The 53,601-nt window shown below is 72.3% G+C and carries 66 protein-coding genes and 1 riboswitch (1 of these 67 only partly in view); of the genes, 21 read left to right on the top strand and 45 right to left on the bottom strand.

From position 1 onward, the window contains the following. From IE98_RS0111415 to IE98_RS46175, 30 genes are all read right to left on the bottom strand, one after another. On the bottom strand, positions 1-1,411 hold the 5' portion of the coding sequence (locus IE98_RS0111415) for a hypothetical protein (protein WP_030267936.1). Its footprint begins 95 nt before the window's first position; only the first 1,411 of its 1,506 coding nucleotides appear in the window; the start codon lies at positions 1,409-1,411; the stop codon falls past the left edge of the window. Next, positions 1,332-1,595 (bottom strand): hypothetical protein, encoded by a 264-nt coding sequence (locus IE98_RS0111410; RefSeq protein WP_159400886.1) that lies wholly within the window; start codon positions 1,593-1,595, stop codon positions 1,332-1,334. Before IE98_RS0111410 ends, IE98_RS0111415 begins: the two co-directional genes overlap by 80 nt. 142 nt (positions 1,596-1,737) lie before the next feature. Further along, positions 1,738-2,022 (bottom strand): HNH endonuclease, encoded by a 285-nt coding sequence (locus IE98_RS42335; RefSeq protein ID WP_199922895.1) that lies wholly within the window; start codon positions 2,020-2,022, stop codon positions 1,738-1,740. Then, positions 2,022-2,180 (bottom strand): hypothetical protein, encoded by a 159-nt coding sequence (locus tag IE98_RS0111400; protein ID WP_159400885.1) that lies wholly within the window; start codon positions 2,178-2,180, stop codon positions 2,022-2,024. Before IE98_RS0111400 ends, IE98_RS42335 begins: the two co-directional genes overlap by 1 nt. A 186-nt stretch (positions 2,181-2,366) precedes the next feature. Continuing rightward, complete coding sequence (locus IE98_RS0111395; RefSeq protein WP_030267932.1) at positions 2,367-2,567, bottom strand: hypothetical protein; 201 nt, start codon at positions 2,565-2,567, stop codon at positions 2,367-2,369. A 14-nt stretch (positions 2,568-2,581) separates the two neighbouring features. After that, the gene (locus tag IE98_RS42330; RefSeq protein ID WP_043173959.1) at positions 2,582-2,995 is read right to left on the bottom strand and encodes a hypothetical protein; all 414 of its coding nucleotides are present in this window, start codon (positions 2,993-2,995) and stop codon (positions 2,582-2,584) included. Next, positions 2,962-3,246, bottom strand: a complete 285-nt coding sequence (locus IE98_RS0111385; RefSeq protein ID WP_234443506.1) for a hypothetical protein — start codon at positions 3,244-3,246, stop codon at positions 2,962-2,964. Before IE98_RS0111385 ends, IE98_RS42330 begins: the two co-directional genes overlap by 34 nt. Positions 3,247-3,528: 282 nt before the next feature. After that, positions 3,529-4,125, bottom strand: a complete 597-nt coding sequence (locus IE98_RS0111375; RefSeq protein WP_030267930.1) for a hypothetical protein — start codon at positions 4,123-4,125, stop codon at positions 3,529-3,531. Continuing rightward, positions 4,125-4,619 carry a hypothetical protein gene (locus tag IE98_RS0111370; RefSeq protein ID WP_030267929.1) on the bottom strand — a complete coding sequence of 165 codons (495 nt, stop codon included), beginning with the start codon at positions 4,617-4,619 and terminating at the stop codon, positions 4,125-4,127. The genes IE98_RS0111375 and IE98_RS0111370 overlap by 1 nt, the downstream gene beginning before the upstream one ends. A gap of 2 nt (positions 4,620-4,621) precedes the next feature. Beyond that, positions 4,622-4,783: a hypothetical protein gene (locus IE98_RS49010; RefSeq protein WP_159400884.1), complete on the bottom strand. Its 162-nt coding sequence runs from the start codon at positions 4,781-4,783 to the stop codon at positions 4,622-4,624. 4 nt (positions 4,784-4,787) lie between these two features. Next, positions 4,788-5,573: a DUF2637 domain-containing protein gene (locus IE98_RS42320; RefSeq protein ID WP_420706177.1), complete on the bottom strand. Its 786-nt coding sequence runs from the start codon at positions 5,571-5,573 to the stop codon at positions 4,788-4,790. A 192-nt stretch (positions 5,574-5,765) separates the two neighbouring features. After that, the gene (locus IE98_RS0111355; protein WP_030267927.1) at positions 5,766-6,023 is read right to left on the bottom strand and encodes a hypothetical protein; all 258 of its coding nucleotides are present in this window, start codon (positions 6,021-6,023) and stop codon (positions 5,766-5,768) included. Further along, positions 6,020-6,319, bottom strand: coding sequence for a hypothetical protein (locus tag IE98_RS0111350; RefSeq protein ID WP_030267926.1), 300 nt, complete (start codon positions 6,317-6,319; stop codon positions 6,020-6,022). Before IE98_RS0111350 ends, IE98_RS0111355 begins: the two co-directional genes overlap by 4 nt. Beyond that, positions 6,316-6,441: a hypothetical protein gene (locus IE98_RS51915; protein ID WP_267882332.1), complete on the bottom strand. Its 126-nt coding sequence runs from the start codon at positions 6,439-6,441 to the stop codon at positions 6,316-6,318. The genes IE98_RS0111350 and IE98_RS51915 overlap by 4 nt, the downstream gene beginning before the upstream one ends. Before the next feature lie 6 nt (positions 6,442-6,447). Further along, entirely contained in the window at positions 6,448-7,116 is a 669-nt protein-coding gene (locus IE98_RS50070; protein WP_043173956.1) for a hypothetical protein, read from the bottom strand. 30 nt (positions 7,117-7,146) lie between these two features. After that, positions 7,147-7,428, bottom strand: a complete 282-nt coding sequence (locus IE98_RS42310; protein WP_030267925.1) for a hypothetical protein — start codon at positions 7,426-7,428, stop codon at positions 7,147-7,149. 66 nt (positions 7,429-7,494) lie between these two features. After that, positions 7,495-8,259: a hypothetical protein gene (locus tag IE98_RS0111330; protein ID WP_030267924.1), complete on the bottom strand. Its 765-nt coding sequence runs from the start codon at positions 8,257-8,259 to the stop codon at positions 7,495-7,497. Between the two features lie 28 nt (positions 8,260-8,287). Further along, entirely contained in the window at positions 8,288-8,521 is a 234-nt protein-coding gene (locus tag IE98_RS0111325; protein WP_030267923.1) for a hypothetical protein, read from the bottom strand. Next, the gene (locus IE98_RS49005; RefSeq protein ID WP_030267922.1) at positions 8,518-8,706 is read right to left on the bottom strand and encodes a hypothetical protein; all 189 of its coding nucleotides are present in this window, start codon (positions 8,704-8,706) and stop codon (positions 8,518-8,520) included. The genes IE98_RS0111325 and IE98_RS49005 overlap by 4 nt, the downstream gene beginning before the upstream one ends. Beyond that, positions 8,703-8,894, bottom strand: coding sequence for a hypothetical protein (locus tag IE98_RS49000; RefSeq protein WP_030267921.1), 192 nt, complete (start codon positions 8,892-8,894; stop codon positions 8,703-8,705). Before IE98_RS49000 ends, IE98_RS49005 begins: the two co-directional genes overlap by 4 nt. A 901-nt stretch (positions 8,895-9,795) precedes the next feature. Beyond that, positions 9,796-10,170 (bottom strand): hypothetical protein, encoded by a 375-nt coding sequence (locus IE98_RS42305; protein WP_234443505.1) that lies wholly within the window; start codon positions 10,168-10,170, stop codon positions 9,796-9,798. After that, positions 10,167-10,580, bottom strand: a complete 414-nt coding sequence (locus IE98_RS0111300) for a hypothetical protein (protein ID WP_030267919.1) — start codon at positions 10,578-10,580, stop codon at positions 10,167-10,169. The genes IE98_RS42305 and IE98_RS0111300 overlap by 4 nt, the downstream gene beginning before the upstream one ends. Next, positions 10,577-11,176: a hypothetical protein gene (locus IE98_RS0111295; RefSeq protein ID WP_030267918.1), complete on the bottom strand. Its 600-nt coding sequence runs from the start codon at positions 11,174-11,176 to the stop codon at positions 10,577-10,579. Before IE98_RS0111295 ends, IE98_RS0111300 begins: the two co-directional genes overlap by 4 nt. Continuing rightward, positions 11,173-11,523, bottom strand: coding sequence for a hypothetical protein (locus IE98_RS0111290; RefSeq protein ID WP_030267917.1), 351 nt, complete (start codon positions 11,521-11,523; stop codon positions 11,173-11,175). Before IE98_RS0111290 ends, IE98_RS0111295 begins: the two co-directional genes overlap by 4 nt. A gap of 3 nt (positions 11,524-11,526) precedes the next feature. Further along, on the bottom strand, positions 11,527-11,685 hold the full coding sequence (locus tag IE98_RS48995) for a hypothetical protein (protein ID WP_159400883.1): 159 nt from the start codon (positions 11,683-11,685) through the stop codon (positions 11,527-11,529). Beyond that, positions 11,682-12,410 (bottom strand): hypothetical protein, encoded by a 729-nt coding sequence (locus tag IE98_RS50065; RefSeq protein ID WP_063748905.1) that lies wholly within the window; start codon positions 12,408-12,410, stop codon positions 11,682-11,684. The genes IE98_RS48995 and IE98_RS50065 overlap by 4 nt, the downstream gene beginning before the upstream one ends. Next, positions 12,407-12,751 carry a hypothetical protein gene (locus tag IE98_RS0111270; RefSeq protein WP_030267916.1) on the bottom strand — a complete coding sequence of 115 codons (345 nt, stop codon included), beginning with the start codon at positions 12,749-12,751 and terminating at the stop codon, positions 12,407-12,409. Before IE98_RS0111270 ends, IE98_RS50065 begins: the two co-directional genes overlap by 4 nt. Next, on the bottom strand, positions 12,748-13,095 hold the full coding sequence (locus tag IE98_RS0111265; RefSeq protein WP_030267915.1) for a hypothetical protein: 348 nt from the start codon (positions 13,093-13,095) through the stop codon (positions 12,748-12,750). The genes IE98_RS0111270 and IE98_RS0111265 overlap by 4 nt, the downstream gene beginning before the upstream one ends. 86 nt (positions 13,096-13,181) lie before the next feature. Further along, positions 13,182-13,460, bottom strand: a complete 279-nt coding sequence (locus IE98_RS0111260) for a hypothetical protein (RefSeq protein ID WP_030267914.1) — start codon at positions 13,458-13,460, stop codon at positions 13,182-13,184. Continuing rightward, entirely contained in the window at positions 13,457-13,663 is a 207-nt protein-coding gene (locus tag IE98_RS46175; RefSeq protein ID WP_159400882.1) for a helix-turn-helix domain-containing protein, read from the bottom strand. Before IE98_RS46175 ends, IE98_RS0111260 begins: the two co-directional genes overlap by 4 nt. Positions 13,664-13,878: 215 nt before the next feature. On the opposite strand from IE98_RS46175, the gene IE98_RS0111255 reads away from it, so the two are divergent. From IE98_RS0111255 to IE98_RS0111230, 6 genes are all read left to right on the top strand, one after another. Continuing rightward, the gene (locus tag IE98_RS0111255) at positions 13,879-14,418 is read left to right on the top strand and encodes a helix-turn-helix domain-containing protein (protein WP_159400881.1); all 540 of its coding nucleotides are present in this window, start codon (positions 13,879-13,881) and stop codon (positions 14,416-14,418) included. Between the two features lie 142 nt (positions 14,419-14,560). After that, the gene (locus IE98_RS0111250; protein ID WP_159400880.1) at positions 14,561-14,716 is read left to right on the top strand and encodes a hypothetical protein; all 156 of its coding nucleotides are present in this window, start codon (positions 14,561-14,563) and stop codon (positions 14,714-14,716) included. 75 nt (positions 14,717-14,791) lie between these two features. Further along, positions 14,792-16,018, top strand: a complete 1,227-nt coding sequence (locus tag IE98_RS0111245; RefSeq protein ID WP_030267911.1) for a tyrosine-type recombinase/integrase — start codon at positions 14,792-14,794, stop codon at positions 16,016-16,018. A 545-nt stretch (positions 16,019-16,563) separates the two neighbouring features. Continuing rightward, positions 16,564-17,046 carry a GNAT family N-acetyltransferase gene (locus tag IE98_RS0111240; protein WP_030267910.1) on the top strand — a complete coding sequence of 161 codons (483 nt, stop codon included), beginning with the start codon at positions 16,564-16,566 and terminating at the stop codon, positions 17,044-17,046. A gap of 231 nt (positions 17,047-17,277) precedes the next feature. Further along, positions 17,278-17,691 (top strand): anti-sigma regulatory factor, encoded by a 414-nt coding sequence (locus IE98_RS0111235; protein WP_030267909.1) that lies wholly within the window; start codon positions 17,278-17,280, stop codon positions 17,689-17,691. A 134-nt stretch (positions 17,692-17,825) separates the two neighbouring features. Then, on the top strand, positions 17,826-18,845 hold the full coding sequence (locus IE98_RS0111230; RefSeq protein WP_078660950.1) for an RNA polymerase sigma factor SigF: 1,020 nt from the start codon (positions 17,826-17,828) through the stop codon (positions 18,843-18,845). 107 nt (positions 18,846-18,952) lie between these two features. Here IE98_RS0111230 and IE98_RS0111225 read toward each other — a convergent pair whose 3' ends face one another. Next, positions 18,953-19,408, bottom strand: a complete 456-nt coding sequence (locus tag IE98_RS0111225) for a hypothetical protein (RefSeq protein ID WP_043173953.1) — start codon at positions 19,406-19,408, stop codon at positions 18,953-18,955. A 51-nt stretch (positions 19,409-19,459) separates the two neighbouring features. On the opposite strand from IE98_RS0111225, the gene IE98_RS0111220 reads away from it, so the two are divergent. Then, complete coding sequence (locus IE98_RS0111220) at positions 19,460-20,431, top strand: diacylglycerol/lipid kinase family protein (RefSeq protein ID WP_030267906.1); 972 nt, start codon at positions 19,460-19,462, stop codon at positions 20,429-20,431. A 344-nt stretch (positions 20,432-20,775) separates the two neighbouring features. Continuing rightward, positions 20,776-21,027: a WhiB family transcriptional regulator gene (locus IE98_RS0111215; protein ID WP_030267905.1), complete on the top strand. Its 252-nt coding sequence runs from the start codon at positions 20,776-20,778 to the stop codon at positions 21,025-21,027. A 361-nt stretch (positions 21,028-21,388) separates the two neighbouring features. Here the strand turns inward: IE98_RS0111215 and IE98_RS0111210 are convergent, their stop codons facing one another. The 3 genes from IE98_RS0111210 to IE98_RS0111200 all read right to left on the bottom strand — a co-directional run bounded on the left by IE98_RS0111210 (position 21,389) and on the right by IE98_RS0111200 (position 25,845). Further along, complete coding sequence (locus tag IE98_RS0111210; RefSeq protein WP_030267904.1) at positions 21,389-22,906, bottom strand: sensor histidine kinase; 1,518 nt, start codon at positions 22,904-22,906, stop codon at positions 21,389-21,391. A 430-nt stretch (positions 22,907-23,336) separates the two neighbouring features. Then, the gene (locus IE98_RS0111205; protein ID WP_030267903.1) at positions 23,337-24,389 is read right to left on the bottom strand and encodes an SIS domain-containing protein; all 1,053 of its coding nucleotides are present in this window, start codon (positions 24,387-24,389) and stop codon (positions 23,337-23,339) included. Between the two features lie 154 nt (positions 24,390-24,543). After that, positions 24,544-25,845, bottom strand: a complete 1,302-nt coding sequence (locus IE98_RS0111200; protein ID WP_030267902.1) for an extracellular solute-binding protein — start codon at positions 25,843-25,845, stop codon at positions 24,544-24,546. Positions 25,846-26,401: 556 nt separating this feature from the next. Here IE98_RS0111200 and IE98_RS0111195 point away from each other — a divergent pair. The 8 genes from IE98_RS0111195 (at position 26,402) to IE98_RS0111160 (ending at position 35,780) form a co-directional block, all read left to right on the top strand. Further along, positions 26,402-27,715, top strand: a complete 1,314-nt coding sequence (locus tag IE98_RS0111195; RefSeq protein ID WP_043173951.1) for an extracellular solute-binding protein — start codon at positions 26,402-26,404, stop codon at positions 27,713-27,715. Between the two features lie 98 nt (positions 27,716-27,813). Next, positions 27,814-28,794 (top strand): carbohydrate ABC transporter permease, encoded by a 981-nt coding sequence (locus tag IE98_RS0111190; protein WP_030267900.1) that lies wholly within the window; start codon positions 27,814-27,816, stop codon positions 28,792-28,794. Further along, complete coding sequence (locus tag IE98_RS0111185) at positions 28,791-29,693, top strand: carbohydrate ABC transporter permease (RefSeq protein ID WP_030267899.1); 903 nt, start codon at positions 28,791-28,793, stop codon at positions 29,691-29,693. Before IE98_RS0111190 ends, IE98_RS0111185 begins: the two co-directional genes overlap by 4 nt. Positions 29,694-29,759: 66 nt before the next feature. Beyond that, positions 29,760-31,337, top strand: a complete 1,578-nt coding sequence (locus IE98_RS0111180; protein ID WP_030267898.1) for a glycoside hydrolase family 3 protein — start codon at positions 29,760-29,762, stop codon at positions 31,335-31,337. 232 nt (positions 31,338-31,569) lie between these two features. Next, on the top strand, positions 31,570-32,373 hold the full coding sequence (locus IE98_RS0111175) for a GntR family transcriptional regulator (RefSeq protein WP_052390402.1): 804 nt from the start codon (positions 31,570-31,572) through the stop codon (positions 32,371-32,373). A gap of 298 nt (positions 32,374-32,671) precedes the next feature. Beyond that, positions 32,672-32,956 carry a DUF3311 domain-containing protein gene (locus IE98_RS0111170; protein WP_030267896.1) on the top strand — a complete coding sequence of 95 codons (285 nt, stop codon included), beginning with the start codon at positions 32,672-32,674 and terminating at the stop codon, positions 32,954-32,956. Further along, a complete protein-coding gene (gene mctP, locus IE98_RS0111165) occupies positions 32,956-34,581 on the top strand; it encodes a monocarboxylate uptake permease MctP (RefSeq protein ID WP_030267895.1) in 1,626 nt (541 codons plus the stop codon). The genes IE98_RS0111170 and mctP overlap by 1 nt, the downstream gene beginning before the upstream one ends. A gap of 437 nt (positions 34,582-35,018) precedes the next feature. Continuing rightward, on the top strand, positions 35,019-35,780 hold the full coding sequence (locus IE98_RS0111160) for a histidine phosphatase family protein (RefSeq protein ID WP_052390401.1): 762 nt from the start codon (positions 35,019-35,021) through the stop codon (positions 35,778-35,780). 110 nt (positions 35,781-35,890) lie between these two features. Here the strand turns inward: IE98_RS0111160 and IE98_RS0111155 are convergent, their stop codons facing one another. Both IE98_RS0111155 and IE98_RS0111150 read right to left on the bottom strand, forming a co-directional pair. Then, positions 35,891-36,520 carry a response regulator gene (locus IE98_RS0111155; protein WP_030267893.1) on the bottom strand — a complete coding sequence of 210 codons (630 nt, stop codon included), beginning with the start codon at positions 36,518-36,520 and terminating at the stop codon, positions 35,891-35,893. Continuing rightward, entirely contained in the window at positions 36,517-37,857 is a 1,341-nt protein-coding gene (locus tag IE98_RS0111150; RefSeq protein WP_030267892.1) for a sensor histidine kinase, read from the bottom strand. The genes IE98_RS0111155 and IE98_RS0111150 overlap by 4 nt, the downstream gene beginning before the upstream one ends. 504 nt (positions 37,858-38,361) lie before the next feature. Between IE98_RS0111150 and IE98_RS0111145 the strand changes: the two genes are divergently transcribed. Further along, on the top strand, positions 38,362-38,922 hold the full coding sequence (locus IE98_RS0111145; RefSeq protein ID WP_030267891.1) for a GlcG/HbpS family heme-binding protein: 561 nt from the start codon (positions 38,362-38,364) through the stop codon (positions 38,920-38,922). Between the two features lie 226 nt (positions 38,923-39,148). Here the strand turns inward: IE98_RS0111145 and IE98_RS0111140 are convergent, their stop codons facing one another. Both IE98_RS0111140 and IE98_RS0111135 read right to left on the bottom strand, forming a co-directional pair. Then, entirely contained in the window at positions 39,149-40,114 is a 966-nt protein-coding gene (locus IE98_RS0111140) for a helix-turn-helix domain-containing protein (RefSeq protein WP_030267890.1), read from the bottom strand. A 58-nt stretch (positions 40,115-40,172) separates the two neighbouring features. Next, entirely contained in the window at positions 40,173-40,394 is a 222-nt protein-coding gene (locus IE98_RS0111135; RefSeq protein WP_030267889.1) for a hypothetical protein, read from the bottom strand. A gap of 47 nt (positions 40,395-40,441) precedes the next feature. Between IE98_RS0111135 and IE98_RS0111130 the strand changes: the two genes are divergently transcribed. The 3 genes from IE98_RS0111130 to IE98_RS0111120 all read left to right on the top strand — a co-directional run bounded on the left by IE98_RS0111130 (position 40,442) and on the right by IE98_RS0111120 (position 45,151). Continuing rightward, on the top strand, positions 40,442-40,936 hold the full coding sequence (locus IE98_RS0111130) for a GNAT family N-acetyltransferase (protein ID WP_030267888.1): 495 nt from the start codon (positions 40,442-40,444) through the stop codon (positions 40,934-40,936). Between the two features lie 462 nt (positions 40,937-41,398). Continuing rightward, positions 41,399-41,542: riboswitch (cobalamin riboswitch) on the top strand. A 208-nt stretch (positions 41,543-41,750) separates the two neighbouring features. After that, positions 41,751-44,135, top strand: a complete 2,385-nt coding sequence (locus IE98_RS0111125) for a ribonucleoside-diphosphate reductase subunit alpha (RefSeq protein ID WP_052390429.1) — start codon at positions 41,751-41,753, stop codon at positions 44,133-44,135. Positions 44,136-44,155: 20 nt separating this feature from the next. Next, entirely contained in the window at positions 44,156-45,151 is a 996-nt protein-coding gene (locus IE98_RS0111120) for a ribonucleotide-diphosphate reductase subunit beta (RefSeq protein ID WP_052390428.1), read from the top strand. A gap of 78 nt (positions 45,152-45,229) precedes the next feature. On the opposite strand, the gene def is transcribed toward IE98_RS0111120, so the two are convergent. The 4 genes from def to IE98_RS0111100 all read right to left on the bottom strand — a co-directional run bounded on the left by def (position 45,230) and on the right by IE98_RS0111100 (position 50,052). Then, positions 45,230-45,853, bottom strand: a complete 624-nt coding sequence (gene def / locus IE98_RS0111115; RefSeq protein WP_030267885.1) for a peptide deformylase — start codon at positions 45,851-45,853, stop codon at positions 45,230-45,232. A 98-nt stretch (positions 45,854-45,951) separates the two neighbouring features. Continuing rightward, positions 45,952-46,941, bottom strand: coding sequence for a hypothetical protein (locus IE98_RS0111110; RefSeq protein ID WP_030267884.1), 990 nt, complete (start codon positions 46,939-46,941; stop codon positions 45,952-45,954). Between the two features lie 163 nt (positions 46,942-47,104). Then, positions 47,105-48,496: an HD-GYP domain-containing protein gene (locus tag IE98_RS0111105; protein ID WP_234443504.1), complete on the bottom strand. Its 1,392-nt coding sequence runs from the start codon at positions 48,494-48,496 to the stop codon at positions 47,105-47,107. Further along, positions 48,493-50,052 (bottom strand): HD-GYP domain-containing protein, encoded by a 1,560-nt coding sequence (locus IE98_RS0111100; protein WP_234443503.1) that lies wholly within the window; start codon positions 50,050-50,052, stop codon positions 48,493-48,495. Before IE98_RS0111100 ends, IE98_RS0111105 begins: the two co-directional genes overlap by 4 nt. Positions 50,053-50,383: 331 nt before the next feature. Here IE98_RS0111100 and IE98_RS0111095 point away from each other — a divergent pair, with 331 nt between their 5' ends. Beyond that, entirely contained in the window at positions 50,384-51,664 is a 1,281-nt protein-coding gene (locus IE98_RS0111095; protein ID WP_078660928.1) for a chitinase, read from the top strand. A 121-nt stretch (positions 51,665-51,785) separates the two neighbouring features. Here IE98_RS0111095 and rsrA read toward each other — a convergent pair whose 3' ends face one another. The 3 genes from rsrA to IE98_RS0111080 all read right to left on the bottom strand — a co-directional run. Further along, positions 51,786-52,118: a mycothiol system anti-sigma-R factor gene (gene rsrA, locus IE98_RS0111090; protein WP_030267880.1), complete on the bottom strand. Its 333-nt coding sequence runs from the start codon at positions 52,116-52,118 to the stop codon at positions 51,786-51,788. Continuing rightward, positions 52,115-52,846 (bottom strand): sigma-70 family RNA polymerase sigma factor, encoded by a 732-nt coding sequence (locus IE98_RS0111085; RefSeq protein WP_030267879.1) that lies wholly within the window; start codon positions 52,844-52,846, stop codon positions 52,115-52,117. Before IE98_RS0111085 ends, rsrA begins: the two co-directional genes overlap by 4 nt. A 238-nt stretch (positions 52,847-53,084) precedes the next feature. Further along, a partial coding sequence (locus tag IE98_RS0111080; RefSeq protein ID WP_030267878.1) for an alpha/beta family hydrolase occupies positions 53,085-53,601 on the bottom strand: 517 nt, incomplete at its 5' end.

The following is a 53,601-nucleotide window of genomic DNA, read 5'->3' as shown; positions in this document are numbered from 1 at the left end:
AGATGTCGACCGTGCTGATCCGCCGGCCCCAGGCCCAGGAGTCGCCGAGCGTGCGGGTCTTGGCACCGCGGATGGCGGTGGTCACCTCGGGCTGGTCGATGTGGCGGACCGTCTGCTGCGCGATGGCGTCGACCAGCTGGCCGCACGCGGCGGCGACGTCCTGCGCGGTCGGGATCGCGAGGTCTCCTCGACGCGGCGCCTCGGGATCCTCTGGTGTGCGGATGCCCACCTTGTCCAGGGGGACGACCAGGGAACCGGCCGGGCCCTTGATGTCCAGGCCGATGGCCACCGGGTCCCAGCGATCGGCGAGCTGCACCAAGCGGTCCACCACCCAGTCCGTGCCGGGCCTGCGGTCGACGACCTCCAGGTGCCCGAGGCCGTCCGCGCGCAGCCCGTAGACCGCGATGCTCGCCCAGTCCCTGCTCGGGGTGACGTCGACGGCGAACGCGACGTCACCGGTGCGGGTCGACTCGACGTCGGCCAGCTGGTCCCACAGGTCCAGGTCGATGACACCGTTGCCCTCCGTCAGTCGGGGCAGCCACGCGCCGAGCCGCTCGATCATGAACTTATCGCCCAAGCCGGACGGCAGGGACTCGCCGCGGACGAACTCCTCGGTGATCCGGCCGCCCAGCGCGGGGTTGCAGGCGTACCAGAGGTCGACGTCGGCGGCCGCCTGCTTGCGGTGCTCCGGGTCGGTGGGGTCGAGGTCCGTGCCCCAGTCGAGGTGCATCATTCGCGGGTCGGCGCCGGCCTCACCGTCCGCCTTCAGGTCGTACGCCCAGGCGTCCGCGGTCTCCGGCGGGGTGCCGAAGAACCAGATCTGCGGGTCGGGGCGCGCGCTCATGGTGGGCAGCAGGGCGGCCATCTGGGCGGCGGTGATCTCCTGCGCCTCGTCCAACACGTTCTTGTCGCCGGAGAAGCCGCGGCCGGACCCCCTGCTGCGGGCGATGAACTTCAGACGGCCGCCGCCGGCGGACTTGCGGAGCTCGATGCCCTGCTCGCCGTTGGCCTGCCAGTACTTGTGGACGCGCCGGTCGAGGTCCGGGGTGTTCTCCACCAGCTCGCGGATCCGGCGGTACGCCTCCTCGGCAGTCTTGTACTCGTGGGCGGAGTGCATGATCAGCCGCTCGCGGGTGAGGAACAGCCAGCCGAGCTCCAGCGCCTCGACCACGCCGCCCTTCCCGTTCTGCCGCGGGATCCAGACGGAGTTCTTGAAGGACGCCCACCGGCCGTCCGCCCGCTCGCCCAGACCGTGCATCAGGATGTACCGCTGGAAGGGGTCGAGGAACAAGCCGGCCGAGGCGGCGAGGTCGGCGAACTCCTCGCCCGCGCTACTGACCACTCCGTCCGGCAGCGTCGCCACCCTGGGCTTCTGCGCGCCGCGCCGCTCGCCGTGCGTCGAGCTCGTCAAGGACAGACACCTCCCGTCCGCCTGGCAGCGATTCGAGCTCGGCGAGGGTCGCTCTCAGCTCCTTGGACAGCACAGCGGCGGCCGGGCCGACGGTCTCGGCGAGCTCGCGGGCGAGCTGGTCGCGGATCGCCTCCAGCGTCGCCCGGCGGTCGCCGGAGGCCGCGGCGTGCTCCACCTTGCTCATGATCCACACCGCCTCGATTTCACGGGGAGAGAGACGGAAGACTTGGGCGCGGGGCCGACCGGGCCCCCACCCAAAAAATCGGACCCGGCAAACCCGCAGGTCAGAGTGTTGACAAACATGCAGGTCAGAGGCCTGTTGATTTTCACCAGGCCTGAGAGGTCCGCACCGCGTAGGTGACCGGCCGGTTGCCTCGCTCGGTGTTGCAGGCCCGGCCGCACACCGGGCACCGGGCGTTCGCGCCGTGCGCCGGCCGCATCGCGTGCGGGTCGATCGGCTGCTCGCAGTCGAGGGACACGGGGACGAGGTGGTCGGCCTCGCCCGCGCCGTGGTGCCCGCAGATGTGGCAGGTGTCGCCGTAGATCGCGAACATCTGGGCACGGGCCCGGCGGTACGGGCGGCCGGCCCGGTGCTTCCCGCGGCGTGCCATCATCCCCTCCCCGCCCGATAGGCGCGGCACCGTGTGTCGCCGCAGTCGATCAGGTTGGGGTCCGAGTACGTCTCGACCAGGGGCAGCCCTGCGGCGAGGAGCTCGGCGACAGCGCCGGGGCGGATGCCGGTCTCCTCTTCCAGCCGGGCGATCCTCATAGGCGAGGCCTTGCTGTGGGTGAGGCACGGCCGGGGCCGTCGGCTAAGCCAGGGCACCGGTCCTCCTGGGTGTGCTGACGGGGCGGGGCTGCCGGAGTCTCAACGCCGCGCGACGGTCTGGGCTCTGTGGCCGACGTGCCGCCAGGCGCAGCGCCAGAGCAGCTGCACAGCGCCGCCCCGTCAGGTCTATGGGTTCTCCAGGTCAGCCGCGCGGGCGGCCTTCTCGGCGCGGGGCAGGGACGCGAGGAAGTCATCGAGCAGCTCGGCCGCATCGTCCAGTTCGTCGGGCATCGGTGGGCGGCTGCAGGAGTAGTGACCTCCGCACCCGGTGCCCTCGGCGATCAGACGGATCAGCTCGTCCCGGGTTGGCGGTTCGGTGGTGGCCATGGTCTCCTCCTCGGTCAGAGCTCGATGCGGTGCTGCTCGGCGATCGCCATGATCTCGGCGAGCGGCAGCCAGCCGGTGATCGTGCCGCAGTTGCAGGCGAGGCAGGCCCGGCCGGTCCTGGTGTCGTGGCCCCAGCCCAGGTGGCCGTTCGGACTGGCCTGGTACTGCTGGATGATCGATGCGTTGTGCGGTGGGCGGGGCCCGGACGCTCGCGGTTCGGTGTGCTCCTGGGCGAGGCGGACGATCTCCTCGACCGGCTGCCAGCCGGTGACTGTGCCGCAGTTGCAGACCAGGCAGGCCCGGCGGGTGTCCTCCCAGGTGGCCCAGCCGTCCTCCGGTGTGCCGGCCTTCAGTTGGCGCGTGATGGTCGCGCGGTGCGGGAAGGCGGTGGCGCTCATGAGCGGGCCGGCCAGGCCCAGGTGCCCCACTCGGCGCCCTCAGTCCGGCTGGTCGCCCAGTAGGCGTCCGCGCCGTCGAGGCTCACCTGGAGGTTGACAGAGGTGGGCCAGACGGCGACGACCTGGGCCGGGTAGGTCTGGCCGGGCAGCGCGTAGTTGCCGAGGGTGGAGACGTCGACCCGGTCCCGGTTGGCGCGGCCAGCGCGGCGGCGGTTGATGATCGCGGCGTCCTGCTCGCTGAGGGTGTAGTGGACGACTCGGCCGAGGGTGGGCAGGGGCACTGGTGGCCTCCGGGGCGCAGCGGTGGGGGAACGCCGAAGGCCCCGCGGCTACTGCTCGGCCGCGGGGCCTTCGGTGGAGTCTGGGTTGCGTCCGGGCACGCCGGACTTGGGCGCCACTATGGATCATCAGCGGGTGCCGCGTCAAGCTGCCGCGGAGGCGGGCTGTTGATCAGCGGCGGTCGGCGGGGTGGCAGGCGTGTCCGGGCTGGGCCCACCAGCCGCACAGGGGGCAGGTGGTCCAGGTGGCGAGGGTGGCGATCAGGCGGATCATCTGGGGACTCCTCAGGCGGTCTGGCGGGCGTGCTCGACGGCGAACTCGGTGGGCTCGCCGCCGGGCTTCTGGACGATCCAGGCGATGGCGTTGCTGTTGCTGTTGCTGGGCTGACCTGCAGCAACAACGCCTGCAGCGGGGTCGGGCGCAGCGGTGGGGAGCGGGGGGAGGTCCTTGGCGCGGATGCCGGTGGACACCCCGCGGCCCTTGACGCGGACGCCGCGGTTGATCGGGACGGCGGCGAGGGTGCAGAGCTCGCGGACGGCCGCGGTCTGCTCGGGGTCGCCGGTGAGGTGCTCGGCCACCTCGGCGAGGTGAATGCCGGTCCGGTCGGCGAGCAGCTGGTGGAGGATCCGGAGGAACTCGCCGGGGTCGGCCTGCTCGGTGGCCGGGGCCGGGGCGGGCTGGGCGTACCAGGAGGCGATGAGCCAGCCGAGGGCGAGCGGCCACCAGAGCGCGGGGGCGCCGAGGAGGAGGCCGCCGCCGGCGAGGACGGCGAACAGGGTGCCGATGACCCGGGCGGCGCCGGACATGACCCCGTCGGCGGTCCACCAGGCGCCGACCCGGCGGAGGAGCACTCCCCCGCCGGTCAGCAGGCGGCCGGCCATCAGTGGCCCGCCGAGGTGAAGATCGACCCGATGAGGTTCGCGGCGGAGGCGAGGGGGACGGCGGCGGGCCCGGCGATGACGCTGGTGAGAGCGAGGCACACGCCGGAGACCATGCCGCCGGCGGTCTTGAGCCAGGGGATGCTGCGGCGGGCGATGGTGAGCAGGCAGACCATGACCACGGTGAGCAGGGCGACAACGATGCCGCCTCCCTTGGTGAGCGCGACGCTGGAGGACGCGGTGACGTCGCCGGTACCCGTGCCGACGCCGAAGACCAGGGCCAAGTCGCCCAGGCCACCACTCCCCCACAACGCGGTGCCCGCGAGGACCTGGAGGAGGCTGCCGGCGGTGAGGGTCGCGAGGATGCCGTACGCCATGGCCAGGAACCACGGGAGGAGGGCGGCAGCGCGGTGGCCCTCGCGGTACCACCAGACGAAACCGTAGACGATCAGGAGGGCGAGGCCGGTGAACACGGCGCCGAGGGTGGTTGCGGGCATGGTCAGCTCCTGGTGAGCAGCAGGGGAAGGAAGACGAGGGCGGCGGTGATCCCGACGGCGGCGACCGTGGCCAGGGCTGCGCGGGCGGCGTCGCGGTCGACGCGGCGCAGCAGGGCCCAGGCGAGGGCGGCGGCCGGGGGGATCGCCCAGTGGAGGGCGCTCACCGGGTCAGCTGGCGACGCGGGAAGGCAGGTCGCGGAGGCGGGGCTCGCGGGCCTCGATGCGGGCGCGGGACGCGCGGGCCGTCGACGGGGCGTCACCCAGGCCGGCCTCGGACATAGCGGCCGTCATCTGGCCTGTCGTCGGGCGGCCCTGGTGGATGTCGTACAGGCAGCGGATCAGCTCGTCGATCGGCAGCTCGTACGTCGGGCGCTCGGCGGGCTGCTCGTCATCCTCGGCGGGCTCGGTGGCGGGCTCGTCGGCCTGCGGCTGCTCGTCAGCGGGCGACGACAGGTAGACAGGGTCCTCGTCGTCGGGCGCCGACGGGGCGGTGGCGGGCGCGGTGGCAAGGGCGGCGATGCGGTCGTGGACCTGGCGCATGAGGGCGCCGAACGCCAGCAGGGCGGCGATGGGCGGGACCGCGGCGACGACGTAGTCGAGCGGGCGGGCGCCGGTGCCGACGCCGGCGACGTTGAGCGCGATCGAGCCGAGGGAGCCGGCCGCGGTGAGGGCGATCGCCCAGGGGTCGACACGGCGGAGCAGGGAGGCGCGGAGGATCAGCACCTCACCGGCCACGATGAACAGGTCGACCGTGGCGGGCCAGGCCCAGGCGCGGGCCTCGGCGGCCTGGAGGCCGTAGCGGGCGGCGACGTCGTGGAGGTGCTCGTACGACAGCCAGAACGCGGTGGCGGTGAGGGCGATGGTGACGAAGGCGGCGAGGGCCGCGAGGGCGGCGACGGCGGGCGCTTCGTCGGGCGTCGATGACGCGGCGGTGACGGCGTCGGGGCGCGTCACGCTAGGGTGTGCGGTAGCCATTGCGAGATCTCTCAGTCTCTCGATGGTCAGGCCCTCGGGTGGTGTTAGCGCACCGATCCGGGGGCCGTTCTTTTTTGTTGTTGTACGGGGAGTTTGTCAGCGTTTGTGAGTGTTCGTCAACCCTGCTGGTTGGCGCCCGCCAACGGCTGGTTGGCGGGCGCCAGCGCGGGGTCAGTCGCAGTCGTCGTCGTGGTCGATCTCGATGACGTACGTGCGGTGGACGGTCGTGGTCGCGGTCGGCTTGGTGGCGGCCGTCGCTCGCGGTTTGGCGGGCGCTGTCGTCGGGCGCAGCGTCTTGGCGGGCCGGGGTGTCGCGGCGGGCGCGGCGCACGCGGTGCCGCCTGGGGTACAGGCGGCGAGGAACGCAGCGACCATGAGCAGCACAGCGGAGGCGGCGACGGTGGCGGCCAGGAGCTGGTGGCGGGTCACGACTGGTCTCCTGCCTCTGCGGTGGGCATGCCCGCAATGAGCCTGCAGTCAATGGCGTCCGCGTGGGAGCGTATGGCCGAGGCGAGGGCGCGGAGGCTGGTGGGGTCGAGCGGGACCAGCTCGCCCTGCTCGTCGCGCCAGCTGCACCCGGTCTCGGCGTAGCCCTCCCAGCGGGCGGCGATGGTGCGGAACAGTGCCGTGATCTCGTGGCCGGGGAGCAGTGCGTGGTGGCCGGGGATGCGGTAGACGTGGACGGCGGCGAGGGGCTCGCTCGGGTGCTGCGGGGGCTGTGTCATGGCTGCTGGTCTCCGTCGGATCGGGTGCCGACCGTGGCTGCGGCGAGGATGAGGGCGAGGGCGGCGGTGCTGACGGCCAGGACGGCGAGTGCCAGCGCGGTGAAGTAGGCGAGGGCGCGCACGGCGGGTCAGCTTCCGGTGGCGAGACCGAGGGCGGCGGCGGTGGGGCAGGGCCAGGGCAGCGGGTCGGGGGCGTTGTCGCGGTCGATGCAGGTGCCGCAGACGGAGCGGCCTACGGGGCTGTCGAGGCAGATCCGGTCGCCGGTGTAGCCGGTCTCGCTGAGCCCGAGGGGGTGACGCTCGTCCCAGTGTTCGGCCGTCGGGTCGCCCTCGTCGGGCTCGGCGTGCGGGCAGTCCTCGGCGTACAGGTACAGCGGGATCTCTGCGTGCAGCTTGGCGGCCGCGGTGTTGGGCTCGGCCAAGACGATCGGGTCCCAGATGGCGGTGATGGTGCGGGCCCGGTCGGCCAGCCACTCGCGGACGGCGGGCTCGTCGGCCTCGGTGACGATGCACTCGGTGGACCGCAGGATCGCCTTGCGCTGGAGGACCCAGAACACCTGGAGGGTGTCGAGCGGCATCTCCTCGCCGTCGCTGTAGTTGGCCGGGTCGGCGCGCTGCCAGTCCCAGCGGAAGACGAGGTTCATGTCGGGGTCGGTGCTGCCCCAGTCGTCGATGAAGAGGGCCCAGGAGTCGTAGCGGGTGTGGAGGCCCTCGCTGGGGCGGGCGTAGTAGTTGCCCTCGGCGCAGTAGTACGGGTGATCGGTCTCCCAGAGGCGGGGGGCCGGGGTGCTGGGCATGGGTGCTCCTGTTAGGTCGTACAGGCGAGGTCAGAGGCCGATGGCTCGGAACGCCTTACGGTCTCGGGCGTCTTCGAGGTGCTCGCCGGCGAGGCACCAGGGCACTCCGCAGCCGGGCCGTACGGGGCCGACCGGCTCCCGTCCCCACCGCACGCGGAAGGCGAGGTCGAGGATCCGCCACTGCCGCCCGCTGTGGCGCAGCCGCGGGGCGGGGCCGTTGCGGGGGCCGGTCCAGCGGGCGTGTCCGCCGCTCGTGTGCTCGGTGAAGCGAGCCAGTTTGGCCTCGGGGGTGGGGTGCGGGTCGATGCTCATGGTGCGCTCCGGATGGTGCTGGAGATGGGGCCCGGCCGCCGGGGTGGGCGGCCGGGCGAGGGGGTGTCAGGCGGCGAGGAGCGCGGCGACGATGGCCTCTCCGGACCAGCGGGTGCCGCAGGATCCGCACGTCACCTCGAAGTCGTCGTCGTCGCGGTTGTTGGTGATGGCGAGCTCGCCGCCGCAGGCGCACGGGATGCCGGTGGGCTGCTGCTCGGCCTGCTCCAGGTCGCCGAGGATGCGGTCGATGCGGCGGCGGATGCCGGCGGCGGCGGTCCGGATGCGGGTGATCTCGGTGGGGAGGATCCGGCGGAACGGGCCGTCGCCCAGGGGGTTGTCGAGGCGGGCGAGGAGCCACAGTGCGGCGAGGCCGCCGTCCCGGTGGGTGCCGCCGTCGGCGCGGAGGCGGCCGCGGATCTGCCAGCGGCGGGGGTCGGTGCGGTCGCGTTCGGCCATGGCGGCGGTGGCGAGGGCGATCTCCCGGGCGGCGTAGTCGCGGGCGGAGGCGGAGGAGACGACGAACGGCGGGCGCTGGATCGCGGAGGCCAGGCCGTCGGCGAGGGTGCACAGCTCCTCGCTGATCTCGCTCAGGGCGTCAAGCACTCCGACCCGGAGCGGGGCCGGGCGCTCTCCCGGGGCGAGGGGCGTGCGCTCGGCGAGCTCGCTGCCGGTCTCCTCGGCCTGGTCGTCGTCGCAGTCCATACGGTCGATGCCCATCACGGGCGGCCAGGTGCGCGGCGTGCCGACCTGGAGCGCGGCCCGCAGGGTGGGCCAGTGGTGGGCGATGTACCGGAGGTCGTCGCCGGCGGGGGCGGTGGGCTGCTGGGTCACGTGCGTGCTCCTGTCCTGGTGGCCTGGGTCAGTTCGTGGGGGTGTCGAGGGCCTGGTCGAGGCGGTCGGCGTACAGGTCGGCGATGCCGTGGGGGCTGCACCAGGTGCGCATCTCGGCGGCGAGGGCCCGGCCGCGGGCGACGGCGGCCTCGGCGGCCTCGGCCCGGATCCGGTACTCGCGGACCCAGGCGCGCAGCTTGGCCAGCTCGTCCTCGGCGGCGTTGCGCTGCTGCTCGACCTGGGCGAGGTAGTAGCCGCTCACGCGCCGGCCTTCGGGGTGATGTGCCAGCCGGAGGCGGCCGGGGTGATCTCGGCGTCCTCGGCGAGGGTGGGGCAGGGCCAGGGGATCCAGTGGCCGGTGGCCTCGGTGCAGTCGTGGCAGATCGGGGGGTTCCAGGAGGTCTCGGCGCGGGCGGGGCTGTGGTCGGCGATGGCGGGGAGGGTCATCGGGTGCTCCGGGGTGTGGGTCGGGTGATGCGGCGCCAGGCGTGGTTGTCGGCGGTCGGGTCGGGGGTGATGTGCCAGCCGTCCTCGTGCAGCTCCTGGAGGGCCGCCAGGGCGGCCTCGTGGGAGTCGTCGGCCAGGAAGGGCTCCAGGGCGCCGGCCAGGGCAGCCAGGGCGGCGTCGGGGCTCACGCGGGCCTCCGGAGGTCGGACCTGTCCGAGGCGGGGCTGGGGACTCCCCAGAGCCGACGTTCCTCGTCGGGGACCGCCAGCCACAGGCCGGAGGCTGCGAGGAGAAGCGCGCGGCCCTCGGGGCAGAGGTTCCGACCGGTCTGGCACCGGCCGCAGCCCTGCATGTGATGACGCTTCGCCTGCTCCGGATCTCCGACGTGCTCGACGCCGGCCGATTCACCGTCAGCCCCTGGGGGGGTTGCTGTTCCCACTACAGGTGGGAAGCCTTCCGAAGGCAGGTGGTCAAGATCGGTTTCCGATAGCAACCGTCCTGAGCGAAGCGAAGGATGGGCGGTAGCGCTTTGACGGTCAGGTGCGCACCCTCCTGTACCTACAGGGGACGGGTGCGGGTCGGGCCGGGTCGGGGCAGCGTCTCGCGACGTGTCTGTAGACGCGTCTACATAGGCGTCTACGTCAGCCCCGTCAGGCTCCTCGTCGTCGCCACGGGACTTGTCGCGCCACCGCTGCTGACGTGCGGTTTTGGCCTTCCGGTCGGCTCTGACCTTCTCGGCCGATGGGTTGTATTCGAGGTAGTCGTGGATACGCCAACCCACTCCGTCGATCACGTCCCAAAGTCCATGATCCACTAGTTCTTGGGCTCGCTTTGGCGCACTTCTCACGTCGGACACGAGTCGCAGTTCCTTCGTCCCGATGACCCCGTCGGTGAGGTTCTCCGCGGACCAGCACACCGCCGAGACGTACAGGCGGAAGGCCGGGTCGGACAGGAGCCGCACCTTTCGGTGGGAGGGGAACCGGTCGTCGAGACGGACCCAGGGCATCGGGCGGGGCTCCTACGGTGGTTGGTCGCCCGTGGCGGGCCGAGTCGGTGTCGGCCCGCCACGGGCCGTACGGGTGGGTCTGGTCAGAACGGGGCGACGGTGCTGGTGCACGGCTGGTGGTGGAGCCAGCGGCGGGCGATCCAGCGAGGAATGCGGACCGTCAGGACGGGCTCGGCCCACGGGTTCCAGCAGCCGCAGGGGATGTAGTCCTCGCCGTCGTACTCGCCGGTCTCCGGGTGGCCGACCGCCTCGGTCCAGCCGCCCTCCCCCCGGCAGGTAGTGCAGCCGGGTCGCGGGGTGTCGACCAGGACGAGGGCGGGGATCGGCCAGTCGCGGTACTGCGGCCGGAGCCGGGTGGCGGGCAGCGGGGCGAGGAACCAGTCCCGGCCGTCCGCGTGGGCGAGGACGAGAGCGGGCCTCGGGTCGTCGACCCGGGCGAGGCGCAGCGGGAGGCTCACTGGTTGACCGCCAGGACCTCGATGGTGAAGGTGCCGCCGCTGCGGAGGCCGGCGAGGATGTAGCCGGTGCCGTCCTCCAGGTCGACGTCGACCTCGATCTCGGTGGACAGCAGGTAGGGGTGGACGTCCTTGTGGATGAGTCGGGCGAGGTGGCCGGGGTCGGTGGCCCAGACGGTGAGCGGGGCGGGTGCCGGGGAGCCGTCCCGGCCGCCCCGGCGGCCGACGCGCTGGTAGGTGATGCGGTACAGGGCCTGCGCGCCACCCGGGTTGACGGCCATGTCGTCGAGGGTCGGGGTGATCAGGGCGTCCTCGGCGGAGCGCTCGGGCAGCGGGGTGCGCTGGACGCGGTCGACGGCGGCGCGGAACTCGGCTTCGGCCTGCTCCAGCGTGGTGACGGGTCCGGTGATCATCGGGCATCTCCGTTCGAGGTGAGCTCGCGGCCGCAAGAGCAGCGGATGCCGTCCGGGCCGGGCGTCAGGTACTTCCAGCGGTGGAAGGGGCACGGGGCGACCAGGCGGGCGCCCGGGGCGTGCTGGACGATCGCGGCGCGCGGGTTGTAGGGGCCGCCCATGGCGCGGACGGGGTGGAGGTCGCTGCAGGCGAGGCAGCGGCCGACGGTGCCGGCGGCGTCGACCGCGGTGAGCGCGGCGTCCCTGGAGCCGGGGCACACCCTGGGCGGGGCGAGGTCGCGCGGGGTGAAGACGAGGCGGCGGCCGGCGGGGCCGACGGGCTCCTGACCGGAGCCGACCGCCCGGCCGTCGCACGGACCGCACACCAGGTCGTCGTCGCGCAGCTGCTCGCGGGACAGGAAGTCGTCGTCGCGGACGAACGAGCCGCACCACAGGGTGTAGACCGTCCGGCCGTCGCCGCGGTGGACGCCGGAGCGGATCCGGTGCCAGCGCGCCATGCGGTCGGTGCGGACGAACCGCGGGCCCTCGGCGAGAGGCTCATCGGCGGGCCCGTAGAGGCCGAGGCTGCTCACGGGTGGGACGAGACGGACGGTCATCCTGTGCTCCTGGTGCTGGGGTGCGGGGCCCGGCCGGTGGCGGCCTGGGCGAGGCGGTACTCCCGGGGACTGCTGCGCCTCTTACCGCTGGCGATCGCCTGGGCGTCGATGACGGCGCTGGCGGAGGCCGGGGTGGCGAGGCGCTGCGGGGTGTATCCGGGGCCGGACTCGGGTTCGTCCCGGCCGGCCTGTCGGGCTGGGGTGTGGTCGGGGCAACAGAGGCCGGTGCGGTACTCCCGGGCCGATCGGCCGCAGTAGCGGCCCTCGGCCGGGAGCCACTGGGCGCAGCCGTGGCGGGGACGGTCGGCCGCCGGGGCGGGGCGCTCCGGCCGGTCGGCCGTCCCCACCGGTCAGGCCTTCCGGGCCGCGCGGCGGGCCCGCCGGTACGACCGGCGGATCCGGCGGCGGCGCAGCTGCTCACGGGTTGGCCAGAAACTGATCGCCACCGCGGCGGCGACCGGGGCCCCGAGGACGAGGGCGCTGGCGACCGGGCCGAGGCTGTTCGTCATGACTCGGCGTCCGGGTCGTACGTGTCGGCCACCTGCGCCCCGACTACGCAGTAACCGGTGGGGGCCTCGTCGAGGCCGGGGAAGGCCACGCACAGCTCGCGCGGCTCCTCCGGGTCGTCCTCGTCGCCGATCCAGTCGAACGTCGCCGACTCGGCGCCGGCGGCGTCCTCGCACCGGATCAGGTCCTCGCACGCCGCGCGGGCAGCCGCCTCGGTACGGAACAGGCCGACGGTGATGGTGTCGTAGTAGGCCTTCCAGACCGGGGTGGCGAGCTGCTCGCGCAGCTCGGTGATCTCCTGGGCCATCGCGGCGTTGCGCTCCCACGCTTGCTCCGCAACGCGGGCCGAGGTGGTGAGCTCGGCGATCCGGTCCGCCAGCTCGGCAGCGAGCCAGCCCACCTCGGCGATGAGGTCGGCGACGTCCTGCCGGGCGTGGGCGATGAACGCGGCGTCGGGGTTGTCGATGCCTACGACGTTCTTGCGGTAGTCGTAGGTGGCCATCTCGTCGGCCGGGTACATGAGCCCGCCGCGGGCGAAGCGCGGCCGGGCGCCGTTCATCCCCCAGCGAATGAAGTCCATGATGGTCAGGCCGCCGCGGTGAGGCGTCTGGAGCCGGAGGTGACGTGCCGCGGTGTCGCCCCGCCAGCGCCAGGGGCCGGGGGTGGCGGCCTCCTCGCGGGCCTGGATCTCAGCGAAGCGCTCGGGGGTCATCGGTTCGGTGCTCATCGGGTTGCCTCCGCATCCGCCGTGCGCACGAAGGCGTCGCCGATGACGGAGACTCCGCCGGTCGACCCGCTGAGGTGGTAGGCGATCGTGGGGTTGCCGCTGTCGGTCGAGACGAACTCGTTCTTCGTGACGGCCCCTCGGAGGGCCTTCCCGACCGCGTGGAGGAGCTCGCCGCCGTTCGGCGCGTAGTGCTCGGCCTCCACCCAGAGGTCGTAGCCGTTCTCGTCACGCCGGACGTCCCAGCTGAGGGGCAGCTCGGCGACGTCCGGGTGCTTCGCCAGGAACACGAGCAGCGCGGTGACTGCGGGCAGCGCGGTGACTGCCTTACGCCTCGGGTTCATGCGTTCACCAGCTCGCGGTCGGAGGTGCGCAGCGGGACGGAGGCGCTGATGTGCACGGAGATCTCGTCGACCGTGGTGGCGATGGTCCAGACGCGGCGGCCGCCGGCCGGGGTGACGACGTCGCGCCAGGAGACGCGGTGGTCGAGGCCGAGGAGGTTGCACCAGGCGCTCAGGACCACGAGGGCGTCGGGGTTCTCGGGGAAGACGCCGGTGGCGAGGCCGCCGGTGTAGTCCCACGCGGGGGTGATGGTCTGGGGGACGCCGGCGGCGGCCATGCGCTGGGTGAGCGCGGCGACGGCCAGCATCGCGGGGTACTGCAGTTCGAGTTCGGTAGGCTGCTGCATTGCGGCCGTACCTCCGTTCCTTGGGTAGGTGGTGCGAGCTGCACCTGGCCGTCCGTCTGCAGCGGGCGGCCGTTTTCGTGTCTGGGTCAGACGGCGGGCGCGAGGACCCGGCGGCCGATGGCGGCGGGGACGACCTCGCCTGCGGCCGACAGCAACCTGATGTGCGCCGCGGTGAACTTGTTCTGGCCCGCGATGACGGTGAAGGCGACCTCGCGGGCGGCGCACTTGCCGGCCAGCCAGCGGGGCGAAATGCCGAGCAGCGCGGCGGTCTCCTTGACGGAGTAGTGCCGCAGCTCCTCGACCGGGATGTCCTCGACCGACGCGGTCTTGCGGCGGCGGGGCCTGGTGGCGGTGGCCGTGGTCACGACTGTTCCTCCCTGTTGATGGCTGCTACCGGCACGCCGAGCGCTCCGGCGATTCGTCGGAGCGCCTCCTCGGATGCCCCGGCCTTCCCCCGCTCGATGCGCGAGATGTGAGACGGGTCACGCGTGGAGAGCACGCCCAACCTGCGGATGCTCAGTTTCTGGACCTCTCGGAAGGCCCTGATTGCAGTGCCGTTCGGTGTCACGCCATGAAACGTAGCGCAGAGCGATGCAGGACACAACACTCAATGCACAGTTTCTGTGCATTGAGCTTGTCGGAAACCTGTTCGATACCGGGCCCGGAGTGCACCAGTGGTCCCATCCGATGCAACGGATGTGCACAGAAACCGGGCCTTAAGCCCAGCTCAAGAGGCCGGATCCGCACTGTCCCGTTGCATCGGCGTGCGGCATGATGGGGCCCATGACGAGAGACTGGGCCCGGCTGGGCAGCCTGTTGAAGGCCGGCCGCCAGGCGGGGGGCCGGACGCAGGACGAGCTGGGGAGCGCCATCGGCGTAACCCGCAACTCCCTTGCGACGATCGAGGCCGGCCGCGCCACCCGCGTGACGGCGACGATCCGCAGCTACGCGCGCGAGGTGGGCTGGGACGACGGATCGGTGGAGGCTGTCCTGGCCGGTGGCGAACCGACTCTTCGTGAGTCGGAGCCGGCGGCCGCCGCGCAGCCGAGCGACCTGGAACTGGCCCTCGCACGGGCGCTCATGAAGCGCCTGCCCGCTCGGCTCCTCCAGGAGCTGTCCGACGGGCATGTGATCGACACGGACATCGTCGACCTGCGGGAGGACGGGTCCGCAGCGGTCATGGCTCTGGTGATCGAGCGCGGCGAGGAGCCGCCGGCGCCGGACCAGGTGCGCGAGGACCTGCGCGAGTGGGGTGCCGTCCAGCGGGACCTGCGGCGCGCGGTGACCGGTCGACAGTCCAAGGTTGAACGTACTGACGAGTAGCTGTTCACAGTGTCGGTCGGCTTCGATACTGTGCGTCTACCTGCGAGGGAGGGTGGCACCGTACTCGGTCAGGTAAGGGGGGAGCCGCGTGCTGCCGCGGATCCACGTCAAGCGCGTCCCAGAGCTGCCGCGTAGAGGGCTCATGTTCTTCGAGACCATCCGGACCGACACGGAGCACATCCTCCAGGTGTCGGTGCTGGAGTCGAGGGTCACGGAAGAGGACGTTCCGCGCCTGGAGAGGGCGCTGCAGGCCGAGGTCGACCAGGTCGGCGCCGAGCTGGTCGCAGCTGCCATGTAGGCAGCGAGTCGAGTAGAGATCACGGGCGGCCGGCCCCGACGGGGCCGGGCTCCGCCGCCACCCATGGAGCAGTGCATGGCCTATGCCGAGAAGCGCGGAAAGTACTGGCGCGTCAAGTACAAGCTACCGAACGGGAAGTACGCCTCGGCGAGCGAGGACGACTTCGGCAACAAGTTCCCCACCGAGCGCCTGGCCGAGCAGTACGGCCAGGCGCTCGAATCCGATATTCGCCGCGGGAAGAAGTTCATCGACCCCCGCAGCGGAAAGATGACGTTCGGCCAGTACGCCGAGCTGTGGCTGGAGTCCATCGACGTTGCCGAGCTGAGCGACGGGACCTACCGGTCCAGGCTGCGGGCGCAGCTGATCCCGGAATGGGGCAGCGTCGACCTACGCGATATCAGCACGCTGGGCTTCCGGGCCTGGAAGAAGCGGCTCAGCCGGTCGAACAAACCCAACTACGTCACGAGCATCGAGTCGCTGTTCCGGCTGATGCTCCAGGACGCGGTGGACGAGGGGCTCATCACTGCCAACCCGGTTCCCACTGGGAAGGCCGCCCGCCGCGGCCGGTACGTCCCGCCCCCGCGGGCCGGCGAGGACGACTACATCTACCCGGACCCTCTCCAGGCGTTCCGCATCGCAGCGAACGCCCGGACGGCTCGGGATCTGCAGGGGTGGGCCATGGTGCTCACGATGGCCTACACGGGGATGCGGATCGGAGAGATCGCCGGACTTCGTAAGGATCGGCTCTGGCTCTCCGACGATCCGTACGGCAGTGCGGTCCGGGTCGACTACCAGGGCCAGTGGCTGCGCGAGAAGGGGTGGACGCTCCTGCCGCCCAAGTACGGGTCGTATCGGACGCTCCGGGTGCCGCCGTTCCTCGCCGAGATCCTGCGCGAGGTCCGGGGCCAGGGCGGCAGCGAGCTCGTGTTCACCTCGATCACGGGCAAGCCGCTCCGGGTCGATGATGAGTTCTACGGGCGGTACTGGCACCCAATCGTCAAGGGTCGGCCGGCCGAGCCGCGGCGGCGCGGCACGCGCGGGCGGCCGGCGCTCGATCCGGTCGAGGGCATGTCGGGCCTGGTGCCGCATGGGATGCGGCACGGACACAAGACGTGGCTGGACGAGGACGGCCACCCGCGGGTCGTGGTCGAGACGCGGATGGGGCACAAGTCCGCGACGGTCGAGGGTCTCTACTCGCACGTCACCCCGGAGATGGAGCTGCGGGTCGCGCGCAGCCTCCAGGCCAGGTGGGAGAGGTCCCAGGGGGTCGCCCAGACGGTGTGGGAGCTGGGCTCCCAGTGATCTCCCAAAAATCGCCCAGCGGGCCTCTGGGGGCCTTCCAGGGCCCAGCATGGGGGTTTGGCCGGGCGCCTCTTCGAATGGGCGATGAGCTGCACAGATGTGCCTACCCCAGGTAGGCTGGAGCACCGGCGGTAGGGACGCCATGATCAGCGTTCACCACTGATCGACCGCATCTTCTGGGAGACCAAGAAGGCCGCCTGATCACGCATCAGTAACCGGGGCCCGGCCGCGCACGCAGCGGCCGGGCCTCCGGCGTGCCCGGGGCGTCCGGCAGGTCGCCCGGCGGCCGTCGGCGTAGGCTCGTGGCACGGGTCGGGCCGCCCCGGACCGGCCCGCCGCCCCGAGCGAGGGAGGCCGCGATGCGCACCGCTGCGGCACCCGGGCACCACCAGTCCCGGCGGTCCGCCCGCCGGAGGCCCGGCTCGCCGACCGGGCCCAGGTCGGGACCACCCGTGCAGGTCGGGGCGCCGGGAGGACGGCGGGTCCGGGCAGGTCGGCGCGATTAACCTTTCCGCCCGGCGGGTCCGTCCGAGTACCCTCGCCGTATGATCCGCACCGCCCAGGCCGCCGACGTCCCCGTCATCCACGCCATGATCCGCGAGCTCGCCGAGTACGAGCGCGCCGTGGACGAGGCGCGGGCGACCCCGGAACAGCTGCACGACGCGCTGTTCGGCGAGCACCCGGCGGTGTTCGGGCTGATCGCCGAGGACGCGGCCGGCGAGCCGGTCGGCTTCGCCCTGTGGTTCCGCAACTTCTCCACCTGGCGCGGCACCCACGGGATCTACCTGGAGGACCTGTACGTCAGGCCCTCGGCGCGCGGCGGCGGCCACGGCAGGGCGCTGCTGGCCGAGCTGGCCCGGATCTGCGTCGACCGCGGCTACGCCCGCCTGGAGTGGTCCGTCCTGGACTGGAACGAGCCGTCGATCGGCTTCTACAAGTCGCTCGGCGCGGTGCCGATGGACGAGTGGACGGTCTTCCGGCTGACCGACGGCGCGTTGGCCGAGCTCGGCGGGTCGGCGGCCCGTTGACCGGCCTCCCGTCGCCCGTTCCCGTGATCGTGGCCGGAGATCGCGACATCGGCCCTCCGATAGCGGTAACGTCTCGGGCGGATGCGCGGCGTTCCGACTCCCCCGGGTGGGTATGAACCGGTACGTACCGCACCACCCCTCGGACGAGTTGGGGCGAAGCAGTTGAGCGAAGCAAGAGGAAGTGCCGCGGCCGTCCGGCCGCAAGCACCGCGCGTCACCCAGGAGGTGAGGGTGTCCCAGATCGACGGTGAGCCCGACGTGAAGGACTTCGTCGAGGTCCGGCTGCCCGCAGCGGGTGCCTACCTCTCGGTGCTGCGAACAGCGACGGCGGGCCTCGCGGCCCGCTTGGACTTCACCCTGGACGAGATCGAGGACCTCCGCATCGCGGTGGACGAGGCCTGCGCCATCCTGCTCCAGCAGGCGGTGCCGGGCTCCGTCCTGAGCTGCGAGTTCCGGCTGGTCGGCGACTCGCTCAAGGTGACCGTGTCGGCGCCCACGACCGACGGCCGTGCCCCCGAGCGGGACACCTTCGCCTGGACGGTGCTCTCCGCACTGGCCGGTGAGGTGGACTCGTCCGTGGGCGAGGACAACACCGTCGTCATCAGCCTGCACAAGAAGCGCGGCGGGTCTCCTGCCCAGCCGTAGCGCCGTGCGCATCGGGCCGTACGCGCAGGTGCCGCCCGGCGGGGCCGGCGCCCGGCGCGTGCGGCTCCCCCGTACCGCAGTCCGCTGCGGTACAGCCAGTGAGAAGTGCTCCCGGAACGGAACGGGTGATCGCCGTGAGTGATCTGGACCGCACAGGGGCCGCCGCGATGCCGGCGGCCACCGCAGACGTGGCCGTACCGCCCCAGGCGAGCGCTGCCCGCATCGCCGACGCCGACCCGACCGACGACGCGTACCCGAAGGACGCCCAGCGGATGACCCAGCCCACCGATCCGACACCGGAGCAGCCCGCCGCGGCGGCCGCGCCCGCGGACGAGGAGCTGTCGTCCGCCGCGACCGCGGTGCGCGGAGCGGTGCCCGCCCAGGGCCACCGCTCGGCGGCGCCGGACCGCGAGGCCGCCCGGGCGCTGTTCGTGCGGCTCTCCCAGCTGCCGGACGGCTCGCCGGAGCGGGTGGAGATCCGCAACCAGCTGGTGCGGATGCACATCCCGCTGGTCGAGCACCTGGCGCGGCGCTTCCGCAACCGGGGCGAGCCGCTGGACGACCTGACCCAGGTCGCCACCATCGGCCTGATCAAGTCGGTGGACCGCTTCGACCACGAGCGCGGGGTGGAGTTCTCCACCTACGCGACGCCGACCATCGTGGGCGAGATCAAGCGGCACTTCCGCGACAAGGGCTGGGCGGTCCGGGTGCCGCGCCGGCTGCAGGAGCTGCGGCTGTCGCTGACCACGGCGACCAGCGAGCTCTCGCAGCGGCACGGACGCTCCCCCACCGTGCACGAGCTGGCCGAGCACCTCGGGATCTCCGAGGAGGACGTGCTGGAGGGTCTGGAGTCCGCCAACGCGTACTCCACGCTCTCGCTGGACGTGCCGGACAGCGACGACGAGTCGCCCGCCGTGGCGGACACCCTCGGCGCGACCGACGAGGCGCTGGAGGGCGTCGAGTACCGGGAGTCGCTGAAGCCGCTGCTCGCGCAGCTGCCGCCGCGCGAGCAGAAGATCCTGGTGCTGCGGTTCTTCCGCAACATGACGCAGTCGCAGATCGCCGCCGAGGTGGGCATCTCGCAGATGCACGTCTCGCGGCTGCTCGCCCGCACCCTGGCCCAGCTGCGGGAGAAGCTCCTCGTCGAGGAGTGAGGGCGGCCTGGCCCGACCCGGTGCAGTGACGCAGAAGGCGAAGGGGCGCGGTCCGGACCGCGCCCCTTCGCCTTCGCCGTGCCCGGCCGGTGTTCGGCCGGCTGTCGTCAGTCGCGCTCGCCGTAGAGGGCGGTGGTGACCTTCGGGTTCAGCAGCGAGACGATGCCGGCCAGGCCGAGCAGCCCGACGGCGACCGCGGCGGCCCGGACGGCGCCGCCGCCCTGCCACATGTAGTAGGCCACCGGCAGGCAGATCGAGTTGGTCAGCAGCGCGGGGCTGCGGCCCCAGCGGCGCAGTCGCAGCAGCGCCCGGCCGGCCAGCAGCGGGAAGAGGCCCATCAGCAGCAGGACGGCGGCGCCGGCGGCGCTGCGGCCGGCCGCGGCCTCGTCGCCCGCGAGGGAGGAGACGACGTCGTAGAGGCCCCATCCGGCGAGCGCGGCGCCCTCCAGCAGGGTGATGGCGGCACCCGCCGTCAGCGGGGCCGGGCGGGCCCCGGCGGGGCCGGCAGCGCCCTCCTGGCCAGGGGCAGGGGCGGTGGGGGTGCGGGCGGTCTCGGCGGTCACTCCAGCAGGGTAACCGCCGCACCCCGCGTACCGACCCGTAGGCTGGCGTTCATGCGCGCTCTCCTGGTCGTGAACCCGATGGCGACCTCCACCAGTGCCCGCACCCGCGACGTACTGATCCACGCCCTGCGCAGCGACCTCAAGCTGGAGGTCGTGCAGACCGCGTACCGCGGTCACGCGGGGGACCTGGCGCGCGCCGCGGCCGAGGACGGCGGGGTGGACCTGGTGGTCGCCCTGGGCGGCGACGGGACGGTCAACGAGGTGGTGAACGGGCTGCTCGCGCACGGCCCGTCCGAGCGGGTGCCGCGGCTGGCGGTGGTGCCGGGCGGTTCGACCAACGTCTTCGCCCGCGCGCTGGGGCTGCCGAACGACCCGGTGGAGGCGACCGGTGCGCTGCTGGACGCGCTGGCCGTCCGGCGGGAGCGCTCCATCGGCCTGGGCAAGGCCTTCTCCGAGGGGCAGCCGGACCGCTGGTTCACCTTCACCGCCGGGCTGGGCTTCGACGCCGGCGTGGTGGGCCGGGTCGAGGAGCAGCGCAGGGCGGGACGGCGGTCGACGCACGCCCTCTACGTCAACCAGGCGCTCCGGCACTACGTCACCGAGCGTGAGCACCGCCGGAACGGCCCCGTCACCCTGCAGATCAACGGGCAGGAGCCGGTGCCGGGCCTGGTGCTGTCGATAGTCAGCAACACCTCGCCGTGGACCTTCCTCGGGAACCGTCCGGTCTACCCCTCGCCCTCCGCGTCCTTCGAGACGCACCTTGACATCTTCGGCATCACTCGAATGACGGCGTTCGGCACGGCTCGAACGGTCCGTCAGATTCTGCGGTCGCACACCCCTGCGGACGGTGCCGCGACGGCCTCCGGGCCGGCCGGGAAGCACGTCGTCTCCTATCACGACGTCAGGCACTTCACCTTGGTTTCAGAGGAACCTGCCCCGTTTCAGGTCGACGGGGACCACCTTGGAGACAGGAGTCGCGTCAGTTTCACAGGCGTTCGGCGGGCACTGCGTGTGATTGTGTGACCAGAAGGGGGTCCCGCCCTTCTTCTCGAACGCGCTAGCCCCCTTCACCCCATAGAAGTACGGGCTGTGAGCTATGCGACACCGAAGAATCAAAAATTCCTTGCCGAAGGGGGTTGTATCCGGGCCGCAGGTTTGCGAACCTCTACATGGCGATCGGGACGGGCCGCAGCGGGACACGCGGAACTCCCTCGAATCGCCCGAACCCCACCTCAGCGCAGACCACCCGGGCCCGATGGGCCTTTGGTCGCTTTTGCTGTTGCGGGATTCGTGAAAGCGTTCACATTCACAAGCCGTCGATTGTGTCGGCCGGGCCACCGCCCACCGACCGGAGGAGTTGGACGACCATGGACTGGCGCCACCGCGCTGTCTGCCGCGAAGAGGACCCGGAGCTGTTCTTCCCGATCGGGAACACCGGTCCTGCTCTGCTGCAGATCGAGGAAGCCAAGGCCGTGTGCCGCCGCTGTCCCGTCATGGACCAGTGCCTGCAGTGGGCGCTCGAGACCGGCCAGGACGCCGGCGTCTGGGGCGGAATGAGCGAGGACGAGCGTCGTGCGATGAAGCGTCGTGCCGCCCGCAACCGCGCGCGCACCGCCTGACACGCCGCCAGCACCACCTGATCAACCCATGATCAAAGGCCCTGTCTCCCAGTGTTCCCAGGGCCTTCCGCACGAAGGGTCGCGCACTACGGCGCGACCCGGACGACGCCGAGCCGCCAGGGGCCTTGATACTGCTCACTGAGAGCAATATTGTGGACCTGGGCCGTTCACCGTGTGCAACGCACGAGTGGAACGCGTCGCACCCACAGAGCCCCCGCTCCGGCCGACTCCCCCCGACGGCCGGAACGGGTTGAGAGGCCCTGCCGACCCACCCCCCCGGTCGGCAGGGCCTCGTGGCGTTTCCGGGGCCTCCGGTCCGGAACCCGCCCCGGGCCCGTCGCCGGGTCCGGGGCGGCGCCCGCTACTTCACCGGGATCTCCAGGACGACCTTGGTGCCGCCGTCCGGCGCCGCGACCATGTCGAAGGTGCCGCCGAGCTCACCGGTGACCAGGGTCCGGACGATCTGCAGGCCGAGGTTGCCGGCCTTCTGCGGGTCGAAGTCCTCGGGCATCCCGCGGCCGTCGTCCTGCACGGTGATCAGCAGGTACTCCTCCGGCTTGACCCCGCCGTTCCAGCTCTCGGACCAGCCCATGCCGGTGGCCGGGGCCCGTCCGCGCAGGGCGCTGACCTCCAGGTTGCCGGCGGCCTTCGGGCCGAACGCGTGTTCCAGGGCGTTCTGCAGCAGTTCGGTGAGGATCATCGCGAGCGGGGTGGCGACCTCGGCGGTGAGGATGCCGAAGCTGCCGGTGCGCTTGGTGCCGACCAGCCCGTCCTGGGAGAGCTCCATCACCATGGCGAGCACCCGGTCGGCGATCTCGTCGAAGGCGACCTGCTCGTCCAGGGTCTGCGAGAGGGTCTCGTGCACGATGGCGATCGAACCGACCCGCCGCACCGCCTCGTCCAGCGCGGCCCGGCCGGCGTCGGAGTCCATCCGGCGGGACTGCAGCCGCAGCAGCGCGGCGACGGTCTGCAGGTTGTTCTTCACCCGGTGGTGGATCTCCCGGATGGTGGCGTCCTTGGTCATCAGCTCGCGGTCGCGCCGGCGCAGCTCGGTGACGTCGCGGCAGAGCACCAGGGACCCGGTGGGGGTGCCCTTGGGCTTGAGCGGGATGGAGCGGATGATGACCACCCCGCCCTGCGCCTCGACCTCGGTCTGCCGGGGTGCCCAGCCGCTGGCCATCTTCACCAGGGACTCGTGCACCGCGGAACGCGACGGCGGGGCCAACTCGGCGGTGGCACGGCCGAGATGACTGCCGACCAGGTCGGTGTTGAGGCCGATCCGGTGGTAGGCGGAGAGCGCGTTGGGGCTGGCGTAGGTGACGATGCCGTCCGCGTCGAGCCGGATCAGTCCGTCGCCGACGCGGGGGGCCGCGTCCATGTCGGTCTGCTCGGCCGGGTAGGGGAACGTTCCGGCGGCGATCATCTGGGCCAGGTCGGAGGCGCTCTGCAGGTAAGTGAGCTCCAGCCGGCTGGGGGTGCGGACGGTCAGCAGGTTGGTGTTGCGCGCGATCACGCCCAGCACCCGGCCCTCGCGCCGGACGGGGATGGACTCGACCCGGACGGGCACCTCCTCGCGCCACTCCGGGTCGCCCTCGCGCACGATCCGGCCCTCGTCGTAGGCGGCGTCCAGCAGCGGGCGGCGGCCGCGCGGCACCAGGTGGCCGACCATGTCGTCCTGGTAGGAGGTCGGCCCGGTGTTCGGGCGCATCTGGGCGACCGAGACGTACCGGATGCCGTCCCAGGTGGGGATCCAGAGCACCAGGTCGGCGAAGGACAGGTCGGAGAGCAGCTGCCACTCCGAGACCAGCAGGTGCAGCCACTCCACGTCGGCACCGGTGAGGGTGGTGTGGCGGCGGACGAGTTCGTTCAGCGAGGGCACAGGGCGAGCCTAACGAAAACGGCCCCGCAGGACCTTCCCCGGCGTTGTCCAGACCAATGTCGGCGGACCCCTGGACAACCACAATTGGTCTAGTCCACAATGGGAAACGCACCAAGGAGAGGCCCCCGCGCACACTGCCCTGACCGCGCGAGGCCGCTCCTCGGTCGGCGCACCGGTGGCCGGGAGTCCCGCACAACTCCCGGCCGCACCGGCCGCCGACGACAGCTCCGGGCTGCGGTGCCGCACGGGTTGAGGGTCCCGTGTCGGCGCCGTGGCCCGTAGTGCTTTCCGGATCGCGGCGGCTCCGCCGCCCGCCGGACACCGGCCCCGGGGCCTGCGGGACCGGACGTGCAGGGCCGGACGTACGAGAGGGGCGCTGCGGGGTTCTCACCCCGCAGCGCCCCTCTCGCGTGTGCCCCTGCGCCTGGCGTCAGTGGGTCTCGGTGACCTTGGCGAGGGCGCGCGGCGCGTCCGGGTCCTGGCCGCGGGCGATCGTCACCTCGTAGGCGAGCAGCTGCAGGGGCAGGATCTCCAGGATCGGCTGCACCTCCTCGGGCACGCCGGCCGGCAGCGCGAAGCCCGCCGAGGCCGCCTCGACCTGGGCCTCCTGGCCGATCACGACGAGGTCGGCCCCGCGGCCGCGGAGCCGGTCGAGCACCGGCTGCAGCGCCTCGCCGCCCTTGCCGTCCGGGACGATGGCGATCACCGGGGAGACGTTGTCCACCATGGCCAGCGGGCCGTGCAGCAGGTCCGCGCCGGAGAACGGCGAGGCCGGGATGTAGGTGGTCTCCATCAGCTTCAGCGCCGCCTCGCGGGCGGTCGGGTAGCCGTAGCCGCGCGAGGTGATGACCAGGCGCTGCGCGAAGCGGTACCGCTCGGCGAGCGACTTGACCTCGGCCTGGCGCTCCAGGATGCCGGCGGCGAGGCCGGGCAGGGCCTTGGCGGCCGAGCCGTCGCCGCCGCGCAGGCCCTCGACGAAGAGGTACAGCGCGAGGAGCTCGGCGGTGTACGTCTTGGTGGCGGGCAGGGCCTTCTCCGGGCCGGCCAGCACGTCGATGTGGAACTCGGAGACCTCGGCCAGCGGGGAGCCGGCGTTGTTGGTCACCGCGAGGGTGATGGCGCCGGCCTCGCGGGCCGCCTTGGTGGAGGCCACCAGGTCGGGCGAGCCGCCGGACTGGCTGACCGTGACGACCAGGCAGTCCCGCAGGTCCGGCTTGGCGCCGTAGGCGGTGGTGGTGGACATCGAGGTGAGGCCGGCCGGCTTGCCGAGCAGCACCTCGATCAGGTACTTCGCGTACAGGGCCGCGTTGTCGGAGGTGCCGCGGGCGGTCAGCAGCACGAAGCGGGGGTTGCGGGCGGCGATCTCGGCGGCGATCTCGCGGATCTTGGGGGCGCCCTCGTCGAGGATGCGCTGCAGGACGGCCGGCTGCTCGGCCATCTCCGCCGCCATGATCCTGCCGGGGACGGTCTGCGGGTCGGACATCGGTGTGCCTCCGTTGAGATGGTTCTGCCCGCTGCGGGCTCCTGGCCCGGCGGGTCCTCACGGCGGCGAGTCCGCACACTCGCTGCAAAGGTGTTGCCGCTCGATCCTACGGTGTCCGGGCCCCGGAACGAACTCCGGAGCCCGGCCGGGCGACTCAGGACGGGTTGTTGATCAGCGCGTCGATCTTGGCGTCGGCGGTCTTGGCCGCGGTCTCCACCGAGGTGCCGGCGAAGATGTCGTTCAGCATGTCGACGAGGACGTTCTGCTTCTCGATCGCGGCCCAGCCCGGCGCGACCGGGGTGAACCAGGCGTCCGGGACGGCGTTGGCGGCGGCCGCGGTGGCCGGCTTGTTCTTCAGCGGGGCGAGCTGGGTGAGGTTGTTCGGCAGGGTGTCCTTGTCCGCCAGCACCTGCTGCGACTTGGCGCTGGTGAACATCCGGATCCAGTCCTTGGCCAGCGCCTGGACCTGCGACTTGGCGGTGACCGCGAGGTCCGAGCCGCCGATGAAGGAGGGCAGCGGCTTGCCGTTCGGGCCGGGCATGCCGGCCACCTTCACGACGTCCTTGAGCTTGGGGTCGCCGGAGAGCGGCTCCAGCGCGGCGGCGGCCTCCCAGCCGTTGCCGTAGAGCATCGCGGTGCGGTGCTTGCCGAGCACCGCGGCCTGGTCGAGCTCGTTCACCGTCAGATCGCCGTGGTTGTACCGCTTCACCAGGTCGACGAAGTGCTGGATGCCCTGCCGCGACTTCTCGTCGCTGAGGGTGCCGTGCCAGCGGCCGCCGTCGTCGAAGCGGGCGATGGCGCCGCCGTACGCGGCGACGTAGGACATCGCGGCGTACCAGTAGGGGCCCGGCAGGTAGAGCGGCGAGAAGGCCTTCCCGCTGCGGTTCTTCGCCTGGATCTTGTCGAGGGCGGCCGTCAGCTCGTCCTCGGTGGCCGGGACGGAGGAGCTGCCGGTGGCCTCCTGGAACATCGCCGAGTTGTAGATGGCGACCCGGGCGCCCGCGTAGTAGGGCACGCAGAACAGCTTGTCCTGGTAGGTGCAGGTGTTCACCAGGCCGCGGATCCAGGTCTGGTTGTTGTCGAAGGCCGTGCGGTCCACCGGCGCGAGCGAGCCGTTGAGGATGTACTTCATCGTCTCGGTGTTGCCGAGCTCGACGACGTCGGGCACCCGCTCGCCCTTGAGCGCCTCGTCCAGGTTGGCGATCTTGTCCTTCCAGGTCTGGTACCGGAGCCGGAGCTCGACCTTCGGGTACTTGGCCGCGAACTCGTCGTTCACCTGCTGGACCAGCTCGGGCCAGCTGGTCTGGGCCTCGCCCATCAGCCAGACCGTCATCGTCCCCGTGGTGGCGGCGGCGGAGGCCGCCTGTTCCTGGCCGGGGGAGCTGCCGCTGCCGCACCCCACCGCGGTGGCCAGCAGGGCCGCCGTGCCGATCGCCGCCGTCAACTGCCGCTTCACGCTTCCTCCGGAGGGTCGGGGAAGGTCTGCGCATTGGTACAGACCAGTTCGCCGAGACTGGACCAGACCACTGGTCGCGTCAACGGCGCGCGGGGGCGTACGCGCCAGTCGTTGCAGAGCCGTTGTCATGCGGATACGCACGGTGAGCGCACACTCACCGCACGCTCCATTAGGACTCCCTTAAGGTCCACTTGAGGGAGGGTTAGGCCCGTCGAAGGATCGTTCGCCATCTATGGCTGTTCACGGGGCATTCGCCCGATTCGTCGGGCGGGATGGTCCAGTCCAAGCCCCGCCGACCACCAGATGCGCACGGCAGTGTCAAGCGTTGATAACGGTGTGCCCCGAGGTCTCGCGAACCCTTGACGGTCTTCTTTGGTACGTGCCAATCTCCAGGGCAGTTGGTCTACACCAATGGTCTACTCCACCAGGCCGGTTGCCGCTCCACCCTGCTGTTCCCCCATCGCAATCACCGGTGACATTCCCCCCCGGCACGACGCTTCAGGGCCACGCCCCCACAGCCCGGTGCCACACCTTGCTCATCCCTCTGGAGGATGGTTTGAACCGCAAGCTCGCCGCCGTGGCCGCCATTGCCACCGTTCTCGTCGCGTCCGCCTGCTCCTCGTCCGGCTCCTCCGGCGACGCCAAGCAGGCCACCCTGAGCAAGGACGGCAAGGGCAAGAAGATCACGGTCTGGCTGATGGACGACGCCCAGAAGGGCTGGCCGTCGGTCGTCGAGGCTGCCAAGAAGCAGTTCAAGGAGGAGACCGGCGCCGACGTCGACATCCAGTGGCAGACCTGGACCAACTACACCACCAAGCTCGACACCGCCCTCCTCTCCGGCAACGCCCCCGAGGTCATCGAGCTCGGCAACACCCAGACCGCCAAGTACATCGAGGCCGGCTCCTTCGTCGACCTGACCGGCGTCAAGTCGCAGTTCGAGAACTCGGACAAGTACCTGGACTCGCTGGCCGCCTCGGGCCAGACCCCGGACGGCTCCAAGACCTACGCCGTCCCGTACTACGCCGGTGCCCGCGTCCTCATCTACCGCAAGGACCTGTTCACCGCGGCCGGCGTCACCAACCCGCCGACCACCCTGGCCGAGCTGAAGGACGCCCTCACCAAGGTGAAGGCCGCCAACGCCTCCGTGCCGAACTTCTCCGCCCTGTACCTGCCGGGCCAGAACTGGTACACCGCCGCCTCCTTCGGCGCCGGCACCTTCGGTGTGAAGAACATCGTCGCCAAGAGCGACAACGACAAGTGGACCGGCACCCTGACCGACCCCAAGTTCATCGAGGGCGTCAAGGTCTGGAACGACCTGCAGAAGCAGTTCTCGGTCGGCGGCACCACCACCGACGAGGCCACCCAGGACGCCCTGATGGCCAAGGGCAACATCGCCGCCATCGTCGGCAACGGCTGGGAGCTCGGCTCCGTCGCGGACCCGAAGACCGGCGACCCGTCGCTCAAGGACAAGCTCGCCAGCATCGCCCTCCCGGGCAACGCGGCCGGCCAGCCCACCCCCGCCTTCCTCGGCGGCTCCGACCTGGCCGTCCCGGCCAAGTCCGCCAACCCGGGCCTGGGCGCGACCTTCCTGCAGATCTTCACCAACACCAAGCAGCAGACCGAGCTGGCGAAGTTCGCGATCCCGAACGCCAAGAACCTGGTCGCCGCCTACAAGGCCGCCGCGCCGGCCAACAAGGCGACCGGTGACGCCGCCGAGGGCCAGACCTGGTTCATCCCGAACTCGCCGATGTGGTCCGGCGCCGACGAGACCGCGCTGAAGAACGCCTTCGGTGCGATCGCGGCCGGCGGCGACCCGGCGGCCGAGCTCAAGAAGGTCGAGGAGACCGTCCTCAAGGACCTGAACGGCTGACGAAGCGTGCAGGGGGTGGGCAGTCCGTGCGTGAGCGCGGACTGCCCACCCGCGCAGGTACCGATCAGTTCCGCGGGCCGGGAAGGACCCTGATGAGCGTGACAACCAACGAAACGCCGGTGGCGGTCGAGGAGACCGCGGCCGTTGCCCCGCCGCCGCGCAGGCGCGGCTTCCTGGCGGGCGGCCACTACATCCCGTACGCCATGATCCTGCCGGCCGTCGCGGCCCTGGTGGGCGTTCTGGCGTATCCGCTGTACCAGCTGTTCGACCTGTCGTTCCAGAACATCAACCGGTACTCGTACCTGGTCAACCCGGCGCTGGCGAAGCACATCGGGTTCGAGGGCTACGGCAAGGTCCTCGGCGACGACCAGTTCTGGGAGGTCGTGCTCCGGTCGATCTGGTTCACCCTGGAGCTGGTCGTCCTCTCGATGGTGCTGGGCATGCTGTTCGCCCTGCTCCTCAACCGGGTCTCCGGCTGGGTCAAGGTCATCTGCATCACCGTGATGATGTTCGTCTGGGCCATCCCCGCGCTCGTCACCGGCACCATCTTCCGCTGGCTCTTCGCCTCCAACGGCGGCGTGGTCGACTACATCGGCTACCTGTTCACCGGCGACGAGAAGACCAAGCACTACGACTGGTTCGCCGACCCCACCGTCGGCCTCTACGTGGTCGGCGCCGCGGTCATCGTCTGGGGCGCGCTGCCCTTCCTGGTGCTCGGCCTCAACGCCGCGCTCACCCAGGTGCCCAAGGAGCTGATGGAGGCCGCCAAGCTGGACGGCGCCAGCGGCCTGCAGGCCTTCCGCCACGTGGTGATCCCGGTCATCAAGCCGTTCCTGATGATCAGCGCCGCGCTGAGCTTCATCTGGGACTTCCAGGTCTTCGCGCAGATCTTCTCGCTGCGCAACACCTCGCCCGAGCCCGGCTACTGGACGATCGGCACCTACCTCTTCCAGAAGGGCATCGTCGCCTCGAAGTACAGCGACTCCTCGGTGATCTCGATCGCCATGATCCTCCTCATGCTGGCGGTGCTCGTCTTCTACATCCGCCAGATGCTCAAGATCGGAGCCCAGGACCGATGACCACCGTCGACACCCCGGCGACCGCGACCGCCGCGCCGCAGGTCCGGGCCAAGGTCCGGGTCACCGGCCGCAACCCGGTGATGACCTGGGTCTGGAACACCCTCGGCCTCGGCTTCGCGGTGGTGATGGGCTTCCCGATCTACTGGATGATCATCACCACCTTCAAGACCAACAAGGACCTGATCGCCAAGGACCCGACCTTCTGGCCGCAGGCGTTCTCCTTCGACAGCTACCGGACGATCTTCGACGACAAGGAGTTCCTGCCCGGGCTCCAGAACACGGTCGTCATCACGCTCGGCGCGGTGGTGCTCGGCCTGGTCGTCGGCTTCCTCGCCGCCGTCGCCGTCGCCCGCTTCGGCTTCCGCGGCCGCAACTTCTTCATCGTCACCATGCTGGTCGTCCAGATGGTGCCGCTGCTGGCGATCATCGTCCCGCTGTTCGTGGTGATGAACAAGGCCGGCATGACCGGCACGCTCTTCGGCGTCATGCTGGCCTACCTGGTCTTCACCGTGCCCTACGTGGTGTGGACGCTGCGCTCGTTCATCGTCAACATCCCGGCCGAGCTCGACGAGGCCGCCATGGTCGACGGCTGCACCCAGTGGGGCGCGTTCTTCCGCGTCATCCTGCCGCTGACCCTGCCGGGCCTGATCACCACCGGTGTGTACAGCTGGATCCAGGCGTGGAACGAGTTCATCGTCGCCAACGTGCTGCTCTCCACCGGCGGACAGAAGACCTCGATGATCTGGCTGACCTTCTACGCCACCACCCCCACCCGCGGCGCCGACTACGGCTCGCAGATGGCCGGCGCGCTGATGGTCTCGCTGCCCGTGATCGTGCTCTTCGTGATCTTCCAGAAGAAGGTGTCGGCGGGCCTGACCGCCGGTGCGGTCAAGGGCTGACAGTCACAGGCGCGACCCGCCCCCCGCACCACCCTCACCTCCCGCACCCCACCCAGGGAAGGAACCATGGCGATTCCCGGTACGGAAAGCGTCGAACTGCTCACGGACGCCGGCGCGGTGCTCCAGCCGGGCTTCGCCGGGCTCACCGCCCCCGAGTGGCTGCGCCGCAGACTGGGCTCGGGCGAGCTGGGCGGCGTCGCGCTGTTCGGCCGCAACATCCGTACCCCGCAGCAGGTCGCCGCGCTGACCGCCGAGATGTACGCGCTCAACCCCGAGCTGCTGATCGCCACGGACGAGGAGGGCGGCGACGTCACCCGGCTGGAGGTCTCCAGCGGTTCCTCCTACCCCGGCAACCTGGCGCTCGGGGAGGTCGACGACACCGACCTCACCGAGCGGGTCGCCCGCGCGATCGGCCTGGACCTCTCCTCGGTCGGCATCAACCTCGACTACGCGCCCGACGCGGACGTCAACTCCAACCCGGACAACCCGGTGATCGGCGTCCGCTCCTTCGGCGCCGACGGCGACCTCGCCGCCCGGCACACCGCCGCCTGGGTCCGCGGCCTGCAGTCCGCCGGGGTGGCGGCCTGCGCCAAGCACTTCCCCGGCCACGGCGACACCTCCGGCGACTCCCACCTCGGACTGCCGCGGATCGACCTCAACCCGGAGCAGGTGCAGGAGCACCTCAAGCCGTTCCGCGCCGCCATCGCGGCCGGCGTGAAGTCGATCATGACGGCGCACATCCTCTTCCCGGCCTACGACGCCGACCTGCCCGCCACCATGTCGCGGGAGATCCTCACCGGCCTGCTCCGCGGCGAACTCGGCTACACCGGGCTGATCGTCACCGACGGCATCGAGATGGGCGCCATCTCCGGTACCCACGGCGTGGCCGCCGGCGCGGTCAAGGCCGTCGCGGCCGGCGCCGACACCATCTGCGTCGGCGGCGGCCTGCAGGACGAGGCCGCCTTCCTCTACCTGCGCGACGCCCTGGTCTGGGCCGTCCGCGAGGGCCGGCTCTCCGCCGAGCGCCTGCACGAGGCCGCCGAGCGGAACCGGGCCGTCGCCCGCTGGTCCGCCGCCGAGCGGGCCGCCCGGGCCGGCACGCACGGCGAGGTCGGCATCGGGCTGACCGCCGCCCGCCGGGCCCTGCGCATCCACGGCGACCTGCGCCCGCTGGAGGGTGTGCCGCACGTGGTGGAGTTCTCCCCCGGGGCCAACATCGCCGTCGGCGACCAGACCCCGTGGGGCGTCTCCGGCCCGCTCACCGAGCTCGTCCCCGGCACCACCCACACCCGGGTCGGCGCTCCCGCCACCCGGATCGAGGGCTCCGGCCTGCTGCACGTGGCGGTCGCCGCCGAGGGCTCGGACGTCGACGTCCGGCCGCTGCTCGGCGCCGCGGTCAACCGCCCGTTGGTGATTGTCGTCCGTGACGTGCACCGGCACCCGTGGATGCTCCGGGCCGCGCTCGCCATGACCGCCGTCCGCCCCGACGCGGTCGTGGTGGAGATCGGCACGGCGCACGCGCTGGCCGACACCTTCGGCAGCAGCGGCACGACCGTGCTCGCCACCCACGGCGGTGCCCGGGTCTGCGGCGTCGCCGCGGCCGAGGCGCTGGCCGGGCTGGTGCTGGGCGCGGCGTCCGCCTGACGGGGGCCGGGCGTCCGTTCCGGAGAGGGGCGGGACGTCCGTTCCGGAGAGGGGCGGGACCGAGGGGGACAGGGGCGGGGCCGGAGTCGTGTCCGGCTCCGACCGGCCGGGGACCGTCCGGCCGAACCCGGGACCGCGGGAGCTCACATTCGGCGGCCCCCGCGTGCGACCATGTGCTGATACAACGACGGAGGAGCCGGTGACGGCTGCAGGGCGAGGAGTGAGAGCGGCCATGAGCGGCGACAGAGGCACGGCGGCCCTCCCGGAGGGCACCACGGTGCCGGCGCAGTCCACGGCGGCCACCGGCACGGCCGCGCGGGTCCCCAAGTACTACGGGCTCAAGCGCCACCTGCTGCAGCTGACCGAGACCCAGCCGGCCGGTACCCCGGTGCCGCCGGAGCGGGCGCTGGCGGCCCAGTTCGACACCTCGCGCACCACCGTCCGGCAGGCGCTCCAGGAGCTGGTCGTCGAGGGCCGGCTGGAGCGTATCCAGGGCAAGGGCACCTTCGTCGCCAAGCCCAAGGTCGCCCAGGCGCTGCAGCTGACCTCCTACACCGAGGACATGCGCGCCCAGGGCCTGGAGCCGACCTCCCGGCTGATCGAGGTCGGCTACATCAGCGCCGACGAGCGGCTCGCCCCGCTGCTGGACATCAAGCCCGGCAGCCGGGTGCTGCGGATCGAGCGCCTCCGGCTGGCCAACGGCGACCCGATGGCGATCGAGGTCGCGCACCTGTCGGCCAAGCGCTTCCCGGCGCTGCGCCGCAACCTGGTCAAGCACAACTCGCTCTACACCGCGCTGCGCGAGGTGTACGGGGTGACGGTGGCCGAGGCCGAGGAGACCATCGAGACCACGCTCGCCAATCCGCGCGAGGCCGGCCTGCTCGGCTCCGACCTGGGCCTGCCGATGCTCCAGCTCTCCCGGCACTCCTTCGACGCGGAGGGCGCCCCGGTGGAGTGGGTGCGCTCGATCTACCGCGGCGACCGGTACAAGTTCATCACCCGCCTGCAGCGGCCCGAGCAGCAGCCGCAGGACTGATCCCGGCGCACGCCCCACGGCCCGGCGCACGCCCCACGGCCCGGTCCACGCCCCACGGCCCGGTCCTTGCCCCACGGCCCGGTCCTTGCCCGTGCCCCACGCCCCGGTCCGGTCGGCTCCCGCCGACCGGATCAGGCCGTTTCCTCGCGAACTGGTGACACAGGTCACGTCCGTGCCCTACATTTCGCTCCCGTACTGACTGCCGATCACCAAAGGGTGCTGCTCGGCGGGCGTGCGGGGTCCGACTCCGCGCGCTGCGGCGCCGACGAGGTGAGCCCTCTTCAGCCGGAGCCGCGACATGTCGTCAGAAGTGCAATTCTCCAAGGAGGACGGGGCCGCCGGCCCCCTCCCCGCCGTCACCCCGGCCCGCGTCCTGGCCGGGATCTGCCTCGCCGTACCGGTCGTGGCGACCCTGTGGGTGTCCTCGTACACCAAGGCCGACCCCGAACTCGGCGGGGTGCCGTTCTTCTACTGGTACCAGCTGATGTGGGTGCCGGTCTCGGCACTCTTCACGGTCGGCGCCTACCTGCTGATCAAGCGCGACGAGAAGGCCCGCAAGGCCGCCCGGGGCGGTGACGCGTGATGCACACCGGCATCAACGTCACCGCGCTGACGGTCTTCCTGCTGTTCTTCGCCCTGGTCACCGTGATGGGCTTCCTGGCCTCCCGGTGGCGGCGCGCGGACGACGCCCTGCACCTGCACGAGTGGGGCCTCGGCGGCCGCAGCTTCGGCACCTGGGTGACCTGGTTCCTGCTGGGCGGCGACCTCTACACCGCGTACACCTTCGTCGCTGTCCCGGCGGCGATCTACGGCACCGGTGCGGCGGGCTTCTTCGCCGTGCCGTACACGATCATCGCCTACCCGCTGGTGTTCCTGTTCCTGCCCCGGCTCTGGTCGGTCTCCCGGGTGCACGGGTACGTCACCCCGGCCGACTTCGTGCGCGGCCGGTACGGTTCCAGGGCGCTCTCCCTGGTGGTGGCGCTCACCGGCATCCTCGCGACCATGCCGTACATCGCGCTGCAGCTGGTCGGCATCCAGGCGGTGCTGGACGTGCTCGGCGTCGGCGGCTCCGGCAACTGGTTCATGAAGGACCTGCCGCTGTTCCTGGCCTTCGCGGTGCTCGCCGCCTACACCTACTCGTCCGGCCTGCGGGCCCCGGCGCTGATCGCCTTCGTCAAGGACACCCTGGTGTACGTCGTGATCATCGTCGCGGTGATCTACATCCCGATGCGGCTCGGCGGGTACGGGCACATCTTCGACGCGGCCGCCCAGAAGTTCTCCACCGTCAACCCGGCCACCGGCAAGCCCAGCGGCTCGCTGGTGCTCGGCCCGAGCTCGCACTGGACGTACGCCACCCTGGCCCTCGGCTCGGCGCTGGCGCTCTTCATGTACCCGCACTCGGTGACCGGCGTGCTGGCCTCCAAGTCCCGGAACACCGTGCGCAGGAACATGGCGATCATGCCCGCGTACTCGCTGATGCTGGGCCTGCTGGCGCTGCTCGGCTTCATGGCGATCGCGGCGGGCATCGGCAAGGGCGTGCAGGGCTTCAACGCCCAGCTCTCGGTGCCGCAGCTGTTCGAGAACATGTTCCCGGACTGGTTCACCGGCGTGGCCTTCGCCGCCATCGGCATCGGTGCGCTGGTGCCGGCGGCCATCATGTCGATCGCCGCGGCCAACCTGTTCACCCGCAACATCTACAAGGAGTTCCTGAAGCCGGACGCCACCCCGGCGGAAGAGACCCGGATCGCCAAGATCGCCTCGCTGCTGGTGAAGGTGGGCGCCCTGATCTTCGTGCTGGCGATGGACAAGCAGTTCGCGATCAACCTGCAGCTGCTCGGCGGTCTGTGGATCCTGCAGACCTTCGTCACCATCGTCGGCGGCCTGTTCACCCGGTGGTTCCACCGCTGGGCGCTGCTGGCCGGCTGGGCCGCCGGTATGGCCTACGGCACCTGGACGGCCTACGGGATCTCCTCCAAGGCCACCAAGCACTTCGGCGGCAACACCGCGGAGATCCCGGTGATCGGTGAGATCGGCTTCATCGGCCTCACCGCCTTCGTGCTGAACCTGCTGGTCGCGGTGGTGCTCACGCTCGTGCTCAAGGCCGCGAAGGCCCCCGAGGGCGAGGACGAGACCAGCACCGGCGACTACACGGCCGAGGCCGGGGACGAGGCCGTGGCGAACGCGCCGCAGCCCGCAGCCGCGCACTGAGACCGGGCCGGAGCCCCGGGGTCGGCACACCGCGCCGGCTCCGGGGCTCCGGCCTTGCTCGGGGCCATCGGCACGGGCCCGGGACGCCTCGCGGTGCTTTGGGGGGCCGGCAGCGTTGGTCCGGGGCCGCGCCAGGGCGTTCCGGAGACCCGAGCGCCATCGCTCAGGGGGTGGGGGCCGGGGGTGAACCCGGTCGGGTGGCGGAGCCGGGAGCCCGGTGGCGGAGCCGGGTCGGTCGGCCAGCGCGCGGGGCCAAGGGGCGCACAGTGCCGCGCGCCGTGCGCCCTGTGCTCGCGCCGCCACCACCGTCAACACTGGTGAGGGCGGCGCGATCATCGTGTCCGGGCGCGACTCCCCACGGGCGCGCCCTCCCCCCACCACCAGGGGCGCCGCCGCGCTGGGCGCAGCGCGACACGACCGAGACGGGGAGACGGGCGATGGCAGAGGCCGGCACCATCCTGAACGGGCACCGCACCGAACGCGAGGACAGCCGCCCGCTGCCCTCCGTCCTGATCGCCACCCGGCACGGCGAGTCCGTCGCCAACGTCGAGTTCCGGTTGGCCGAGGAGACGGGTGCCCTGACCGTCCCGATCAACAGCCGCGACGCCGACATCCCGCTCTCGCTGCACGGGCAGGCCCAGGCACAGGCGCTCGGCCGCTGGTGGGCCGAGCTGCCCGCGACGGACCGGCCGCGGGCGGTCTGGTGCTCGCCCTACGTCCGCACCACGGAGACCGCGCGGATCGCGGTGGCGCAGGCCTCCGGGCTGGGGGCCGTCCCGGTGGGCGTGCCCGTGCGGTACGACGAGCGGCTGAGGGACAGAGAGCTCGGCGTGCTGGAGATGCTCACCCGGGCCGCCATCGAGAAGGAGCACCCTGCGGAGGCCGCACGGCGGCGGCGGATGGGCGAGCTGTACTACCGGCCGCCGGGCGGGGAGTCGTGGCTGGACGTGGCGCTGCGGGTGCGGGGGGTGCTGCGGGACCTCTGCGAGGAGGAGGCGGGGCGGCCCGTCCTGGTGGTCGCCCACGACTGCACGGTGCTGATGCTCCGGCACATCCTGGACCGCCTGACCGAGCCGCAGTTGCTCGCGCTCGACCCCGTCCGCAACTGCTCCACCAGCCTGTGGCGTGCCGCCGACGGTCGGCTGCGCCCCGACTTCTGGAACACCACCGACCACCTGCCGGGCGGCCAGGTCGGGTAGCCGCGTCCGACAGCCGGCGGGGAACGGATCGCGGTGGCCGGATCGCGGTGGGCTGGATCGCGGTGGGCCGGATCGCGGTGGCCGGATCGGGGTGGGCCGGCCGTCGTCCGTCATCTCAGCAGGCGGCGCTCCTTCGCGGTGGCGACGGCACCGGCGCGGGTGTCGACGCCGAGCTTGTCGTAGATGCGGCCGAGGTGGGTCTTCACGGTCGCCTCGCTGATGAACAGGGCACGGGCGATCTCCCGGTTGCCCAGCCCCTCGGAGAGCCGGGCGAGGATCTCCTGTTCGCGGTCGGTGAGCCGGGGTGCGGGGGCCCTCATCTGCGCCATCACCCGGCTCGCCACCGGCGGCGAGAGCACCGTCCGGCCGGCGGCTGCCGCGTGGACGGCGGCGAACAGTTCCTCCGGTCGCTCGGCCTTGAGCAGGTACCCGGTGGCCCCCGCGTCGATGGCACGGGTGATGTCGGCGTCGGTGTCGAAGGTGGTGAGGACGAGGACGTACGGCCCGTCGGGGTCGGCGGTGATCCGTTTGGTGGCCTCGACGCCGTCGATGCCGCTGCCCAGTTGGAGGTCCATGAGGACCACCTGCGGCCGGAGGCGGGCGGCGAGGGTGACTGCTTCCTCTCCGCTGCCGGCCTCGCCGACCACGTCGATGTCGCCGGCGCTGGCGAGCAGCGCGAGCAGGCCCGCCCGGACGACCGCGTGGTCGTCGCAGACGAGGAGCCGAACGGGCGGGTTCATCCGGGCCTCCCGGTGTGCAGGGGAACGGCGGCGGAGAGCACGGTGCCCTCGCCCGGGGTGCTCTCGACGGTGAGGGTGCCGCCGAGCTGTCGCAGTCTGGCCTGCATCGCGGGCAGTCCGTGGCCGCGGGAGGCGCCGGCTCCGGAGGTGTCCGGGGGCAGGCCGCGGCCGTTGTCGGCTATGTCGAGGACGGCCTGGTCGCCGAGGTAGGAGAGGGTGAGGGCGGCGGCGGAGGCGTCGGCGTGCTCGCGGACGTTGGCGAGGGCGCCCTGCGCTATCCGCAGCAGGGCTGTCTGGGCGGCGGTCGGCAGCGGGACGGGCGTGCCGTCGAGGTGGAAGCGGACGGGCAGACCGGTCTCGGCGCTCTCGCGGTCGGCGAGGGCCCGCAGGGCGTGGTCGAGCCCGCCGCCGTCGGCCAGTTCGGCCGGTGCGAGGTCGTGGACGAAGCGGCGGGCCTCGGCGAGGTTGCGGCCGGTGACGGCAGCGGCCGTGCGGACGTGGCGGCGGGCCGTGTCCGGGTCGGTGTCCCAGGTGCGGTCGGCGGCCTGGAGCAGCATCTGCTGGCTGGAGAGGCCCTGGGCGAGGGTGTCGTGGATCTCCATGGCGAGGCGTTCCCGTTCGGCGAGGGTGCCCTCGCGGCGCTCGGTCGAGGCGAGGTCGCGGCGGGTGCGGACGAGGTCGTCGACGAGCGCCCGCTGCCTGGCGGTCTGCCTCCGCATGGTGAGGAAGACGGCGGTGGCGAGGGCCGCGACGGTGGGCGGCAGGATCAGCAGGGTGGCGTCGGCCTGGCCGGGCAGCCGGGCCTGGCCGACGGTGACCAGTGCGGTGAGCGCGGTGACCAGCGGAAGGGCCGCCTTGGTGGGCAGGGTGCGCAACGCGGTGTAGACGAGCGGGACGGCGCACCAGGCGAAGCTGGGCGCCAGGACGACGAGGACCACCCAGAGGGCGACCACCAGGGCGAGGGCTCCCGCTGCGGTACGGCTGCGGCGGGTGGCGTACCTGGCGCCGCCGTTCTCGCCCGCGTGGCCGTTCTCGCCCGCGTGGCCGTTCTCGCCCGCATGATGGTCCCCGTCCGCGTGGTTGTCCTCGCCCGCACGGCCGGGATCGACCGTGCCCGGGGTGCCCGTGCGGGGCGGGGCGAGCAGCCGGGAACCGGTGAGCTGGGCGGCGGCGAGGGCCACGGAGAGACCGATCACCCAGGGCGTGGCCGGACTGTCGGGGTGGCGGGTGAGGAAGCGGCTGAGCGACCCGGCAAGGAGTAGCAGGAAGGCCGCGTCGAGGACGAGCGCGAGGCGGCGCTCGTCGGTGTCTGCGTCGTTGCGCTGCGGCGGTCGCACGAGTGCCTCCTGTTCTGTCGCGCCGTGCTGCCGGGCTCCGCTGTGCTGCGGGGCGGGGTGGATCGATCGGTACGGACGTGGTGGTGCCGGGGTGCGGACGGTCCGGAACGGCGTGCTGCGCGCTGCAACGGCCGAGGTGCCCGGACCGGGAGACCGGGACCGACTGCTGCTGCCAGCGCGGAACATCCTGAACCGCCGTGGACGACCCGGACCGTCCGTCGCCCGTCCCACTCCCCGACCGACGGCCGACCACTGGCCGGCCATTGTTCGGACCACTGACCGGCCGAAGCGATCCCGAGGACCGGTCACGAACCGACCGCGTCCTGGTTCGGATTCTGGCCGGTCCACCACTGCCGCACATCGGCCGATCGGTTGACCCCGGTGTCCTCCATCATGCCTTCGGAGGCCAGCCGGAACGCCGACGCGGTGGAGGGGGTGCGGCCCTGAGGATCGAAGTGAGTCCGAGCCGCAGGGGCCGGACCGGTGATTCGCCGAGGAGTCGGAATGAAGAAGACGTCGATGCGGGCCCGGGTGCTGGTCGGTGCCGTGGCGGTGGCCGCCCTGGGCGCGGGCACCTTCGGTGCGGTGGCCGCGAGCGCGGAGACCCCCGGCTCCGCCGGTGCTCCCGCGGTGGCCCGTGCCGAGGTCGGCGGCAAGGACGTGGTGTCCTCCTCGCACCTGTCCGTGGACGCCGCGGCCAAGGCGGCGCTGGCAGCGATGGACGCGGCCGGCAAGGGCGGTTACAAGGTCTCGGTCGCGGTGGTGGACCGCAACGGCAACACGATCGTGGCGCTGCGCGGTGACGGTGCCGGTCCGCAGTCGCCCGAATCGGCGGAGCGCAAGGCCTTCACCGCGGTCTCCTGGAACGCCCCGACCTCCGAGCTGGCGAAGCGACTGGCCCAGACGCCGAACCTGAAGGACATACCGGGCACCCTGTTCCTGGGCGGCGGCGCCCCGGTGCAGGCCAAGGGTGCGCCGGTGGCGGCCGTCGGTGTCGCCGGTGCCCCGAGCGGCGACCTCGACGAGCAGTTCGCCCAGGCGGGCGTCGCCGCCCTCGGCAAGTAGCGCGCCGACCCGCCGCCACCAGGCACTGCTTCGGTCACCCCGCCGCCGTTCCCGCCCGGCGCCCGGGCAGGCGGCCGCCGCCCGCCACCTCCCCCATCCGGTGGGGCCGCGGCGGCCGCCCCGGCCCCACCACCACGCCTGCCCTCCGCGGACCCGCGACCACCCCCGCCCTCCCCGCATCCGCCCCCCCGAGGGCGTCCCGCCGCCCGGCCGCCAGTCCTCGCGGCTACACCCCGGCCGCGATCTCGGGGCTGGCGAAGGCACGGCGGTAGGCCTGCGGGGTGGTACCGAGGCGCCGGGCGAAGTGGTGGCGGAGGGTGGCGGCGTTGCCGAAGCCGCAGCGGGCGGCGACGGTGTCGATCGGCTCCGCAGTGCCTTCCAGGAGCCGCTGGGCGAGCAGCAGGCGCTGGCCGGTCAGCCAGCGGTGCGGGGTGGTGCCGGTCTCCTGCTGGAATCGGCGGGCGAAGGTCCGCGGGGACATGTGTGCGAGGGCGGCGAGCCGCTCGACGGTGGCTTCCTGGTCGAGGTGGTGGCGCATCCAGTCGAGGACGGATGCCAGCGACTCGACGCCGGGTTCGGGCAGCGGGCGGTTGACGAACTGGGCCTGGCCGCCCTCGCGGTGCGGGGCGACGACCATGCGCCGGGCGATGCCGCGGGCGACTTCGGCGCCCTGGACCTTGCGGACCAGGTGCAGACAGGCGTCGATCCCCGCGGCCGTGCCGGCGGAGGTGATGACCGGGTCCTCGTCGACGTAGAGCACGTCCGGTTCGACGGTGGTGAGCGGGAAGCGCCGGGCCATCTCGGCGGCGTGCTTCCAGTGGGTGGTGGAGCGTCGGCCGTCCAGCAGTCCGGCGGCGCCGAGCAGGAAGCTGCCGCTGCAGATGGAGAGGGCCCGGGCGCCGCCCTCGACGGCGGAGCGGAGGGCCGCGATGAGGGCGGGCGGGTACTCGTCGCGCAGGCCGGTGGCGGTGAGGACCACCAGGTCGGCCTCAGCGAGGCGCTCGGGCCCGTGCGGGACGTCGATGCTGAAACCGGCATGGGTGCGCTTGGGTCCCGGCCGGTCCGAGGCGAGGGCGAACTCGTAGACGGGCAGACCCTCCTCGCCACGGTCGAGGCCGAACACCTCGCAGGCGACACCGAGTTCGAAGGGATGGACCTCCTCCAGCACGACGACGACCACGTTCTTGAGCACGGCTTCGGGCTTCGGCATGACCCCAGGATGGGCCTTGGCAGTAATTCGATGCAAGAGGTCATTCCTGCCACTCGTCGCGTTCCCGGCCGGCCGGGAGAGTGGTGGCATGACTTCCACCGTGTTCGAGAACGCCATCGTCCTGTCCGTCTTCGTCGGCGCTTTCGCCCTGATCGGGGCCGCCGTCGGCCGGGATCTCGACCGCACCGGCCGGCACGGCCGCGACAACTGGCACCGCCCCGGCGGCTATCCGGCCGATCCGTCCGTCCCCGATCGACTGCACCGACCCCCGTCCGTCCGGGCCCGCACCACGGACGGCAGACTGGACGGATGGACGTCGTCATCCGCCACGCCCGCGAACAGGACCTCGAACCGGCCGGTGAGCTCTCGGTCGAGGTCTACGTCGGTGACGGCTACAGCCTCGCCGGCGGGCCCTACTCCGGACTCCTCCGCGACACCCGCCGCCGCAGCGAGGAGGCCGAACTCCTCGTCGCTGTCGACGCCCGGGACGAGCATGTGCTCGGCTGCGTGACCTTCGCCGTCGGCGGTACGGCCTGGGCCGACATCTCGCAGCCGGACGAGGGGGAGATCCGGATGCTGGCGGTCTCCCGGGACGCCCGGGGCCGTGGCGTCGGCTCCGCCCTCGTCCGGGCCGCAATGGACCGCAGCCGCGAACTCGGCCTGGCCGGGATGGCCTTCTCCACCCGCCCCGACATGACGGACGCCCACCGGATCTACGAGCGTCTCGGCTTCCGCCGCGCCCCCGAGCGGGACTGGGCCCCGCTCCCCGGCATCGACCTCATGGTCTACACGCTGACGTTCTGACCGGCCCCGTACGCGCCCGGCACGGGCCGCACGGGCCGCACTGCCGGGGCTCGCGAGGCCACCTCACCAAGCTTGCGCCAAGTCCCGAGCAAGCCAACCGGCCACCCACCGCACGCCACCAGCCGCCGGCCACCAGCCACCGAACCCGCCCGCATCACCGCGAAGGCACCGACCGCAGCGCCCGGCAACCCCGCTCCACGGACGCGGACATCGCCGCCCCCTGACCCTCGGCCGATCCGCCCGGCCGGCCCCCCGACCAACCGGTCCCCCCGTCCCGTCGCTCATGGCTGGAGATCGTAGGCCATCGACCGCGGCCGCTCCCGAGTGGTGGCCGTTCCGTGAGGGCGACGCGGGGGCGAGGGGTGGGCCCGATGCGCGCGAGGTGTGCACGGCCCGTCCCGCCCGGTCGCGCCAGCCACGGACACGACACGCTACGTGCACAAGATATGGGGGCACATCAGAGAGACACCACAACATGTATGCTCACTCTCGCTGTCGACGCAGGGGAACCCGGTGCGAGTCCGGGACTGCCCCGCAACGGTGAGCAGGCCCGTGAACGCCCGGGCCCGCGCAGTCCGAGGGCCTGCCGACGGTGTGCCACCGGCTTCCCCGCAGATGCCATGAAGCACAGCTGTACGTCCGGGCCTCGCGGGTGGGCCGGGTGGCGACGCGCGCTCCGACACGGTCGGGTGTGCCGGTGCCCCCTGCCACGCGTATGCCCGGACGCGCCCCCGGCCCACGGCCCGGGGGTGTCCGAAGCGTCCGCTGCCGCCACAGGAGAGAGTGCGCCTTGACCGTCGCCGCCTCAGTCACCCTGCCCTCCCAGGGATCCGCCGCCAACGACCGGCCCGACCCCGGTGCCGCGCTGCTTCGGCTGCTCACCGACCGCAGCACCGACCTCCCCCAGGTGGACCCCGGCCACGTCGCCGCCGCCGCGCTGCGCGGCCGCCACGCCGGTTCGGACTTCGCCGAGCTCCGCGGGCTGGCCGTGGAGGCCGCCGCGTCGATGATCGCCGAGGACCCGCAGTACTCGAAGCTCGCGGCCCGCCTTCTAGCCCTGGAGATCCTCGACGAGGCGGTCTCCCAGGGTGCGGTCTCCTTCGCCGCCTCGATCGCCGTCGGCCACGCCGAGGGCCTGATCGGCGACACCACGGCCGCCTTCGTGGCCAAGCACGCGGCCGCCTTCGACGCGCTGGTCGACCTGCAGGGCGACGACCGCTTCGAGTACTTCGGCCTGCGCACCGTGCAGTCCCGCTACCTGCTGCGCCACCCGATCACCCGCAAGGTGGTCGAGACCCCGCAGTACTTCCTGCTGCGCGTGGCGGCCGGCCTCGCCGTCGGCGACACCGAGCAGTCGGTGGCCGAGGTGGCCGAGCTGTACCGGCTGATGAGCCGTCTGGAGTACCTGACGTCCTCTCCGACGCTGTTCAACTCCGGCACCAAGCACCCGCAGATGTCGTCCTGCTACCTGCTGGACTCGCCGCTGGACAACCTGGACTCGATCTACAACCGCTACGCGCAGATCGCCCGGCTGTCCAAGCACGCCGGCGGCATCGGCCTGTCCTACTCGCGCATCCGTTCCCGCGGCAGCCTGATCCGCGGCACCAACGGCCAGTCCAACGGCATCGTGCCGTTCCTGCGCACCCTGGACTCCTCGGTCGCCGCGGTCAACCAGGGCGGCCGCCGCAAGGGTGCCGCCTGCGTGTACCTGGAGACCTGGCACGCCGACATCGAGGAGTTCCTGGAGCTCCGCGACAACACCGGCGAGGAGGCCCGGCGCACCCACAACCTCAACCTGGCGCACTGGATCCCGGACGAGTTCATGCGCCGGGTCAACGCCAACGAGGACTGGTCGCTGTTCTCCCCCGCCGACGTGCCCGAGCTGGTCGACCTGTGGGGCGCCGACTTCGACGAGGCGTACCGCAAGGCCGAGCAGGCCGGCAAGGCCGTCCGCACCATCCCCGCGCAGACCCTGTACGCCCGGATGATGCGCACCCTGGCGCAGACCGGCAACGGCTGGATGACCTTCAAGGACGCCTCCAACCGGGCCGCCAACCAGACCGCGCTGCCCGGCCGCACCGTGCACTCCTCCAACCTGTGCACGGAGATCCTTGAGGTCACCGACGACTCCGAGACGGCCGTCTGCAACCTCGGCTCGGTGAACCTGGGCGCCCACGTGGCCGCCGGCGCCACCGCCGCCGACCTGCTGAACGCCATGGACTGGGAGCGCCTGGACGCCACCGTCCGCACCGCGGTGACCTTCCTGGACCGGGTCATCGACATCAACTTCTACCCGACCACCGAGGCCGGCACCTCCAACTCCCGCTGGCGGCCGGTCGGCCTCGGCGTGATGGGCCTGCAGGACGTCTTCTTCCAGCTGCGGATCGGCTTCGACTCCGCCGAGGCGCAGACCCTCTCCACCCTGATCTCCGAGCGCATCATGCTCACCGCCTACGAGCGCTCCGCGGACCTGGCCGAGCAGTTCGGCCGCCACGAGGCGTACGGCGAGACCCGCGCGGCCCGCGGCGAGCTGCACATCGACCACTTCGCGACCGCCGCCCCGCAGTGGACGGAGCGCTGGGACGCGCTGCGCGCCCGCATCGTGGAGACCGGCCTGCGCAACTCGCTGCTGCTGGCGATCGCGCCGACCGCGACCATCGCCTCCATCGCGGGCGTCTACGAGTGCATCGAGCCGCAGGTGTCCAACCTGTTCAAGCGCGAGACGCTCTCCGGCGAGTTCCTCCAGGTCAACCCGTACCTGGTGCGCGAGCTGAAGGAGCTCGGCGTCTGGGACCAGCAGACCCGGGACGCGCTGCGCGAGACCAACGGCTCGGTGCAGGACCTCAACTGGCTGCCCGCCGAGGTCCGTTCGCTGTACCGCACGGCCTGGGAGCTGCCCCAGCGCGCGCTGATCGACCTGGCTGCCGCGCGCATGCCGTACATCGACCAGAGCCAGTCGCTGAACCTCTTCATGGCGGCGCCGACCATCGGCAAGCTCAGCTCGATGTACGCGTACGCCTGGAAGGTCGGTCTGAAGACCACCTACTACCTGCGGTCGCGCCCGGCCACCCGGATCGCGCAGGCCGCCACGGGCGCCCGCGCCGCCGTCCCGGTGCCCGCGCCGACCATGAGCCAGGCCGAGCAGGACGCCATCGCCTGCTCCCTGGAGAACCCCGAGTCCTGCGAGGCCTGCCAGTGAGCACCGACGACCGCCAGAAGATGCTGCTCGACCCGGGCTTCGAGCTGACGCTGCGCCCGATGCGCTACCCGTCGTTCTACGACCGGTACCGCGACGCCATCAAGAACACCTGGACGGTGGAGGAGGTGGACCTGCACTCCGACGTCGCCGACCTCGCCAAGCTGAGCGAGGGCGAGCGGCACATGATCGGCCGGCTGGTCGCCTTCTTCGCCACCGGTGACTCGATCGTCGCCAACAACGTGGTGCTGAGCCTCTACAAGCACATCAACTCCCCCGAGGCCCGGCTCTACCTGTCCCGGCAGCTGTTCGAGGAGGCCGTGCACGTCCAGTTCTACCTGACGCTGCTCGACACCTACCTGCCCGACCCGGACGACCGCGCAGCGGCCTTCGCGGCGGTGGAGAACATCCCCTCCATCCACCAGAAGGCGCAGTTCTGCTTCAAGTACATGAACGCGGTCGACCACATCGACTCGCTGCAGACCAAGGAGGACCGCCGCGCGTTCCTCCTGAACCTGATCTGCTTCGCGGCCTGCGTCGAGGGCCTGTTCTTCTACGGCGCCTTCGCGTACGTGTACTGGTTCCGCAGCCGCGGCCTGCTGCACGGCCTGGCCACCGGCACCAACTGGGTGTTCCGCGACGAGTCCATGCACATGGACTTCGCGTTCTCCGTCGTGGACACCGTCCGCGAGGAGGAGCCGGACCTCTTCGACGACGAGATGGCCAAGCAGGTCACCGAGATGCTGGAGGAGGCCGTCGAGGCCGAGCTCCAGTTCGCCCAGGACCTCTGCGGCGACGGCCTGCCCGGCATGAACACCGAGTCGATGCGCCAGTACCTGGAGGCCGTCGCCGACCAGCGCCTGGCCCGCCTCGGCCTGCCGATCCGCTACGGCTCCACCAACCCGTTCGGTTTCATGGAGCTGCAGAACGTCCAGGAGCTGACCAACTTCTTCGAGCGCCGGGTCTCCGCCTACCAGGTCGCCGTCGAGGGCTCGGTCGCCTTCGACGACGACTTCTAGGCCGCACCACGCCGAACGTGCCGAAGGGCCGCACCCGGGATCCGGGTGCGGCCCTTCGTCGCGTGTTCCGCCGTACCGTCAGTCGTTGGGCACGGTGGCGTACTTGGGGGTGCCCTCGGACATCTGCCGCAGGGCGTCCTTGCGGTCGCGCTTGGAGAGGCGGTCGATGTACAGGTAGCCGTACAGGTGGTCGGTCTCGTGCTGCAGGCAGCGGGCGAAGAAGCCGGTGCCCTCGACCCGGATCGGGTTGCCGTCCTTGTCCTGGCCGGTCACCGCGGCGAAGTCGGGACGGGCCAGCTCCATGTACGCGGTCGGCACGGAGAGGCAGCCCTCCGCCGAGTCGTCCAGCGCGCGGCGGCCGGCCGGCAGCTCCTCCAGCACCGGGTTGACGACGTGACCGACGTGCCGCACGCCCTCGTCGTCCGGGCAGTCGTAGACGAAGACCTTCAGGTCGACGCCGATCTGGTTCGCGGCCAGGCCGACGCCGTCGGCGGCGTACATCGAGACGAACATGTCGTCGACGAGCGCGGCGAGTTCACCGTCGAACGCGGTCACCGTGGCGACCTCGCGGTGCAGCACCGGGTTGCCGAACACGGTGATCGGGCGGGCGGTGCCCTTCGAGACGTCGGGCAGCTCGCCGACGACCCGCTGCTCCGCCGTCTCGTCCTGCTCGGGGTGGTCGTGCTCGTGCTCGTCGGCCATCGCTGGTTTCCGCTCCGTGGTTCCGTCCGGGTGTACCGCTCAAGGGTACGGCGCCGGGCCCGGCCGGACGCCCTCGCCGGACGGGCGGGGGCACGGCCTCAGCAGACCTCTTCGAGGTCCCGGTACGCCCGGGTGGCGGGGGAGGCGGCCACCCAGCGGTCCAGCAGGGTGCGTACCAGCGACGCCGGCGCGGCGATCCCGCACTCGCGCTCGGCGAGCCAGGACGTGCCCGCGCTGCCCTGGCTGAGGTGGCTCAGGTGGCCGGGGTGGGTCGGGTCGCCGTCGTCGTGCGGGTCGTGGTGCGCGGTGTGGCCGTCGTCGATCGCCATCCGGCTCTCCGAGCAGGCCCGGCACAGCAGCCGCACCGAGCTCGTCCAGTCCTCGGCGGCGTACCCGGCGTCGGCGACCAGCCGCTCCAGGGCGTCCCGGTCGCCCGCGGTGGCGGCCTGCAGCAGCACCACGAAGGTCGGCACCGGCGAGGGCGCCCACAGCTCGATCTCGTCGAAGACGGGGTAGGCGACGCCGTCCGCGACCCGCTCGCCGTGCGGCGCACCGTCGTGCAGCACGACCTCGCCCCAGCGGCGACCGGAGGACGGCAGCGGGATGGACAGCACCTCGATCCGGGCCGGGTCCAGCCGGCGGCCCCACACCACCTCGGACTCGCCGTCCGGCGAGAGCCGCACCGGGGTGGTGCCGAGGTCCAGGTCGACGGGCCCGTCCGCCGCGGTGCCGGGCCCGCCGGGGAGTCTCAGCCCGTACGCCTGCCAGGCCCGGCGGGCGAGCGGCCAGTCCTGCAGGGCGGTGGCGGTGATGCCGAGGTTCCACCAGTCGGGGGCGCCGGTCTCCCGGTCGAGCAGGGCGACGGCGCGCAGCCCCGCGGTGCGGGCCTGCTCCCAGTCGCGGCGGAACTTGTGCAGCAGGGCGAGGTTGAACCAGGAGTCCGACAGCCACGGCTCCAGGTCGGCGGCCATGACGAGCAGCGCGCCGGCGTCCTCGTAGCGGCCGTCGCCGATGAGCGTGAAGGCACGGTCGGTCGTCTGCCGCCAGGTGGCCGACGGCCGGTGCCGTGCGCGGTGGAAGATCCTCACGTTCCGTCCCTGCCGTTGTCGTCCGCCAGTTCTCAGCACCTGCTCCGAGGCCGGCTGCTGCAACGGGAACGATCCGGTGTGCCGGGTGGCCCCGCATCCGGTGTTCCACGCTACGACCGCATCCAACCACGCCTGCGGCGGCCCGCGCTCCCTGCGCGGCGCTTCAGACCGGTTCGCGGCCCGCGGCGCCCACTCTGGCCAATGCGTCGACCACCGCGGGGTCGTACGCGCCGCCCCGCTCCAGCCGCAGCCGCTCCAGGGCGGCCAGGCCCGCGGTGGTCGCGGAGAGCCCCCGGGCACGGGCCTCCGACCGCAGGTCGTCGTGGGCGTTGGCGACCCGGATGATGCGTGCGGCCAGCGGCAGGCTGCGGTCGGCGGCGCCGTCCGGCAGCCGGCACGGGTCGGCGAGCCGGGCGACCTGTTCACCGACCCTCCGCGGGACGCCGGTGCGCCGGATGACCTCGCTGCCGAGGCGGGCGATCCGCTGCTGCTCGGGTGCCGGCAGCAGGGCGGTGGCGCCGCCGGGAACGGGTTCGACGAGGGAGAGCTGGCCGATGTCGTGCATCAGCGCGGCGTACTCCAGTAGGGCGAGGTCCCGGGTCCCGAGCCCGAGTTCGCGCCCCAGCGCGCACGCCGTGTCGGCCACCCGGCGCGCATGCCCCGGCGGGGTGTAGCCGGCGGTCTCGGTGGCCCGGGCGAGCGCCTCGATGGTCTGCCCGGTGGTGGCCCGGATCTCGGCGGCCCGCCGGAAGGACGCCTGGGCGAGCAGCAGCGGGGTGCAGAACAGCGGCAGCGCCCACAGGCCGACCTCGCCGGCCAGCAGGCTGACCAGCATGCCGGTGGCGACGATCGCCGAGCCGATGCCGAGCAGCGAGCGGAGCTCGTCCTCCAGTGCGGCGCCGAACCGCAGGCCGGCCCGGGACCGGTGCAGGACGGCGGCGACGACCGTGTCGCAGAGCGCGGTCAGCGCCGCCACGCCGGTCAGCAGGGCCCCGTAGACCGGCCCGGAGAGCGGGTCCCGGTCCAGCAGGCCGCTGCCGTAGACCGGCTGGAAGAGCAGGGCGGCGAAGGCCGTGGTGAGCAGCCGCCGGGCGGCGGTGTCGGCCCGCACGGTGTCGGCGGCGCGGAGCGCGCCGGGGCCCGCGCCACCGGGGCCGCCGTGACGGCCCGCGCCGTCGGAGCGGCCCGGCTCGGTGCGGGCGCGGACGCGGGCCCGGACGGCCGGCAGGGCCAGCGGCAGCAGCCCGGCGAGGGTGCCGAGCCCGGTGACCGCGACGACCTGCAGCGTGCCGTGGCCGGTGGGGGTCGAGTGGAGCGGGCCGAGCAGGGCGTAGGCGAGCGCGGCGGCGCTGCCGAGCGGCGCCTGCTCGCGGTCGCCGGGCAGGGTGATCCGCGCCCATTCGCCGACCGCGACGACGGCGCCGAAGGCGAGCGCGACCCGGGGCTGGGCGAAGCCGTGCAGGGCGACGTGCAGCAGGGCGGCGGCGAGCAGCAGCCCCGCGGCGGCGTGGACGGCGGACGGCCGGAGCAGGAGGCCGCGCCGGCCGGGTCTCACGGGGCGCCGCCCGCGGTGATCCGGCCGCCGGGCCCGGGCACCCGGCGCGCGGGCTCGGGGACGCCGAGCGGGATGTCGGGCACCTCGCCGTCCCAGCCGCCGGGCGGGGGCGGCTCGGGCTGCCAGCCGTGCCGGTCGACGGCGGCGACCAGGGCGGTGACCATCGCCGGGTCGAACTGGCTGCCGGTGCAGCGCTGGAGTTCGACGACGGCCTCGGCGACCGGGCGGCCGCGCCGGTAGGAGCGGGTGGAGGTCATCGAGTCGAAGGCGTCGGCGACGGAGATGATCCGGGCGAACTCGGGGATGCGGTCGCCGGCCAGCCCGGAGGGGTAGCCGCGGCCGTCGAGCCGCTCGTGGTGGTGCAGGATGCCTTCGCGGGCCTCGCCGAGGAAGGCGAGTTCGCGGACGAGTTCGTGGCCGAAGACGGGGTGCACCTCGACGGCGCGGCGCTCGGCCTCGGTGAGCGGGCCGTTGCGGCGGAGCAGTTCGGTGGCGACGCCGAGCTTGCCGACGTCGTGCAGGGTGCCGGCGAAGTGCAGGGTGCGGATGCGGTCCTCGGCCATGCCGAGCTGGCGCGCCATCAGGACGGCGGCGCGGCCGACCCGCTCGCTGTGGCCGCGGGTGTAGGCGTCCTTGATCTCCACGGCCTGGACGAGGGCGCGGACGGTGGCCTGGTGGGCGTTGGTCTCGCGGTGGCCCTGGGCGAACATCCAGGCGGAGATGGAGAGCGGCAGCAGCGCGAGGACGGCGGCGAACGCGCCGTACGGGCCCTGCCACAGGACGGCGACCATCAGTCCGCCGGCGCCCTGGACGAGCGCGGGCAGCACGACGGCGCCGGTGGCCCGGGCGAGGTCCGCGGGGTGGGTGCCGCGGGCCGGGCGGGCGGCGCCGAGGTGCCGCATCACCCCGACCAGGGCGGCGTTGACCAGGCAGAACACGGCGACGGCGGCCAGTGCGCCGAGGGCGGCGGTCGGGAAGTGCGCGCCGAGCAGCAGGTGGGGTCCGCCGAGCAGCCGGTAGACGGCGGCGGCGGTGAAGGCTGCGACGGCCAGTTGGGCGGCGTTCCAGAGCCGGCGCAGCCGACGCGGCGCCGGGACGTGGGCGGTGAGCGCGCCGGGCAGGGCGACCAGGGCCGCGGCGGCGGGCGGCAGCAGCAGCACGCCGGCGAAGAGGACGGGGAAGAAGCCGCGGCCGGGCAGCGTCCGGGTCGCCTCGCGGGCCTCGCGGGGCGGACGGCGGAGCAGTCGGCGGCCGAGTCGGGCGCACGGGGTGGGCAGGCCGAGGGCGAGCGACTCGGCGCAGGTGTGGAGGAAGGCGAGCAGGCCGAGGCGGGGCCAGTCGACCGGACCACCGAGCGGGCCGCGGACGGTGACGGCGAGCGGGATCAGGCAGCAGAGCGCGCCGGCCAGGACGGCGGCGGCGTACCGGGCCGCGGCGCCGGTGAGGGCGTCCTGCTCGCATTCGCTGGCGATGTCAGCCTCCCCCGCCGTGCCCGGCCCGTCCCGTTCCGCGGGCCAGTGAGGAGAATAGGCCCCGGTTCGCGGGCCGGGCCGCACGATCGCGCAATGACGCCGCCGACACCGGGTCAGCTCACCCGAACGAGTGAAACGATCCAATGGTCGGGACGACTTGAGCCCGCATCACCCGGGGAGCGGCCCTGAGAGCGCTTCCCGAAGGCTTCCTTAAGAGAGGCCCAAGCCTCGCCCAGGACTCTTGACCCGGCCAGTGGTCCAGTCCATTTTGGGGATTGACCCCGTCCGGAAGGGGGCGGCCGCCACCGCGGCCGCAGTTGCTCCACGGCATCGTGCGCGGATGCCGACCGTCCTGTTCCCGGCGCCGCCCGAACCTCCCGGGCGGCGGTCCCCCCATGCCCCGGAGAGGTCCCCGATGGAACGTGCCCTGCTCAACTCCCCCGCACCCGGCCGGCACCGCCGCCGGCGCGGTGCCGCCGCCGCGGCGGCGGTCGCCGCGCTCGGCCTGGTCGCCGCCGGTGCCGCCGCCGCACTGAGCGGTGGCGACGCCCTGGCCTCCACTACCGCGGCCGCGCCGCTCGGCAACAACTGGTACGCCTCGGCCCCGTACCTGATGCCGGAGGACAACTCTCCGCCGGACGCCGCCGCGGTGATGGACGCGACCGGCCAGAAGGCCTTCCAGCTGGCCTTCATCCTCGACTCCGGCGGCTGCACCCCGGCCTGGGGCGGCACCTCCTCGATCGACACCGACACCGCGATGCCTGCGGTGATCCAGAAGATCCGGTCGAAGGGCGGCGACGTCTCGATCTCGGTCGGCGGCTACGGCGGCAACAAGCTCGGCCAGGGCTGCGGCACCCCGGAGGCGACCGCGGCCGGCTACCAGAAGGTGATCACCAAGTACCAGCTGAAGGCCATCGACTTCGACCTGGAGGAGCCGGAGTACGAGAACACCGCGGCGATCCACAACGAGATCGGCGCGGCGAAGATCCTCCAGCAGAACAACCCCGGCCTCTACGTCTCGATCACCACCGCAGGCACCAACGCGGGCACCGGCTGGTTCGGGACACAGATGCTGAACGAGGCCAAGTCGCAGGGCTTCACGCCGAACAACTTCTCGATCATGCCGTTCGACGGCGGCTTCAACGGCGCCGCGGCCCAGACCGACGCGCTGGTGAAGTTCAACAAGATCCTGCAGACCACCTTCGGCTGGGACGAGGCCACCGCCTACGCCCACGAGGGCGTCTCGCTGATGAACGGCCGCACCGACGCCGCCGAGTACTTCAAGCAGGCCGACTTCCAGACGGTGCTGGACTTCGCGACCGCGCACAAGCTGGCCCGCTACACCTACTGGTCCGTCAACCGCGACCGCCAGTGCGCCGGCACGGTGGACCCGGGTCTGTCCGGCTCCTGCTCCAGCGTGGCCCAGAACGACTGGGACTTCACCAAGTTCACCGTGAAGTTCGCCGGGGCGACCCCGCCCACCAGCACCCCGACGGCCTCGCCCACCTCCTCGGCCTCGCCGACGGGCAAGCCGGGCACCTGCACGCTGCCCGCGTGGAACGCGTCGACCGTGTACACCAACGGCAACAAGGTCTCGTACCAGGGGCACAACTACCACGCCAAGTGGTGGACCCAGAACGAGATCCCGACCAACAGCGGTCAGTGGGGCGTCTGGGCCGACGACGGCGCCTGCTGATGCGAGCGGCGCGGGCCGGCGACCGGGCAGCACCGGTCGCCGGCCCGCGCCGGTGCGTGCGGGGATGCTGCGTGTCGGGATTCTGCGTGCCGGGGTGGTGCGGCCGCCGAACGGGCGGACGCTACTCGGTCGCGGCAGCGGTGGCCGTGGTGGCGCCGTGCCCGGCGCCCTCCTCGGCCGGCACCTGGGCGGCGCGCTGGCCGGCCCGGATGGAGTCGATCCGGGCGAGCACCTTGGTGCGCAGGTCCGCCGGGGTGTCGTCACAGCCGCAGGAACGCTTGATCAGCGCCTTGATGGCCTGTTCGAGACCGTACTTCTCCAGGCAGGGCGAGCACTCCTCGAAGTGCACGCGCAGTTTGACGCAGTCGCCCTCGGCCATCTCGTTGTCGAGGAATTCGTAGAGGTGGTCGAGCACCTCGCCGCACTCGGTGTCGTGCGGATCGCCGCAGCTCATGAGCCCGCGCCCTTCGCTTCCTGCCCTGCACCGCTGCCCGCCGGGACGAGTCCGCGCTCACGGGCGTAGTCCTCCAGCATGCCGCGCAACTGGCGGCGGCCACGGTGCAGCCGGGACATCACCGTACCGATGGGTGTACCCATGATGTCCGCGATCTCCTTGTAGGCAAAGCCCTCGACGTCCGCCAGATACACGGCGATCCGGAATTCCTCCGGGATCGCCTGCAGGGCGTCCTTGACGTCGCTGTCCGGCAGGTGGTCCAGCGCCTGGGCCTCCGCCGACCGCAGGCCGGTCGACATGTGCGACTCGGCCCGGGCGAGCTGCCAGTCCTCGATCTCCTCGGCCGCGGTGCGCTGGGGTTCGCGCTGCTTCTTGCGGTACGAGTTGATGAACGTGTTGGTGAGGATGCGGTAGAGCCACGCCTTGAGGTTCGTGCCCTCGCGGAACTGGTGGAAGGACGCGTACGCCTTCGCGAACGCCTCCTGCAGGAGGTCCTCCGCGTCCGCCGGATTGCGGGTCATCCGCAGGGCGGCCGAGTACATCGGGTCGAGGAAGGCCAGGGCGTCGCGCTCGAACCGCTCGCGGCGCGCGTCCTCGCTCTCGTCCGCGGACACCCGGAAGGTGTCCTCACCGATCGCCTCGGCAAGCTCGTCACCGGTGAGCGTCCCGCCCTCCGGCACGCCCTCGCCCGGCACGGCCTCGTCCTCGGTCCCGACGACCGGACCCACCTCCTCGGAGCTGCGAGGCCCACCCACCGCGGGCCGACCCGAAATGGAGGATATCCGGCCCACAGGCTTCTCGCCCGCGACAATCCATTCCGACCAGTCGGGCACGAAGGCGCCTTGCGCCGCGCGCTCCTCCGGCCGTTCGGGGCACGCGATCGAACCCATGGACGCTGCCTTTCACCCGGGACTCTGCTGACGGTCCTCACAACCGTGCGGCGCCGCCGTGCATTCCCGCCCCCGCTCACCCGATCGATGGAACCGATCCGAGCCAGTCGCCGACCGCCGTGACCAGCCCTTCCAGGGCCTCCTCCTGACCGACCGGCGCCCGCTTGGGCACCGCGAAGCCGTGGCTGCCGTACGGCACCTCGACCAGCCGGTGGCCCTCCGGCAGCACCGGGAACTCCCCCGGGGTGCCGAAGGTGTCCGCGCCGCCCTGCACGACGAGGGTGGGCAGACCGGTGTTCAGCAGTTCCTCGGCCCGGCTCTTCTCCGGCTTGCCCGGCGGGTGCAGCGGGAAGGCCAGCGCGAGCACCGCGACCGCCCCGGAGGCGAGGCCCGTCCGGCAGGCCACCCGGGCGCCGGCGCTGCGACCGCCCACCACCAGCGGCAGGCCCTCGTCGGCCAGTCCGGCCGCGACCGGCAGCCAGGCCTCGTCCAGGGTCTTCGGCGCCGGGCCGAGCCGCTTGCCGGCCACCCGCCAGGGCTGTTCCACCAGCGCCACCGACACGCCGCGGGCCGGGAGGGCCTCGGCCAGCGCC

It is taken from the genome of Streptomyces sp. NRRL B-24484 (assembly GCF_000717715.1).
In the GTDB taxonomy this organism is placed as follows: Bacteria; Actinomycetota; Actinomycetes; order Streptomycetales; family Streptomycetaceae; genus Kitasatospora.
Note: the sequence above shows the minus strand (reverse complement) of the source record. Positions and strands in the feature narration are given on the sequence as shown.

What these genes read in the sequence shown, in the direction of transcription:
- IE98_RS0111410 (WP_159400886.1), bottom strand. Translation starts at nt 1,595, where the DNA reads ATGAGCAAGGTGGAGCACGCCGCGGCCTCCGGCGACCGCCGGGCGACG.
- IE98_RS42335 (WP_199922895.1), bottom strand. Translation starts at nt 2,022, where the DNA reads ATGGCACGCCGCGGGAAGCACCGGGCCGGCCGCCCGTACCGCCGGGCC.
- IE98_RS0111400 (WP_159400885.1), bottom strand. Translation starts at nt 2,180, where the DNA reads ATGAGGATCGCCCGGCTGGAAGAGGAGACCGGCATCCGCCCCGGCGCT.
- IE98_RS0111395 (WP_030267932.1), bottom strand. Translation starts at nt 2,567, where the DNA reads ATGGCCACCACCGAACCGCCAACCCGGGACGAGCTGATCCGTCTGATC.
- IE98_RS0111375 (WP_030267930.1), bottom strand. Translation starts at nt 4,125, where the DNA reads ATGGCCGGCCGCCTGCTGACCGGCGGGGGAGTGCTCCTCCGCCGGGTC.
- IE98_RS0111370 (WP_030267929.1), bottom strand. Translation starts at nt 4,619, where the DNA reads ATGCCCGCAACCACCCTCGGCGCCGTGTTCACCGGCCTCGCCCTCCTG.
- IE98_RS0111350 (WP_030267926.1), bottom strand. Translation starts at nt 6,319, where the DNA reads ATGACACAGCCCCCGCAGCACCCGAGCGAGCCCCTCGCCGCCGTCCAC.
- IE98_RS50070 (WP_043173956.1), bottom strand. Translation starts at nt 7,116, where the DNA reads ATGCCCAGCACCCCGGCCCCCCGCCTCTGGGAGACCGATCACCCGTAC.
- IE98_RS42310 (WP_030267925.1), bottom strand. Translation starts at nt 7,428, where the DNA reads ATGAGCATCGACCCGCACCCCACCCCCGAGGCCAAACTGGCTCGCTTC.
- IE98_RS49005 (WP_030267922.1), bottom strand. Translation starts at nt 8,706, where the DNA reads ATGACCCTCCCCGCCATCGCCGACCACAGCCCCGCCCGCGCCGAGACC.
- IE98_RS0111300 (WP_030267919.1), bottom strand. Translation starts at nt 10,580, where the DNA reads ATGATCACCGGACCCGTCACCACGCTGGAGCAGGCCGAAGCCGAGTTC.
- IE98_RS0111295 (WP_030267918.1), bottom strand. Translation starts at nt 11,176, where the DNA reads ATGACCGTCCGTCTCGTCCCACCCGTGAGCAGCCTCGGCCTCTACGGG.
- IE98_RS48995 (WP_159400883.1), bottom strand. Translation starts at nt 11,685, where the DNA reads ATGACGAACAGCCTCGGCCCGGTCGCCAGCGCCCTCGTCCTCGGGGCC.
- IE98_RS50065 (WP_063748905.1), bottom strand. Translation starts at nt 12,410, where the DNA reads ATGAGCACCGAACCGATGACCCCCGAGCGCTTCGCTGAGATCCAGGCC.
- IE98_RS0111270 (WP_030267916.1), bottom strand. Translation starts at nt 12,751, where the DNA reads ATGAACCCGAGGCGTAAGGCAGTCACCGCGCTGCCCGCAGTCACCGCG.
- IE98_RS0111265 (WP_030267915.1), bottom strand. Translation starts at nt 13,095, where the DNA reads ATGCAGCAGCCTACCGAACTCGAACTGCAGTACCCCGCGATGCTGGCC.
- IE98_RS0111255 (WP_159400881.1), top strand. Translation starts at nt 13,879, where the DNA reads ATGACGAGAGACTGGGCCCGGCTGGGCAGCCTGTTGAAGGCCGGCCGC.
- IE98_RS0111250 (WP_159400880.1), top strand. Translation starts at nt 14,561, where the DNA reads ATGTTCTTCGAGACCATCCGGACCGACACGGAGCACATCCTCCAGGTG.
- IE98_RS0111245 (WP_030267911.1), top strand. Translation starts at nt 14,792, where the DNA reads ATGGCCTATGCCGAGAAGCGCGGAAAGTACTGGCGCGTCAAGTACAAG.
- IE98_RS0111240 (WP_030267910.1), top strand. Translation starts at nt 16,564, where the DNA reads ATGATCCGCACCGCCCAGGCCGCCGACGTCCCCGTCATCCACGCCATG.
- IE98_RS0111220 (WP_030267906.1), top strand. Translation starts at nt 19,460, where the DNA reads ATGCGCGCTCTCCTGGTCGTGAACCCGATGGCGACCTCCACCAGTGCC.
- IE98_RS0111215 (WP_030267905.1), top strand. Translation starts at nt 20,776, where the DNA reads ATGGACTGGCGCCACCGCGCTGTCTGCCGCGAAGAGGACCCGGAGCTG.
- IE98_RS0111205 (WP_030267903.1), bottom strand. Translation starts at nt 24,389, where the DNA reads ATGTCCGACCCGCAGACCGTCCCCGGCAGGATCATGGCGGCGGAGATG.
- IE98_RS0111185 (WP_030267899.1), top strand. Translation starts at nt 28,791, where the DNA reads ATGACCACCGTCGACACCCCGGCGACCGCGACCGCCGCGCCGCAGGTC.
- IE98_RS0111180 (WP_030267898.1), top strand. Translation starts at nt 29,760, where the DNA reads ATGGCGATTCCCGGTACGGAAAGCGTCGAACTGCTCACGGACGCCGGC.
- IE98_RS0111175 (WP_052390402.1), top strand. Translation starts at nt 31,570, where the DNA reads ATGAGCGGCGACAGAGGCACGGCGGCCCTCCCGGAGGGCACCACGGTG.
- IE98_RS0111170 (WP_030267896.1), top strand. Translation starts at nt 32,672, where the DNA reads ATGTCGTCAGAAGTGCAATTCTCCAAGGAGGACGGGGCCGCCGGCCCC.
- mctP (WP_030267895.1), top strand. Translation starts at nt 32,956, where the DNA reads ATGCACACCGGCATCAACGTCACCGCGCTGACGGTCTTCCTGCTGTTC.
- IE98_RS0111160 (WP_052390401.1), top strand. Translation starts at nt 35,019, where the DNA reads ATGGCAGAGGCCGGCACCATCCTGAACGGGCACCGCACCGAACGCGAG.
- IE98_RS0111155 (WP_030267893.1), bottom strand. Translation starts at nt 36,520, where the DNA reads ATGAACCCGCCCGTTCGGCTCCTCGTCTGCGACGACCACGCGGTCGTC.
- IE98_RS0111145 (WP_030267891.1), top strand. Translation starts at nt 38,362, where the DNA reads ATGAAGAAGACGTCGATGCGGGCCCGGGTGCTGGTCGGTGCCGTGGCG.
- IE98_RS0111130 (WP_030267888.1), top strand. Translation starts at nt 40,442, where the DNA reads ATGGACGTCGTCATCCGCCACGCCCGCGAACAGGACCTCGAACCGGCC.
- IE98_RS0111120 (WP_052390428.1), top strand. Translation starts at nt 44,156, where the DNA reads ATGCTGCTCGACCCGGGCTTCGAGCTGACGCTGCGCCCGATGCGCTAC.
- def (WP_030267885.1), bottom strand. Translation starts at nt 45,853, where the DNA reads ATGGCCGACGAGCACGAGCACGACCACCCCGAGCAGGACGAGACGGCG.
- IE98_RS0111095 (WP_078660928.1), top strand. Translation starts at nt 50,384, where the DNA reads ATGGAACGTGCCCTGCTCAACTCCCCCGCACCCGGCCGGCACCGCCGC.
- rsrA (WP_030267880.1), bottom strand. Translation starts at nt 52,118, where the DNA reads ATGAGCTGCGGCGATCCGCACGACACCGAGTGCGGCGAGGTGCTCGAC.